Below are 57,671 nucleotides of genomic sequence, written 5' to 3'. Positions count from 1 at the left end.
TGGCTGAAGTCGCATATTCAAGTTCCTCATTTGGCCTTTGAGTTTGGCACACTTCCAAATGGAAATATTTTATTTTATATAGATTACATTGCCCGAACTGAGCTTTTAACCGATTTAGAATATCTCGATCGCTATTATGAGCCAGTTAATCAAACATTCTTAAAATTACAAGAAGATTCGCGCCTCCAAGTGTTTACCAGCAAAAGTCTGTATCTTCGATTATTTCAATCACCTGTTAAATTGTGCTACACTGGCGCACCTACTTTTGATACCCTCGAACTAACGCGCACACTTGCACACGAAACACTCGATCGCTGGCTAACTTGGGTAAATGCAGCTGAACCTGTGCCAGAAGATGCACGCACCGCTTTAGCATCTCGTGATTTGGCGCTACGCCGTAATGGTGCTGAACGTGATCCAGGTAATAAATTTGTCGCACAGATACTTGGATCTGAGTTGGCAGATAAACTTGTGCGATCGCTCTGGGGTGGCGTAGGCGTTAGCCCGCCGTAGGCATCGAATTAGTCATTAGTCATTAGTCATTAGTCATTGGTCATTTGTCCTATGCCCATTAACCCAGAATCCTACCGCGCTTTGGCACTGCAAGTTACTTGTCATGCAGTCAACCAAGCAACTGATTGCCACGAAGTGCGATCGCTCATGCAAAATTCCATCAACCGCCTAGCTCAACAAATTGCTGCTAGTATCGCTTTCATTGGTTTTGATTGTCGTTTAATCGTACTACCAGAATATTTCCTCACTGGTTTCCCGATGGGAGATTCTCTCTCTGGTTGGGCAGAAAAAGCTTGTATAGAAATGGCTGGTGCTGAGTATGAGGCACTTGGTAAAATTGCCCAAAAGCATAAAATCTTTCTAGCTGGGAACGCCTACGAAGTTGACCCCAACTTTCCCGGATTGTACTTTCAAACCTGTTTTATTCTTGACCCCTCCGGCTCAATCGTCTTACGATATCGGCGGCTAAATTCTTTATTTGCTCCCACACCCCATGATGTTTGGGATAAATATCTTGACTGCTATGGTTTAGAGGGAGTTTTCCCCGTAGCCAAAACGGAGATCGGTAATTTGGCAGCTTTAGCATCAGAAGAAATTTTGTATCCAGAAGTGGCGCGGTGTCTGGCGATGCGAGGTGCAGAAATTTTTGTCCATTCCACTTCGGAAGTATACAACAAAAATCTTACCCCTAAAGATGCAGCAAAAATCACTCGCGCCGTCGAAAATATGGCTTATGTAGTTTCAGCTAATACCGCAGGTATCGCTAATATTGCTATACCCATTGCTTCGGCTGATGGTGGTTCTAAAATCATTGACCATCGCGGAATCGTAGTAGCGGAGACAGGTGCAGGTGAAAGCATGGCAGCATTTGCCGAGATTGATTTAGCAGGATTGCGCCGCGATCGCCGCCGACCGGGGTTAAATAATTTACTTTCACGCCAGCGATTTGAACTATACGCCGAAAGTTATCGCCAATCACACTTTTACCCCGCTAATACTATGCTGGAAGGAGAAGTAGACCGCAAACACTTCCTCCAAACGCAGCAAGCCACCATTGAGCGGTTAGCAAAACTGGAAATTATTTGAATTCAGGAGTGGGGAGTGGGGAGTAGGGGAAGCAAGGGAAGAATAACTATTAATTATTGACCAATAACAAATGACAAATGACCAATGACAAATGACAAATGACAAAAACAATAGAAGTCCGCAATCCCCGAACTGGCAAATTTGACTACGTAATTATCCCGCCACCTCCAAGGCTGGTGGTACAGCAATGTAAGCGCACACGTAGGGCACAAATTCGCTGGCAGCAGTTGGGTTTAGAGAGGAGAATTGAAGCCTTACAGCAGTGGAAACAGGCGATATTATCTGGACGCGATCGCCTTACAGAAGCTTTGGTAAATGATACAGGAAGATTGTCAACTTCTATACTAGAAATAGATTCCTTTCTCTCTAGTATCGATCGCTGGTGTAGGTTAGCACCAGAATTGCTGCAAGAATCTGCAAAAAATACAGCCATTCCCTTTATTGCCTTGCAACAAACATCGGTTCCTTATCCGCTAGTTGGGGTAATTAGCCCGTGGAATTTTCCACTTTTACTGTCTACTATTGATACCATTCCGGCATTGTTGGCGGGTTGTGCTGTGATTGTTAAACCCAGTGAAATCGCTCCCCGCTTTGTAGCACCACTCAAAACAGCACTCAACGCCGTTTCTGAATTGCGCGATGTTTTAACTTTTGTGGAAGGAGCAGGCGAAACTGGATCTGCTTTGATTGAAAATGTAGATTTAGTTTGTTTTACAGGCAGTGTAGCCACAGGAAGAAAAGTTGCACAAGCGGCTGCTAAACAGTTTATTCCAGCTTTTTTGGAATTAGGAGGAAAAGACCCTGCGATCGTTTTAGAATCAGCCAATTTAGAATTAGCAACCTCAGCAATATTGTGGGGTTCCGTCGTCAACACCGGACAGTCGTGCTTATCAATTGAGCGAATTTATGTTGCTGACTCTATATTTGAAAAGTTTTATCATCAATTAGTAGCAAAAGCACATCGCCTTCAACTAGCCTACCCCACAGTCGAAAGTGGAGAAATTGGCCCCATCATTGCCGAAAAACAAGCAGCGATTATTAGCGATCATCTTGTAGATGCAGTGGAAAAGGGAGCAGTAATTCACTGCGGCGGCGTAATAGAAGATTTAGGTGGCGGTTGGTGGTGTCGTCCCACAGTACTTACCCAGGTTAATCATTCCATGAAAGTGATGACCGAAGAGACTTTTGGCCCAATTATGCCAGTGATGCCTTTTTCCACAGTAGAGGAAGCAGTATCTTTAGCCAATGACTCAATTTATGGATTAAGTGCTGCTGTGTTTGCCTCGGAAGCCGAAGCCTTAGAAATTGCTCAACAGATAGATGCAGGTGCTATTAGTATCAACGATGCTGGACTAACTGCCATCATGCATGAGGGAGAGAAAAACGCCTTCAAAATCTCCGGTTTGGGAGGGTCACGCATGGGTGCGGCGGCGCTGAAACGGTTCATGCGAAAAAAAGCTATTTTGATCAAAACTAACGATACTAATGACCCTTGGTGGTTTGAGAATGGGGAGTGACCCCATTATCACTTGCAACTCATTACCGTAACTAATGGCGTACGCGTAGCCCGTCGTAGACATCGCTTCTGCCACAGTTTCGTCTACGATAATCAAAGCACTTGGAAGAACTTTTATAGTTTTGGTTCAGAACACGAGTCCATTCGTTCAGAACACGAGTCCATTCGTTCAGAACACAAGTCCATTCGTTCAGAACACAAGTCCATTCGTTCAGAACACAAGTCCATTCGTTCAGAACACAAGTCCATTCGTTCAGAACACAAGTCCATTCGTTCAGAACACAAGTCCATTCGTTCAGAACACAAGTCCATTCGTTCAGAACACAAGTCCATTCGTTCAGAACACAAGTCTGTTCGTTTACTTGGTCAGTGGTCTGGTATTGAAGTATGGCAAAGACAGCCGGGAATATGAGATGACAGGCATCGCTGCTCGTTTCCTTGTCATTTAACAATAAGTTGCACACTATAATAAATAGGGCGATCAAATGCTTTACTTGGAAGCTTGCCTATATGTCTTATCCGAAACTAAGTGACGAAGAAATTATCCAACGTGGTAAAGAATTCTACGAAAAACATATCCGTTCCCAAGTTGAGACAGTAGAGAATATTGGCAAATTAATTTCCATCAATGTTGAAACAGGTGAATATGAAATTGGTGATGATTTGCTGGTAACAAGCCGTCTTTTGCAAGCCAAACAGCCTGATGCAGCAATTTGGGCAGAAAGAATTGGTTATGATGCCGTGTATGCTGTTGGTGGTTCATTAGTCAGGACGGTACAGTGATACACGGGACGGTGGTTGGGCTTCAAGCACGAATGAGTGTTTTGGTTCGTTTAGAAGACAAGTCACATGTAGAAATTGAGTTTGTTATTGATACGGGGTTTGAAGGTTTTCTTACCTTACCACCTGATCTGGTTGCAAAACTTAGCTTGCCATATATAGCTAAAATTCAAGCAAATCTTGCCGACAACTCCAAGACTACAACAAATGCTCATGCAATAAAGATTGTGTGGAACGGTGCGGAGCGAGAAGTTATTGTGTTGGCGATGGGTCGCCGTCCTCTTCTGGGAACTGCACTACTTGTAGATTATCATCTCAGCATTGATTTTTATGAAGGTGGTACTGTCTTGGTTGATGAAATTTTGTAATCTTGCCAAAGTAAAGGCATTCACGGTGAATGATGCCCATTGCTTGACGTAGGCGTAGCCCGCCGGAGGCATCGCATTTTCAAAAAGAGTATTAAGAAAACCTCTAGGTCGGTTTCTACAATAGCGTTACACTCGATAACGGACTAAGCCTTTATGTAGATCCTGTAGCGCCTGATGAACCTAGCCGATATCCTCAAAGACTCAAATTACAAACTGTCGCAGTTTACTGCGGCGGAAATTGAACAGTTAGAGCAGAGCATTACTCCCAAAGCAACCAAAAGTGGCGAAGTGCCTTATATCGTTTGTTTGGTGCGTCAGAAGGCAATTAAGCTTACGCCAGAGGAAGCAATTCGGCAGCTATATTTACAGGTTTTGACTCAACGGTTGCACTATCCCCTCAGTCGCATTCAAGTTGAGTATGGGGTGAACTTTGGGCGGGAGGTGAAACGGGCAGATATTGTGGTGATGGATAAAGATCGTCCAAACACGGTGTATATGCTGGTGGAGCTAAAAAAGCCGAAGCTAAAGGATGGGAAAGATCAGTTGCGATCGTATTGTAATGCCACGGGTGCGCCGATCGCAATTTGGACGAATGGCGATCAAATTTCCTACTACCAGCGCAAAGATCCCAATTATTTTGAAGATATCCCCAGTTTGCCCAACGCTAATCAAACCCTGGCAGATATTCTTCAGATCAAGTTTACTCTGGAAGACTTGATCGCCAATGACAAGTTGCTAAAAGAGAATAAATCCCTCAAAACCCTGATCGAAGAAATGGAAGACGAGGTGCTGGCGAATGCTGGGGTAGATGTATTTGAGGAACTATTTAAGCTGATTTTTACCAAGCTCTATGACGAGTGGTATTCTGGGCAGGGCAACCGCCGTAAAACTCGTTCTCTAGAGTTTCGCAATACAGGACAGACAGAAGCAGCGCTCAAAACCAAGATTCAGGATTTATTCGACAAAGCTAAACAAAAGTGGCAGGGTGTGTTTAGTGAAGGAGCCAAGATTAGCCTCACACCTTCGCACTTGTCGGTTTGTGTGTCGTCATTGGAGAATGTGAAGCTGTTTAACTCCAATCTGGATGTAATCGATGAAGCCTTTGAGTATTTGATTAACCAAAGCAGCAAGGGGGATAAAGGGCAATATTTCACGCCGCGCTATGTAATTGATATGTGCGTGAAAATGCTCAATCCCCAAGAGTATGAGTACATGATCGATACGGCGGCGGGTTCATCGGGGTTTCCGGTGCATACGATGTTTCATGTCTGGAAGCAGATTATGCGCGATCAAGGACGAGAAACCAGTCATCTGTTTACGGCTGAATCAAAGCCGCCAGAGTGCGATGAGTATGTCAAGGAAAAGGTATTTTCGATTGATTTTGATGAAAAGGCGGTGCGGGTGGCACGAACGCTAAACCTGATTGCTGGGGACGGTGAACAAAATGTGTTGCATCTGAATACGCTGGATTATGAATTATGGGATGAAATTACTAAAGAGGAAGACTGGGATGATACTTACAATCGGGCGTTCTCTCGGTTGAAAAAGCTCCGCACCGATAAAAGCAGCTACCAACGGTTTCAGTTTGATGTGTTGATGGCGAATCCGCCCTTTGCCGGAGATATCAAAGAACCGCGCATGATTGCCCGTTATGATTTGGCAAAGAAGCCGGATGGTAAGTGGCAAAGCAAGGTAGGGCGCGATATTTTGTTTATTGAGCGCAATTTGGACTTTTTAAAACCGGGAGGTAGAATGGCGATCGTGCTGCCTCAAGGACGGTTTAACAATTCATCGGATAAAAATATTCGAGATTTTATTGCCGAACGCTGCCGGATTTTGGCGGTGGTTGGGCTGCATGGCAATACGTTTAAGCCGCATACGGGTACAAAGACTTCGGTGCTGTTTGTGCAGAAGTGGAATGACGACCCGAAGGCGGGCGCACTTTGCCCTCGACAGGATGACTACAACATCTTTTTTGCGACGATGCGGAAATCGGGGAAGGATAATTCTGGGGAGAAGATGTGGCGGAAAATTTCATCGTCTACTTCACCGCCTGATGATGAACTGGGCGAATTGATGCCGCCTTCTCCGATGCAGCGAGTGGTTGGGGTGGAGGGCAATTTTTTGCAAGACGTTCACGGTCATTTAGTGGTGGATCATGATTTGTATAACCACGAAGGACTGACGGAAGACGGCATTGCAGAAGCGTTTATTGAGTTTGCCAAAAAGGAGAAGCTCAGTTTTTTTGAATCCAGCCCATCTGTTGCGCCGTTTGATGCTGTGAGGTATCAGCAGTTAATGGATGGGCTGGAAGCAATTGAAGTTTTGCTTGGTGAAACCTTAGAAAATAAAGATTTTAGAATCGATAGTGAATTTCACAAAAGACCACCTATTCAAAATCCAAATTATAGTTATGTAGATGTTGCTGAAACCGTAACTTTTGTGCAGTACGGAATCTCGATAGAGATGAATGAAGAAGGTGAAGGCACAAAAATATACAGGATGAATGAAATTCATAATATGCTCTGCGACACCGATGTTTCAAAGTTTGCAGATATTTCTTCTGTAGATATAGAAGCTTTCAAACTCAAAGACAGGGATATTCTATTCAATAGGACAAATTCTTTTGAATTCGTTGGAAGAACAGGCATTTTTAGAAGTTTATCAGATGAAAATTTGGTTTTCGCATCTTATCTAATACGAGTAAGAACTGATGAGTCAAAGATTTTACCTGAATATTTAGTCGCATTCTTAAATTCTAGTTTAGGAATTTGGGATATAAAAAGACGGGCTAGAATTTCAATCAACCAGTCAAATGTCAATGCTCAAGAACTAGCAGCAGTAAAAATTCCTTTGTTGAATCCAGAATTTCAGTCAGGACTCAAAAAATTATTTGAACAAGCACACTATGATAGATTGAAAGCAAAAGAAATCTATCAACAAGCTGAAGATTTGCTATTGTCGGAGCTTGGCTTGAATGATTGGCAGCCCACGGAAGAAACCTTTGCCATCAAGAGTTTTGCCGAGTCGTTCCTGTCCTCTAGTCGCCTCGACGCTGAGTATTACCAGCCAAAATTTGACCAACTCATTGAACGACTTGAAGAGAAAGTTGAACTAACGCCCCTCGGTGATTTACTCACCCTCAATCAACGAGGAAAACAACCTCAATATATCGAGAACGAAGACGAGCATGAGTTAGGTTTACTTGTTGTTAACTCCAAGCACGTTCGAGAAGGTGAAGTAATCCTGACAGACAATCGCTATGCTTATCTGCCAGAAAATGATAATCCGCTTACAATTAAAACTGATGATGTTCTAATAAACGGTACAGGTATTGGCACAATTGGACGCTGTGCGCCTTATCTCTACGAACAACAAGCTTTGCCAGATAACCACGTCACTATTCTTAGAACTGATTTACTTGACCCGGTTTATATGTCGATTTACCTCAATAGCATTATTGGAAAGCTATTCGTTGAAAAGCATTTCAAAGGTTCATCAGGGCAAATTGAGCTATACCCCAACGAAATTGCTCAATTTCAAGTTTGGGATGCGCCAGATTCCGTTCAGCAGAAAATCAGAAGCAAAGTTGAAGTCTCTCACCAAAAGCGGGAGCAATCCAAGCAACTGCTAGAAATTGCTAAAACAGGAGTAGAACGAGCGATTGAAACAGATGAAGCGACAGCAACGGCTTGGATCAATCAGCAGCTTGAAGCGTTAGGAATCAATCTATCAAACTCAAACTAACTTAATGGAGGCAGAATGTCTGAGATTACTATAAACCCAGATCAACTTAAGGAAATCTTGAAAAGCGCGATTATTGAATTAATTCGTGACAATCGAAAAGAAGTTTCTGAATTTCTGGCAGAAATTATTGAAGACGTGGCAATGGAGCAAGCGATCGCTGAAGGTGAAACAACTGAACTGGTTAGTCGTGAGTCCATCTTTCAACTTTTAGAGCCGAAAGCGTGAAAGTCAAGTTTAGGAAAAGCCTTGGACATTAACCTAACCACTACCACTTAACATTTTGGAATAGCAATGAAAGCAGTTAAAGTCATGGCAACGATTAATGAGCAAGGACAAATAATTTTAGATCATCCTCTCATAACAGATAAAAACAGCCGCGTAGAAGTTATTATTCTAATTCCAGAAGAGGAAGTTCTAGATAATCAATCTCAAGCAGAAGTCTTAGCAGATTTCCGGCAAGCTTGGCACGAAGCCATGACTGGGCAAACTATCCCGGTGGCTCAACTTTGGGAAGGGCTGGAAAATGGCTGATCAGCCTTTCATTCAAGTTGAAGCTTCGCCAACATTCAACCGAAATCTACGCGCTCTTGCCAAGAAGTATCGCAGTATTCGGAATGATATACAACCCGTCATCGAACAACTTGAACAGGGAGAGTTGCCAGGAGATCAAATACCTGGTGTTGGTTATACGGTCTTCAAGTTAAGAGTCGGAAATAGCGACACTCAAAAAGGTAAAAGCGGTGGCTATCGTCTGATTTACTATGTCAAGACAGCAACGGGAATTATTTTGCTGACTATTTATGATGAATCTCTCCTTAACGAAGCCTTACAACTCACCAACTTCACTACTCAAGAAGAACTAGTGAATTTTGCTCTGCAAGAACTTGTGCGTTCACGAATTGACTCTTCTGGAACATCACACCGCAAGAGAAACCTTTTCGACCTCGCTGGACAAATTCAGTTAGTCCCAGACTTTGACCACAAAGCTCTGCGCGAGACTCGTCATGCTGCTGATTGATACATCCGTTTGGATAGTAGTCTTCCGCGTAGGCGCAGCCCGCCGCCAGGCATCGCAACGGTCAAGTTCGCCAGCAGCTTGAAACCCTAATTGCTAATCGAGAAGTTTTACTCACCCGATTCACTCAGCTTGAATTGCTTCAAGGTAGCCTGAACGAGCAAGAATGGACTCTCCTCTCCACCTACCTCGAAACACAAAATTATATTGAACCCTCGATTGATTCTTGGCAAGCGGCTGCCCGTATTTACTGTGACTTGCGCCGTCAAGGGCTTACCGTTCGCAGCCCAATCGATTGCTGCATTGCTCAAACTGCTTTGGAAAATAATTTGCTTCTGATTCACAACGATCGCAACTTTGAAACCATTGCCCAAGTAATACCGCTCCAACACCTTCGCTTTCAACCTTAAGTTGACAACCTTCCCCACTCCCCACTCATAATATGCGAACATAATTAATTAAGTTGTAGCTGACTACCTGCACAGAAATTTAAAATGGATACCATTGCAATCCCTGTTCTGAATCGCCCAGTAGATGCCACAGTAGAGATTCCTGGTTCTAAAAGTATTACTAATCGGGCATTTCTCGTTGCCGCCTTAGCGCCAGGTGACGCGATTTTATAGAATGCTTTTTTTTAGTGGCTTAAAAGTTCCAGGCATTGTAATAAAAGACTCTGGTTGTACAGCGAAAACCTTTCCCGATTACTTTACTCGATTTTTCCAAATGTTAGAACAATAGAAGGTGAATTGCAATGTCTAATATTCGAGAAGGAATGCCCGTGCTAGCCCGTCATGAAGGAGATTGGGTAGGAACTTATACAGTAATTGATACAGCCGGAAAAATCCTCGATAAGTATGAATCTCACTTAACTTGTCAATTTCCAGAAAATGGCCCTCATCCCTATTACCAAATCAATCGCTACAAATGGTCTGATGGTAAACAAGAGGAGTATGAATTTCCAGGAATTTATAAAGATAATAAGCTTTGGTTTGACACCGATCGCATTGAAGGAAAAGCCTGGGAAGCTGATGATTCCATTGTTATTTTGTGGTTTAGTTATAAAACAAACCCAGAAATGAGCTTATATGAAATGATCTACATTAGTCCTGACAATAACAATCGTGCCCGCACTTGGCATTGGTTTAAAAACAATCAAATCTTTCAACGCACCCTAATTCAAGAAGAACGGGTAAGATAGTAATTTCTCCTCTCAAAGATAAACGCTCATTATTCTTCAGTCCGCGCAGGCGTACTACCCTGCGGGAAGCCGCAAAACGTTTATGTTTGTGTGGCCACGATTGCATTTGTTAGGCTTTCATCTCCAATCTCAACTTAGTAAGGTACACGCATGGCCAAAGGCGACAAAATAAACTTCTCTACCCCTAGTGGTTTCCCAGAATTTCTTCCTAGCGAAAAGCGTTTGGAATTACACTTGCTAGATATTATCCGTAAAGTTTTTGAAAGCTATGGTTTTACACCTATCGAAACACCTGCTGTAGAACGTTTAGAAGTGCTGCAAGCTAAAGGTAATCAAGGCGACAACATCATCTATGGCATTGATCCCATATTGCCACCGAATCGACAAGCTGAGAGAGATAAATCGGGCGAAACTGGTTCGGAAGCAAGAGCTTTAAAGTTTGATCAAACAGTTCCATTAGCGGCGTATATTGCTCGTCATCTGAATGAATTAACCTTTCCTTTTGCCCGCTATCAAACTGATATAGTTTTTCGGGGTGAACGGGCGAAAGATGGGCGTTTTCGTCAGTTTCGCCAATGCGATATTGATGTAGTTGCTCGTCGTGAACTCAGCTTGCTCTATGATGCTCAGATGCCTGCAATTATCACTGAGATATTTGAAGCAATTAATATTGGTGATTTTCTGATTCGCATCAATAACCGTAAAGTTCTTACTGGTTTCTTTAAATCATTGGGAATTGCTGAAAATCAAATTAAATCGTGTATTGGGATTGTTGATACTCTAGAAAAAATTGGTGAAGGTAAAGTAAAACAAGATTTAGAAAAAGAAGGAGTTTCAGCAGAACAAGCGCAAAAAATCATTGAATTTATTAAAATTAACGGTTCGGTTGATGACGTATTAGATAAACTTAAGCACCTCGCTCAGAATCTCGTAGAAACCGAGCAATTGAGCTTAGGAATTACCGAATTAGAAACAGTAATTGCAGGAGTGCGTAATCTCGGAGTTGCCGAAAATCGTTTCTGTATTGATTTATCAATTGCGCGTGGTCTTGATTACTATACTGGCACAGTCTACGAAACAAGCCTATTAGGACACGAAGCTTTAGGTAGTATTTGTTCTGGTGGGAGATATGAAGAATTAGTCGGGGTATTCTTGGGTGAAAAAATGCCTGGTGTAGGCATTTCTATTGGCTTAACTCGCTTAATTAGTCGTTTGTTAAAAGCTGGTATTCTAAATACCTTAGCTGCAACACCAAGCCAGGTGATGGTAGTGAATATGCAAGAAGATTTAATGCCCACTTATTTAAAAGTTTCTCAACATTTGCGTCAGGCGGGAATTAATGTTATCACTAACTTTGATAAGCGTCCCTTGGGTAAACAATTTCAATTAGCGGACAAGCAAGGAATACAATTTTGCGTAATTATTGGTTCTGAAGAAGCAGCAGCACAAAAATCTTCGCTCAAAGATTTGAAAACAGGTGAGCAAGTAGAAGTGTTACTAGAAAATCTGGCAGAGGAAGTTAAAAGAAGGCTTACTTAAAATTTTATTTATAAAGTAGCAACTGTCTATGACGATGCGTTATAGCTTCCACCTCATACACCAAGGGCTTTCTTGGGTTGCGTTTTGCTTAACCCAACCTTGGTCATAATAGACTGCTTCATACCACGGGTAACTACAACAATTTCCTAGACAGAACTCGAACAGTCGCCAGGGTCAAAGCTTTAAACTATGAATCATGCGATCGCTGCAATCCGACAAGTACCGGACATATTGAGTACTTGCGCCCCACCCCGACGACGGGATATTTTTTTAACTGGAAGTGCCTAAGTAAATTGTTACAAAAGCCAGTGTTAAGGGAAAACTTAAAATAAGGAACTATTTTCAAGGCTGGGGTATGGGTGCAATAACGTCAATTTTAGGAGGAGTAAAGCTGTGAAATTATTTTGGAATACAAGTTTTTACGGAATTTTTTGGCTCTGGAACCTGACATTTTTAATCTTAGTTTATATAGGGATATTACCATCCGTAGGCATACCATTATTTGAAGCAACCTTAACAGGCAATATCCCAACTGAATTTGCCTTAACTGTCGTTACTTTAATTGCCATTCCCACAATTTCCAGTATTATCGGTGGCTGGAGGTTTATTAAACAACCTTTACAACTAATTCGCCTATTTTATGGTGTAGAAGCACCACTGTTTGTATTATGTTTGTTGCGGTTATTTGTGATTCGAGAACTGACATCAGCTAGTAGCCAAATTCTGATAACAACAGGCGTATGTATAGCTACTTTTACTGGAGAGTTATTTTGGGGTTATGCTTCCCGACGCAAAATTGGTTTGCAATGGGTACAAATGTTAGCCCATACATTAATGCTGATATTTGGTATTTACGCGGGTGCAGTTTTGTTATTTTATGCTGTGCCTTTAGCAGTATTTATGTTGCAACAATTCCTCAAATTTACATGGCTAAAAATATTAGCGAATGTACTATATCAATCAGCTTTTGTGGGCGGGTTATTTCTAATTATCCCTTGGCTACTTATTCTTGGTTTTAGTGCCACATTGTTTATTGTCATGCCATCGGCGTTAACAGCAATGTATGTACATTCGGGAGCAAAATTTTTAAGAACTTTTGCTTCAGAACATGGTAATAATAAAACATTTGCTGGTGCTGGTGCAGTTGTTGTGGCGTTTGCAGTTATTTTTGTATCTTCACAACAACAACCCCAAGTATTAGCTTTTTCGCTCTTAGCTAATGCACCTAAAAATGATAGCGATCGCCAAACGCTTGTAGCCAAATCAGAACAAATTCGTACAGGATTAGTTAACGCTTATTTATCTTCTTACCGCTACCTTAGCAGCAAGCAGGAAAATAACCACATCAGTGCTATGTATCATCATGTCTTAGGCTTAGATAAATCGGCTACTGATGGATTGCAAGCAACTTATAACTTGCTGATGTCACCATTTTTATATAATGGTTCTGACAAAGATACCGCCAAGGCAGAGAAACTTTACGCTGATTTTTTTGATACACCTCTACAAAAAGCAGAAAAAACAGCAGTTAGTCACGCAGTACAATCTACTTTTAACGAACAAGAAGTTAAAGCAGGTTTATTAAATATCAACGAAAAAAAAGTTTTATTAGTATCACAAGAAGTCACAGTTAAAGAACATGGTGATTGGGCTGATGTGGAATTGTCCGAAATTTATAAAAACCAAACACAAGAAGTTCAGGAAGTTTTTTACTCCTTTTCTTTGCCAGAAAGCGCTGTAATTACTGGCTTATGGTTGGGTGATACTAATAAGTTAGACCAACGCTTCCCTTTTGTTGTCTCTCCTCGCGGTGCTGCCCAGAAAGTTTATAATTCTCAAGTTAGACGTTCACGCCCAATAGATCCAGCTTTGTTGGAACAAGTAGGGCCGAGACATTATCGATTACGGGCTTTTCCTATTCCTCCTAAGAATGTACAACAAATACAAGGGCAACCATCACTCCCCACAGAAATGCACCTATGGTTAACTTACAAAGTGCTGGGACAAAATTTAGGTTGGGAAATGCCCGATTTAGGGGAAAAACGTAATATCTTCTGGACGAATCAAACCAAGCGTATCCGCAACGGCAAAGAAATCGGTTTGAAAGACGATGCTTGGTTAGAAAAATTCATCCCCGCGAGTGGAAAAATTCAGCCTGTATTACATGAAGTAAATTTAGAGGAAGGCTACAAAATATTAGCTAAACCTTTATCTAGTCAAGATTACACCTTACCCAAAGACCAACGAGTTGCTGTAGTTCTCGATACTTCTCGCAGTATGGGGAAACATATTAAAGAATTGCTGCAAACATTATCATGGTTGAAAAAATACAGCTTTGCAGATAATGATTTGACAAACAACGATGCAGATTTATATCTTAGTGTTTCTCCAGGTGCTGCACCAAAACGATTAGATGATCTCCAGCAATTCCAACCGGAAAAAGTTGCTTTTTACGGTACAATTCAACCCCAAGAAATGCTGACACAGTTTAACAATTTGCGTGGGGATACAGCTTATGATGTCGTTTTGCTGGTGAGTGATGAAGGTAGTTATGAATTATCGAAGAACAATAAAACCGTCCCCAATACGCCAGCACCTTTGTGGATACTACATCTAGGTGGATTACCTGGAGCTTATAACGATGGCATCATTAAATCATTACAAGATAGTGGTGGTGGAGTTGCTGTTGATATTTCTGAGGTGCTACAACGAATTGCGACTAAATCAGTTTTAAGTGATGTTGTGAGTGTTGTTAATGGTTATGCTTGGTATTTGCAAACATTAGACGCAGCAATTGCAACTAGCAACCAACAAGATGATTTCTTGCCATTAGCAGCCAGACAATTAATTTTAGGGTTGAGTAAAAAAATTAAGTTAGACAACCTCAAAGGTTTAGATGCGATTCATACCGTAGCCAAAAAGTACAAGATTGTCAGCCCTTATTCTTCGATGTTGGTATTAGTCAACGATGAACAAAGACAGTTACTCAAAGAAGCAGAAGCCCAAAGCGATCGCTTTGACCGTAAAGTTGAGAATGGTAAGGAAAATCTCTCTAAACCCGCTAATCCCTTGAAAGTTAGTGTACCTGAAGCATCAGGAGGATGGTTTTTAGGTGTGAGTGCGATCGCTCTATTCATCCTTGTGAAGCGTCGGCGTTAATTAATTACTCACTGAAGAGGCTCTTGAGCAGTTCTTACTGTTTTGCTGGTATGGGCAGGGATAAGATACTGGAATTACCCTGCCACAAAGCTTTAGATATTTTTTTTGAAAGTATAAAATTATTGGCAGCTAAATCAACCAAAGTTTGATACTTAGCTTAGGATTTTATCAGGTTTTTAACTAGAAAAAAATCCTAACTTAACCTAAAAATGCTTTTTGCCGCCATTTTGCAACAATATTTAATAATATTCTGACATAGATTATAAATGATATTCATTTATAAAATTAAGGTTGAGTAAAGTAATTTACTAGTGATTTTATTCATGATAAAGAAAAGTTACTATTAACAGCTAAAATTAACTTATTAGCTGCCTAGGTAAACCTCTGAGATTACATCAATACTACTTGCTTTGGGCATTCTGAACTCAGAATTTGGTTTTGGGAACAGGTTAAAGATTTTTTCTTTCCCTTTTCCCAAAACCAGACCAGTATTGGAAATTACATAGGTTTTAGAAAAAGGTAAACAATTAAAAAAGGACGCTTTCCATGAATCAAGTTCGATCTCCCAAAGTTTGCGTTGCCCTGATTGGTTTGGTAGTAGCAAGCGTATTTCATGCTACTCCCGTGCTGGGAGCTATTCTCACTAGACAAGAATTTTCGGGTGATTTTGCCTTAATCGATGCGACTACCCCATTCCTTAGGAGCTTATTGCCAGATAAGAGCGAATATTCAGGATTTGTGGTTTATTCAGAGGACGGGACTTTGAGTGATTGGGAGGTGAATGTCAACGAGCTAAACCTAAATTTGAACCAAGGCTCTACAGATGTTAACTCCGGCCCAAATGTCAATTTTGAACTTTCTTCTGGGTCAAATTGGAATTTAGTGGTTGATTTTGGCATTGTTTTTGATGCTCCTAGATATACCTTAGAAAGAACATCAGGCTCGGAAATTACCTTGACGGGTGAAGTAGGACGAGCAGGAGTATACATTTATAACGATCCCACTGCCAATATTACCCTGAGTTCTTTTAAAAAATCGATACCCGAACCCACTTCCCTGCTAGGTCTATTGTTTGGACTCGGCGGGATTGCCGTCTCTAAAAAAGCTGGTGGGACTAAAGCTTAAATTTAGCTGAAGAAACACAAACTTACAGCAAATTACAATCAAACGTGCCACAAATAAAAGTACTGAAAGCAATACTGGGCTTTGTTTTAGGATTTATTTTGTGGTGGGTTTGATCGAAAACTGCTGTAAGAATTATTATTTGGTCTTTATAATGGCGATCGCCGCTAAATGTGCAATCATTTTGCAGTAGAATTAATCGTCTAGATAGAGGAGGGCTTTGCGATGACTCGTGTCATCATTGTACGCCACGGTCAAAGTGGTTATAACACCGAGCGGCGTATTCAGGGACGTACTGATGCGTCAACATTAACCGAAAAAGGTCGTAACGATGCCAGTAAGGTAGGCAAAGCCCTCAGCAATATTTTATTTAATGCGATTTACAGCAGCCCCCTGCAACGAGCGAAACACACAGCAGATATTATCCATAGTGAGTTAGCTACTCATCCCGAACAATCTGCTGTAATCCAAGTTTCTGATTTGCTGCTAGAAATCGACCTCCCCTCGTGGGCAGGGCTGATAACTGCCGAAGTCAAGCAGAAGTTTGCCGAAGACTACCGCACTTGGCATCAACGCCCCGACGAACTGCGGATGCTGATAAATGATACACAAGGGACAAGAGAACATTTTCCTGTTCTTGCCATATACGAACAAGCACGGCAGTTTTGGCAAGAAACTTTGTCCCAGCATCAAGGCGAAACTATTCTTATAGTGGGACATAACGGAATTAATCGCGCCCTAATCAGCACAGCACTGGGAATTCCTGCAAGTCGCTACCATTCAATCCAGCAATCTAACTGTGGCATTACCGTACTAAATTTTGCTGGAGGATTGGGCGAACCAGTCCAATTAGAATCCTTAAATCAGACGCAACAGACTGGGGAAAGTTTACCCTCATTGCGACCCGATCATCAAGGAGTACGATTGTTGCTAGTGCGTCACGGTGAAACTGAATGGAATCGCCAAACCAGGTTTCAAGGGCAAATTGATGTCCCCCTCAACGACAACGGTAGACAACAGTCGCAAAAAGCAGGCGAATTTCTCCAAGAAGTAGCGATTGATTTTGCTGTCAGTAGCACAATGCTGCGTCCTAAAGAAACAGCAGAGATTATTTTAAAACAACATCCTAATGTCAAGTTAGAACTGCAAGATGGTTTAAGAGAAATCAGTCACGGACTCTGGGAAGGGAAATTAGAAATAGAAATAGAGCAAGAGTTTCCCGGAGAATTGCAGCGCTGGCGGATAGTACCGACGCAAGTGCAAATGCCTGAAGGAGAAAATTTGCAACAAGTGTGGGAGCGTAGTGTTGCAGCTTGGCAATCAATTTTGCAAACAGCAGCAACTAATCAATTCAAAACTGTATTAGTAGTAGCTCATGATGCTACTAACAAAACATTGCTTTGTCACATACTAGGTTTATCGCTAGAAAATTTCTGGAGTTTTCGTCAGGGTAATGGCGCAGTTAGCGTTATCGATTACCCTTCGGGAATCGATGGTTTACCAGTATTGCAAGCCATGAACATTACCGCTCACTTTGGTGGAGGGGTATTAGATAAAACAGCAGCAGGAGCATTGTGATAAAAAGACGCGATTAATCGCGTCTGATACCAATTCTGTATGAAGATGCGCTTATGCTTCAATAAATCAAGAACGAACCGCCAAGAGCGCCAAGTACGCCTTCGCGAAGCGTCTCGTTGGCGCAGCCTCTCGTAGAGAAGAGAAGAAATAATAAATTAACAGATTTGGCGCAACTTCACAAAGAAATGGTATGAGGAATAAAGTTAGAAGTGAGGAATTAAGGTTAGAAGCAATAACACAAATAACTCATAACTCCTAACCCCTAACTCATAACTAAAAACTTTTATGACTGAACTGCTGCAAAAAGTACGGGTAATTGACCCAGTTTCGGAAATTGACGAACAATTTGATGTGCTAATTGCTGATGGTTATATCCAAACAGTGGCTCCGCACATTTCTGATATTAGTTCTGATACTCAAATCAGAGATTGTCAGGGATTAGTTCTTGGCCCTGGTTTAGTGGATTTGTATAGCCACGCTGGCGAACCTGGTTTTGAAGAACGAGAAACTCTCTTGTCTTTTTTACAAGCTGCTGCTGCTGGTGGCTTTACCAGAGTTAGCATTTTACCCGATACATCCCCGGCTATTGATAACCCTGCACTTGTAACACAGTTGCAGCAAAAGAGACACGAGGAGATGAAAGAGAGAGAAAAAATTAATTTAGCTCCCCCTGCCTCTCCTCTCCCCCTGCTTCATATCTGGGGTGCTGTTACCCTAGATGTAGCTGGGAAGCAAATGACAGAGTTGGCACACTTAGCGTCTGCTGGGGTTGTTGGTTTTACAGATGGCAAGCCTTTAGAAAATTTGGCGCTGGTGCGGGGAGTGTTAGAGTATATCCAACCATTAGGCAAACCAGTCGCATTTTGGCCTAGCGATCGCCACTTAGCAGCAAATGGTGTAATGAGAGAAGGGTCAAATGCTCTCCGTTTCGGTTTACCCCCAATACCCGCCAGCGCTGAAACTACTGCGATCGCAGCAATGCTAGAATTGGTTGCAGCTATAGGTACACCAGTCCATATTATGCGTGTCTCCACAGCTCGCAGCGTGGAATTAATCGCTTCAGCCAAGGCTGCTGGTTTACCCATCACCGCCAGCACCACCTGGATGCACCTTTTACTTGATACAAAAGCAGTTAAGAGTTATCACACCAGCTTGCATTTAGACCCGCCGTTAGGAAATGCTAGTGATGTAACGGCGTTACGCGCAGGGGTGCGTGCGGGTGTGATTGATGCGATCGCTATTGACCATACACCCTATAGCTACGAAGAAAAAGTCCAAGCTTTTGCCGAAGCACCAGCCGGGGCAATTGGTTTAGAGTTAGCATTACCCCTGCTATGGCAATATCTCGTTGAAACTGAAGAATTTACAGCTTTAGAATTATGGCGTGCATTGAGTACCAATCCGGCTGAATGTTTAGGGCAGAAAGTAAGTGCGGTTTTACCTCATCAACCAGCAGAACTTACTTTATTTGATCCTCAGCAAACCTGGAAAGTTGAACGAAAAAGTCTTCATACACTTTCACAAAATACACCTTGGTTAGGGCAACAGTTGAAGGGTCGTGTTGTGAAAACTTGGTGTTGAAAAAGAAGGAGTCAGAATTCATACTTAATTAATCTTAATCTCCGGTTTTTTCTTGGCAACTTGCGTTTAAATCAAAACTTTGACATTCTGTAGCTTCTAGCAATTGCCTAACCGTATTACTGGGCTGACAACTCATCAAAGTTCCTGCAATTGCAGCTACTGTAACAACAGTAGCTAGCCCCAACAAGGTAGCTCGTTTTTTAGGTTTGATTGTCCTGATTAAAGTATCTATCCTGGTGGCATTACCAACAACCTGAATTGGCTTAAGTGCTTCCAAAGCAATAGCCGCATTAGCATGGCGACGTTTTCGGTTGCGTTCCACCATTTTCATCAACCACCGCCGGAAACGCGGACTGATTTGAGAAACTAATTGCTGGAAATTAAAGCGATAGTTATCATCAATTAATTTCCCAATCTCAACAGAACGGGTATTAGTAAGTAAGCAAATCAGCGTTGCCCCTAAACTATACAAATCTGATGCCTCAGTCAGGGAATGACCAAACTGTTCCTCTGGTGGCATAAAACCTGGGGTTCCTGCTACAAAGCTGCTCAGAGCGACTTTTGCACCCTGTATTCTAGCCAAACCAAAATCAACCAGATAAGCATTTAGTTGCTCATCAACCAAAATATTCTCTGGTTTAATATCTCGATGAATAATTGGCGGAATTTGCTTTTGTAGATAAATCAAAATCTCTAAAATTGACAGAGCAATTTGCTTAATTTCTTCTGGATTAAAACTGCTCCTCAAGCTTAAAGATGGGGCATTTTTGTATTCCTGCACCAGATAAAAAGCCCCTGATATTTCAAAAGAATCTACATAGTGAGGAATGCGAGGATGATTTAGTTGCTGCAAAATTTCGATTTCGCGCTGATATGCTTTTACACCTGATAAATCAGCATCCGCACGAGCAAAACAAAACTCTTTAATCACCACCTGTTGCTTAGAGTTGAGGACATTAGCTAAATAAGTAATGCGTCCCCCTTCTCGGTTGCGTCCTAGTTCGCTGACAACTTGATAGCCTTGTTTAGAAAAATCTGGATGGTGATTTAAGGGAATTGCCCTTTTATATTCATTACGCACATCAAGCTCCATTAAAAATCATACGAGTTTGATTCTGTCAAAGCGCAATTCAAAAAATTAAGATCCATTCACCCAGATTGTTAGTTCCATTTTTACCCTGTATGGGCCAAGGCGCATCAGCAGAAAGTGCCTTTGCATTTGCGTCTTGGCGCGAAATTCTTAACTTTGCGCTAGCCAATCGACAATCTGGGCATTAACAACATCTGGAACTTCATCGTGAGGACAATGACCGGCATTGGGAATGGGAACAATTTTGATTTCTTTGCCATTCTCCCGCGCCTCTTCGTAAATCTTGGCCCCGGTAATTGGTGTCCAAGGATCATCAGCACCCCAAATTACTAATAAAGGACGTTCTACTTTGGGCAAAAGTTCCTCTGGGCTGGGGCCAGGAGGCGCTGTGAGAATAGATGCGAAGACTTGTTGCGCTCCTGGGTCGCATGAGGGAGTATAAAGTAAATCGACTAATTCATCGGTGACGGCTTCACGGTTCCGGTAAACTTGGTAGAGGGTGCGGCGGATTTGGGCTTTTTGACGTATGCGATTATAGACAAATTTACCTGTAATTGGCGATCGCACAAACCGATTAAAAGTTGACATCATCATCCGTAGGCGGCGGGTTCAATTCGTGGGGACGATGACTCAAACCACCCGCAGAGTTAATTAGAATACCACCAGCAGCAATTTGTGGATGTTCCACCAGTACTATTAAGCTCAAAAGTGCGCCGATGGAGTTGCCAATAAATACAGCAGGTTCTTGGATGTGTGCTGTGCAGAAATCTTTCAGCAGTTCCACCCAAACTTCCACAGTGTAATCAATGGGCGCTTTATCAGAACCGCCAAAACCTAAAAGGTCTATGGCAAACACCTGGTAGCCAGCACTAGCTAAAACTGGGATATTTTTGCGCCAGTGTCCAATAGAAGCACCGAAGCCGTGAACCAATACCAAAGGCCGTCCTGTACCCATAACGGTGTACTGGATTTTGTAACCCTGCCAATTCCAAATGAATTTTTCAAAGGCGTCTTGAGTTGGAAGCTGTTGTGTCGTTACAGTCATTAATAAGATTCATAAAGTGTTTCTTCAAATATATTAATGTTTCTGACCTCATAACTCCCTACTTCCTAGAGACGCAATTAATCGCGTCTCTAGCTTGCTCGACTGTAAAAGTAATTTCCTGACCATAGGAAATTTCTAGTGTATGACCATCTGGGTCTTGAAGATAAGCCCAGTAACCAACGGGATGACCCCAGTCATTTGGCCCAGCCAACAGTATTCCCTCAGTGCGTGCTTCATTGCACAGGCGATCAATTTCCTCACGATTTTGATAAGCTACCCCAAGATGAGATTGTGGTAAGAGTGCGCCTTCTACTTTAGGTACTTTAATTAGGACAATTACAAAAGGTCTAGTCAGGTCACTAATCCAAGCAACATCTGATTGAGTCGCTTGATCAATGCGATGATGCACAACTGTCATCTGAGCATACTTTGCATAAAATGAGATACTTGCATCAACATCACTGACTGCAAGTGCAATATGAGTAAAACCAAGATCAGACATAAAAAAACTCCGTGGTAGACTTGAGCGCACGAATGTAGGTGTTGGTCTTAGCGCTTACTAAGAAAGGTGACACCATTGATAATGAAGGTAGGCGTTATCTTCACAAAATTTATGTTTTTAACTTGGTTAGACAGCAACTCTTGGTTACTGGAAATCGGCGGAAAACGAATACTGATTGACCCTTGGCTGGTTGGTTCGTTAATTTTCAGTAATTTGGAATGGTTATTCAAAGGTTCGCGATCGCAAGAGCGCCCAATACCAGATAATATCGATCTGATCGTTTTATCTCAGGGTTTAGAAGACCATACTCACCCACCAACACTTAAGGAACTCGACCACAGCATCAAGGTTGTAGCTTCTCCCAATGCTGCCAAGGTAGTACAGAAATTAGGTTACACCCAGGTAACAGTATTGCCTCATGGTGAAAGTTTCACTTTAGATAATCAAGTTGAAATCAAAGCTTTCCCCGGCTCCCCCATTGGCCCCACTCTGGTAGAAAATAGTTATCTCCTCAAAGAATTAGAGAGTGGTTTAACTGTATACTACGAGCCTCATGGGTATCATTCCCCAGCAATTCTGCAAGCTGCACCTATCGATGTAGTGATTACACCGTTTATTGACATGACCCTACCTTTGCTTGGGCCGATTATTAAAGGGAAAAATAGTTCATTAGAAGTAGTAAAGTCGTTAAAACCTCAAGTAATATTACCTACTGCGGCTGGTGGTGATGTGGCGTTTGAGGGATTGCTGATGAAATTGATTCAGACTAAAGGAACTGCTGAAGAATTTCGTTCCTTACTAGAGAAAAACAATCTTTCGACGCAGGTGCTTGAGCCGACACCAGGCGATCGCTTTGAACTACCATTAGAAAAGCGAGCATTAGCAATCTAAGTTGCACCTAGCCCTAGTGATTACAAATCAAAGTTTTCAACCCGCGCAGGCGGGTTTCGTCTGTGTAGCGGCGGCTTCTAGTCGCCAGGGCTAATTTTATTCCATAGCCGAATTATCTTGTATATTATACACTTCTCTGATCGGAAAAGGAATTTGAATTCCTGCTTGCTGATAGCGCTTGTGTAATTTTTTGACAAATAGATGTTTACCAATACGCTGATCAAAGTATTCATTTACGCGCATATAAAGTGTAAAATCTATACTAAAATCATTAAAAGTATGAAATCTGATATATGGTTCAATTCCTTTTAATTCTGGTGCAATTTCTTGCATAACTTCTTTGGCTACTTCTACAGTTACTGTTTCAACTTGTTCCAAATCGCTATTATAACTGACACCCACATCCATCGTTAAAGTAATTTCCTTTGCAGGTAAATGGTAATTGGTGAAAATTGCCGAAGATAATTTGGAGTTGGGAACAATAACTACATTATTTGAAATTTCTTTAATTGTCGTATTTCGCCAAGAAATATCTATAACATATCCTTCTTGTCCAGCATCTAATTTTACATAGTCTCCGGTTCTAACTTGCTTAGAAATAATCAAGTAAAAGCCAGAAAACAAATTTGCAAGTGTGTCTTGAAGTGCCAAACCAACTGCTAAACCACCAATACCTAAAGTCGTAACTATTGGCGTAATTTGAACACCCACCGTTTGCAATATGATTAATGTTCCCAAAACTAAAACAGTAATCTTGGCAAGGTTAGAAATTAGTGATGTGGGAACACCTTCTGTTCTCCGAATAAATAAATTAACAAAACCAGCAGCCAATCTTGATAAAACTAGGGTTACTGAATACAGCAATGCGATCGTCAAAACTTTTTGCAGCACGATCGCAATATCTGGTTTCAGGGGTGCGCTGAGAATTGCCCAAAAAAAACCGACAATGACAAACCAAATAAAAGTCATGCGGTGCAGGGAATGGAATATAATATTACCCACCGGCAATTCGTTTATTATTAACGAATGTTTCCAGTTTTTTGAAGATAACTTTTTCACCAATTATTCCAGCTAGTAAGCCAGCTAGAATAAATCCAATAGGTGTAATCCATTCAATCATATCAATTTTAAATTTGGAATTTTAGATTTAGGAGAGCAGCATTTTTGCTGTGATTATGGCTAAATTTTAGCTTGTTAGTTGTCGGATTAGCTGCTTGAGATTTTCTGGATTATGGACTTGCCAATTATCTACCACCCAGATTACGTTGCTCCCCTACCTGAAGGACATCGTTTCCCAATGTCTAAGTTCCGACAACTCTACGAATTGCTGTTAGCTGATGGTGTAGCGAATCAAGAACAATTTCATACTCCCGAACGTCCACAGCCAGAATTGATAGAGTTAGTCCATACCCCAAACTATGTTCAAGCTTACTGTGAAGGAACCTTAGATGCCAAAGCACAGCGACGCATTGGTTTGCCTTGGAGTCCAGCACTGGCGAATCGTACCTGTGTAGCGGTAGGTGGTACGATACTCACTGCGAAACTAGCCCTAAATCAGGGTTTAGCTTGTAATACGGCTGGTGGAACTCATCACGCCTTTCCCAATTATGGATCTGGTTTTTGTATTTTCAACGATTTAGCGATCGCCTGTCGCGTTTTACAAAAATTCGGACTCGTTCAAAAAATCCTCATTGTCGATTTAGATGTTCATCAAGGAGACGGCACAGCTTTTATCTTCCAAGACGACGACAGCGTTTTTACTTTCTCCATGCACTGCGAAGTCAATTTCCCCGGTACAAAACAAAACAGTGATTTGGATGTTCCTTTGCCAGTGGGAATGGAAGATGACGCATATTTACAAACTTTAGCGAATTACCTAGCAGATTTACTATCTAAAGTCAAGCCAGACTTGGTATTTTATGATGCAGGTGTTGACCCTCATATAGGCGATCGCTTGGGTAAATTAGCGCTTACAGATGCTGGGATTTTTCGCCGAGAAATGCAGGTTTTGAGTACCTGTATGAGTAGCGGTTATCCAGTCGCCTGCGTCATTGGTGGCGGTTATGCTGATGATATGAAATCTTTAGTATGGCGGCATTCATTGCTGCATCGCGCCGCTAGTGAAGTTTACCAGCATTACAAACTATAGTCATAAAGTTTTTAAACGCAGAGGAACGCCGAGTGTTGCCAAATCTAATTCGTATCGAATCGCACTAAAATAATACTTTGCGCTCCTCTGCGCTTACCTTTGCGCGACGGCAGTCGCTACAACGGGGGGAACCCCCGCAACGCGCTGCCTCCCCTCTGCGTTTAAATCTAAACCCTCAATTGTTAACTGGATGAACAACGGCAAACTCAGAATATACGAACTAGCAAAAGAATTGAATTTAGATAGCAAAAAGCTATTATTAATTTGCGAAAAGCTCAAAATTGTAGTCAAAAGTCATACCAGTACAATCTCCGAACCAGATGGCCGAACGCATTCGTTTAAGCGCGTAAGCAAACTAACAGCAAAATCTTCAAAAAGTAAAACAAACTCTGAAGATTGGGGCTATAAACGTTTATAGCTTCAGCCAATTGCATAGTTTTATCCGCCATCTTGAAGGTGAGGCCGTTCTAAAATCATATCCCGATTTTAGGGACGCGGCGCGATCGCGCCAATGAGTTAATGTTGGAATGTGTTGGTAAAAAGCCTTCCCTATTTTATGTGCGTCGCAAAAGGCGCGGGGAAAGAAGCAAGAGAAGAAATTTGGGAATTGACAATAGCAACAGACTCCGATGTTCCATTACCCGCAAGACTTGAGAAACTCAGAAAAACATTAGGATTTAGAGACGGCTGTACCTAAAGATGGACGCGGCGGGATAAAAATACTTTCGGCTCAATTGTTACAACCCTCACGGGGACACGCCGACAGCTACGCTATACCTTGTCGCTTGCGTTTACTGGCTAATCATCAGCATCATCTCGACATTCCGCCAGCGACATTAAAACGCATCGCAGCCGCGCCAGTTTGTGGCGAAAATGTGCCCACAGAAGATCAGCTTAAAGCTTGGAAAGCATTTTTGCAAATTGAAGAAAAAATTGCGAAAGCACGTCAATTTTGTGTGCGTTACGTAAGCCATAACTATAACTTCAAAAGGCGGATTAGGTTTGAAATTGATGTAAACTCAGCTACCCTTGACGGCTTTTATCAAAATTCCCTTGACTTAGAAAACTTTTGGGAACGAGCAAGACGCACAAAAAACGAAGATTTAAAGCTTTTTGAAACTGCTCCCGTCGGCAAAAATTGGATTAGCGGTCGTCAATTAGGGACTGTTGAAGAAGTTGACCCCAACCGTTGTATTATTAGTCTCAGGCTAGAACGTGACTTAGCTGAATTCATGGCAACAGAGCGTTATAAGTTGCCAGATACAGGATTTTTGTGTTTTGAGGCAGTTGGTGATATTCAGCAGATTCAGCGTAAGAAAAAAGCTTTAGATGATTTGAATAATGGTTATACCCAAAATCCATATTTGGGTAACTTTTTATTCGATGCTTCCCAGGCTAGACAAATCAAAACAACTGTTGAACTTCAACCACAAGATTTGTTATTATCTTCAGCTAATCCTGGTCAGAAAGCAGCAGTAGAAAAGGTACTTGCCGCGAAGGATCTTGTTCTCATCCAAGGGCCACCAGGTACTGGTAAAACTACCGTAATTGCCGAGATTTGCTATCAAATTGCGCTTCGCGGTGGACGAACATTAATCGCATCTCAGGCAAATTTAGCAGTAGATAACGCCTTGAGTCGATTAGTTCACAACCCGGTAATTCGCGCTGTACGAAAAGGTAGAGCCGAGAAAGTTGGGGAGGAAGGACAGCCGTTTTTAGAAGACCAAGTGATTGGCAGATGGCTAGAAAACACAGCTTATGACTGCGAAAATAATCTCACTCAACGGCTCGAAAATATACAAATATTCAGTAAATTACTCGGATCATCACAAAGATTTGCAGCCTACTTCCAAGCAGAGGTAGAGTTTAATCAAGAACAAATTAAATTCAATAAAAATAAGTTAAAAGTAGAGAGCGACTTTAAAAGTCAAGAAAAATCTTATAACGAAACTGTAGAAAAACAGAACGAGGTTGAATCCCTAATTGCAGGACTAGAAAATATCCTCAATACTGCACCAAATATCAACTGGGAAGCTCCAGAAGTTACAGATTTTTTGCCGCTTCTTAAGCCATACACAGAAGGTAATAGTTTAGTAGAAGAATTTTTAGCAAATGTTCGTCAAACCATAAAATATACTGATGAACTTGGCTTTGTGCGTCCGGCGCTTGGTGCTTTTGGTTTAGCGGTTTGGTTGCGTGAAACTGTAGTAAGAGAAATTTCTGGATTTAAAACTGCTTTGACTTATGCTCAAAATGCAAGTAAAGCTATATCAGAAGTTGCAGCATCAGTACAGATTGTCCAACAAAATTTCGCCTCATTAAATCAGCTACAACCAGATTATCAGAAATATCTTGCCAAACTGCAAAACATCCAGCAAACAATCCAGATATGGGAAAACCGCAAACGCGAAATAGATTATATTATCTCAGCAGTTAAAGAATGGAAATCTACAGCACCTACTCTTCTCTATCAAACTTTAAAAGATTGTCAGCAATCAGGTTTACCACTAAACAGAGAATTTAGTAGACTTGCCGCTAGGTTTGTTGATGTTTGCTAATACATTAAAATTACCAATAGTACCAAAAATTTACAAAATTAACCTACCAGAATGGGAGTTATTGACAAAAGCGATCGCTTATGAAATAGACGGGGGTTTTACTGACAGGCAGGGTAAACAGCATAATTTTAGTTATTTTTTACAACAAAACTTTAGTCAGATTCCAATGATGCTATCAAAGAGCGATCGCACCCAATGGGAGCAAACCTATCAACAGTTTAACAATTATCAGCTACTCAACCCCAAACAGCGAAAGTTACTAGTTGAAAATACCCAGTTTTTCTTAATTAGAATGCAAAAAACCTATGGTACATCATGGGAATGGAATAACATCGACTCTACTCTCACCCAAATTACACAAGAATTGCTAGATACAATCCTTGCAAATGCACGTCAATGCGTTTTAAAAGTAAAAACAGAAACCGATCAACAGCTTCAGCATCTCCAACGGCTATTAAATGAACTTCAACAAAATGAAGTTAGTCAACAGCAAATATCCATTACTCAAGCTGAGGTAGAAAAAGCACAGCAAGACGCTAACTTGCAGCTTGGACAAGTTATAAATATTTTGCAAGAACTTAATAAACAAAATATTCCTACTCAATTACGCATTCTAAGTGAACAATATCTCGCAACACAATCAAAGATTTGGGAGCAGCCACAAGAATTTTCAAATCAAGTGCATTCTTGGGAAACTTCCATTAGTCAACTTGAAAACTTAATTTCATTATTAGAACCCTTTGTTGTGTTGGAGATGATTAATAATTCTCTCCATGAGCATTTATCAAAGGTACAACAAGAAACTGAAACTTCCCTACATCAGCTTCAAAAATTACAAATTAGCCTACGCGAAATAGAACAAAAATTACAACCGCAGCCATCAGAAAGTTTAATAGAAGAAAGAAGCTGGTGGTTGACAGAATGGCAAAGAATACCGGATAAATTTAAACCAGAAAGATTTGCTAATGATTTGTTTAATATAGAGTTATTACGTAGCATAAATATTAGTTTTGAATCTTGGCAACAGCAACTACAAAAAGATGAAGTTTATCTCAATAAATATCAGAATTTTGTACAAGATTGGATAGGAAAATTAAGACAGCCAAATGAGCGAGATAGCGACGATTTAAGGCGCATATATTTAGATAATGCCAACGTCGTCGGTATCACCTGTGTTCAAGCTGCAAATAGGGGTTTTTCGGAAGAATTCAAATCTTTCGATGTCGTAATCATTGATGAAGTTAGTAAGTGTACTCCACCAGAGTTATTAATACCAGCATTGAAAGGCAAAAAGTTAGTCATGGTAGGCGATCATCGGCAATTACCACCCATGCTTGATACTAGCACTGTAGAAGAAGTTGCTCAAACAATGGGTAATACACGAGACGAACTACAGTTCTTGGAAGAATCACTATTTAAAAGTCAGTTTGAATCTGCTGATGAAAGCATCAAACAAATGTTAACTACACAATATCGAATGCACCCATTTATTATGGGAGCAATCAACCAGTTTTATGACGGTAAACTAGAATCTGGTATTTTGGAACCTGATACAAAACGCGCACATCATTTAGCAGACGAGATTATCCAAGAATCTCACCATCTTCTTTGGGTAAAAACGCCTATCGAAAATCAGTTTTTAGAGCAAAGAAACGGAACTTCTTACTTTAATACTCAAGAAATTGATGCGATTGAACGTCTGTGTCAGCAGTTCGAGACGACTTGGGCTTCTAGAGTTGCTAATGGTGAACCGAAAAAGGAAATTGCCGTAATTACATTTTATGGCGCTCAATTAAGAAAAATTGATGAACGTTTGCAATCTGAACTTTTTCCTTCGCTAGAAATTCGTACTGGTACCGTAGACAGATTTCAAGGTATGGAACGACCTGTTGTAATTGTAAGTATGGTTCGCAACAATAGCAAAGGAGATGTGGGTTTTGCTAAAAAGCCAGAACGGGTAAATGTTGCATTTTCTCGCGCTCAAGAACTACTAATAATTGTGGGTTGCCATAATTTATTTACCCATCAAGCAGGTAAAGTCGGAAGTATGTATTCTGAAGTGTCAAATATTGTAAGTATTCATGGAGGTTTTGTTGATGTTTCTCGCCTCTTCAGCTAAACCTATTGACAATATCTCAATAATTTTGTAGATAAAATCGAGGCGATCGCCTGGAAAATTAGCCAGTATCGGTAGACATTGTAGCGATTTTGATTTGATGAGGTACATAGGTTTTAGGTTAGCATAGCTTGCCAACCTACTGAATTAAAGCGATAAAGAATTGAATTCTTTCCTGTTACCCTTACCCGCAATCTTATTCTCCCTTGAGCCGATAAATATATTAGATACCATACATTTCTGGAAAAGAGATTGTGGCGTGTGTAGTAAGAAAGCAAGTATCACTTGATGCTCAATTTAGCTCAAGGGGGTCTAATGATTGATCGTTTTGTAAATCTAATTTTTATCGATTCCTTTTCTCTAGCAATTAACCTCACATTTGGTACATTGCTTCGCACTAAAATCTGTAACTATTCATGGGATGGAGTTGTAAGTGATGAGCTTTCAACACCAGAAAGTAGCGCTAGTTCTTTGGAATCATCACTATCCTTGGAAGAGACAGACGTAAAGGCAAGCGCTAACAATTAGTGGTGGATCTTAATCTCCCACTGATTGATTCTGACTCCAAGTATTGCGATTATCTAAAGTTTCAACATAGCGATTCTCATTTAAATGAGGTAGACGGTTAGGGGCGCACAGCTATCTGTGCGCTCCTAACTGTGTCTGTCTGTGGTTAATTACCTGGACTTTGGACTAAAAGGAGTCGAACAACTGTTCGGTTTTGTAATCAAGGGGACATGATATCAGAATTAAACCCAACATTTTTGGGCATTTGTTGGGTTTCACTTCGCTAAAAAAGTTACCTCTGAGGCAAAGGAGTCTTAAAGGGGTTATTGCTAGGTGGAAGTGGGTTAGCGCTAGGTATAGGAATAGGCACTACTTTTTTGATAACTGTAATTGCAAATCCTCTTTGCTGGGATTGTTGTTTACCAGATATATCATTTACTTGCAGTCCAATTTGAGGTGGGAAGGCTTGATTGACTGGAAGCGTGATTGAGTCAACTGGCTTAACATCATTGCCGTATGGCAGAAGTTTCACCTGAATATTTTCTCCCTCTACTCTCCAACTCAAAGTAGCAGATTCTCCTTCGTTGAGAACAAGATTTGGTTGTTCACTACCATTGATTGTAAAAGAGACTATCCTAAATGGTTTTGGTAATATTCCAATCTTTGATTCAGTCTTTTTAGAACTAATTTTGCTACTCCCGTTGTTAGGAAAAGCTTTGATTTCAAATGCGAAGTTTCCGGCTTTATTTGCTAGTAGAGGAATATTTTTACATTGCAATTGTTGATTTTGTTGTGTACACAGCTTTTGAAGTTTCGGGTCAGTAATATTACCTTGGTTAAATTTATAAGTAATTGCTTCCCCGTAGGATGTACCATCATCTGCACTACCAGCAATTTGAACTTGTGCTAGCAGTAATGGACGTACAATTGACCAATTTAAAAGAATATTTTGACCTTTTATATACTGTGGTTTATCAGCTTGAAAATTAATAATTTCGGCAATTGCTTCTCAACTATTTCTACTTGGGTTGTTTGGTTTGCTACTTGATTAGTTCGAGAAAATAACTGTATCCCATTTTTATAAAAGGCTTGTAACTCAAAAGTATAATTCCCTTTTGTTTTTACTCCTGTTTTCACATTGCTACAAATTAACTCTTCTTTCTCTTGTACTTGACAAGGAGGTATTTCATTAGCACTTCCTTTGCCTAGTGTTTCAGGAATGCCATTGTTAAACTCGTAGGTAATAGGCTCAACGGGTTGCGAACCTTTGGCTGTTAGAACCAACTTTTGTAACTGCTTATAGTGGTGAATGTCCCACTTCAAAGCGACCTCATCACCTTCCGTTATTTGAGAGTCATTTGCACTAAAATTTTCTAATCTTAAAGGATCAGGGTTTAAAATTCGCCAAATGATAAATCCTAGCCCTCCCAATAATCCCAAAATCGCTAAAATTAACAGAATAAATTGCCACCAAGGACGAGGTTTCCATACCAAAGTTCCTTGAGGCAATGTGTTAGGTAAAGGCAAATTTTGCTGGTCTTTGATATCGGTTTGAAAGTTGACCACTAGCCCTGCACCAAACCACGGTCGTCGCCACCAAGGTCTAGGTTTGACTGTCAAACTGGTAACAGCACCTCTATTAGGTAATAATCTGACTTCAGTTTGATCAAATTTATAAGTATATAGTTCTTCTTCGTCTCGACTTTTTAAGTTTAATATTAGTTCGCGGACAATATTGCCCCGATTAACTAGTGATAATTCGTACTTGCCCAAACTACGACTAACTTGTCCCAAGATGGTATTGAGTTCTATATCTAGGTGATAATTTGTCGGAATTTGAATGTACACCAAATCTAATAATACTAAGTCTGGAGAGTTTTCGGAATATAAGCGGATTGTTGGAGAATAGCTTCCGGCGAGGGTATCCCCAGGTGGGTGAAATTTCAACAATATTTGACCCTGAGTACCAGGATTTAGTTCTAGTGCAGTCACTTCAGACACCAATCCTAGCCCCTCAAATCCAGTTGCAGGATAATTAATTGTGAACCAGTCATCGTCTAAATCTGGGCAACTCAAGCGGAACCTATCTACTAGATAAGAGCGATTATCAACTATTACCTCCACTTGCAGAGGTTCACCAGAATTGAAAATTAGCGGTTTGTTGGGGTTGGTGTTAGGTCTAATGGAAAATGTCGGGTCGTTCAGTCGAATTGCTGTCTGTTCTTTTAGCAGAACCTTAATTTGGTTAGGGAAGGTTATGGGGGTGTCTTGGGGATAATGTAGAGGAGAATCTACGATTAGTGTATAGTCATAGGTTCCGGGTAAAGCATTTGCGGCAATTTGAAATTCAAATCTTACTTCGTCACTATTTTGCCCTGGAGCTAATGCTAAACTTTCTCTAGGAGAAACAGACCAGCCAGTTAAATTTGAAATACTTCGTCAAAAACAAAATATAAATCAATAACCGCACTCTGATCTCCTTGATTGATCACCACAACATAAAGTTCAATGGTATCTCCTGGCATCCCAAATTGAATTCCAGGTGGGTTGATAATAACTTGTAGTGGATTAAATTTAGCTTGCATATCATCGACTTCCTTATTTGATGCGGTGTAGTTTGACCTGAAAATCTTCACCACCACTCACAATCATGGTTCCCTGATTGGTTTTCAAGTCGATACTATTGATTTTTTTAGAACTTTGGTAAATTGTTTTACCTTCTGCTGCCTTTGTTTTGTCGAGTTGATGTTCGGGGGTTAAGTACCAAATCACTACTCGTCCATCATCGCCACCACTTACTAAGAGACTGCCATCGTCACTAAATGCGAGAGTCCGCACAGATGTTTTTGATGCTGACCAACGGTCTATTGGTGAACAATTAAGTTCATTTACTTTTTCGAGTGGATTGGGACTTTTGATAGTTTGACATTGATTTAAATCCCAAATCGTAATGAAGCCAGCAGAATCGGAAGTTGCGAGGATTTTTCCTGTTGAGTTAGGCACAAAAGCTAACCCCCAAATATAGTCTTCACGCCCAACTAATGGGTCTAGCTTTTCTAGATTTTGCACTGATAAACCTGGCAATTGTTTATCAGATTGGTTTGGATTCCACTGCCACAAGATGAAACGCTTAAAGTTTCCAGCAATTACTAGAGTTTTCGCATCTGGGCTGAGATTTAATGCCAGACTTGGAAACCTGATAATTTTAATGTACTTTGGATGTCGATAACTTGTGGTTCTGGCAGAAAATCGCTGTTAGGCGCTGAATCTTGACCATAATCTCACTTTACCACTGCCATAGCCACTGAATAAGTTAAGTGAGTTTGAGGTGAAAGCTAAATCAAAAACGCGATCGCCTTTTGCTTTAGGATCTTTAAGGTCTTGAAGCTCGCTAATTTTTTCACCTGATGGCACATCTCTGAGTTCAATTACACCATTATCTAGACCAACAGCAACACGTATTATTTTGTAATGGCATGAAGCGTAAGACTTCTACAGCGTCATCGTTAATCGCCATCAAGCCTTTGGGCTGTTGCTGTTGTTCACAAGCAATGGGCTGCCCAGAATATTTTACTGTGTCATCTGGATCTAAGTTATCAGTACCGATTCGCCAAAGCCTTAAGGTGCAATCATCTGAGCCACTGACCACAGATAAACCAATGCCACTAAAACGTACTGATTTAACAGAACGTGTATGCATTACATTGCTTGGCCTCAGTAATAATGCTAGGAGTGCGGCTAATAGTGCGATCGCAGCCAATTGTAGCCATAGAGGTATAATTGGCAGAGTTTCCACTTCTAATGTCTGCGTGGCTGGGTCTGTACTCCCTAAACGTTGGTCGGATAATTCAGATTTAGCTTCCAGCAACAAAGTTTTGCCGATTCCTATCCAAGGGCGTTTTGTTTTAACATCAAGGATGACCTTACTTGTCTCTCCTAAATGGAGATTAGCAGTTTCGGGCAGCTTTTTAAAACTACATTTTCGCCAGTCTCTACCTTGCACCTGCACATTAATTTGCTGGTTGAGGTTGCTAGCATTTTTAAATAGTAATTCAAAGGAAGCTGTATCAGATTTCCAGTCAGGCAACCATGCCGATTTACTGGGAATTTTAAGGTGTTTTTGGGTGATGTTAAAGTCTATAAAACCCACAGGTAAAACTTCAATATTACCTTCAGCATTAGTTGGATAACCATTATTGCTAACAGCTTCAATGGTAAAAGGATAGTTTTGACTCGGCGCTTGCACTACAGAAGGAGGTTGGCATTGAAATGTGGCTTCTGCTAAACCACCCGGATCTAAAGATAATCGGCGTTCTGCACTGCTAGTTATCCAAGATGGATCAACACCTGTAAAACGTAGCACCACCTCAGTCGGTTGTTGCCCCAAGTTCCGCACCCGTACTGGTATATCTATAGAATTGCGGGGATAAACTTGGAACTCTCGCACAGGCAATTCTACACTTAAATGTGTCGGTCTATTGTCTCGCTCGATTTTCAGGCGCAGCACAAGTCTGCACTGTTGTGCTAATTGCGGTGAAAAAATATTTACCATCAGGTTGATAGTACCGACAAATCCCGGAATGGGTGTATTAAATACAAAAACTTGAAATATGGTACTACTGCCTGGGGGCTTGGCTGCTGCTACCTCTGGTTCGAGTCTATACCAGCGATAGCCTGTATTTCTGGTTTCTCCGGCGGCGGTAATTTCTATCTGAAAATTGACAAAGCGATCGCTGTCATTATTGACAGTTACCTCAAATGATACAGGGGTATCACCTGGACGAAAGGTTAGATTCTGGGTAGAAAGGCTGGCATTTATAACACTTTTTTCCATACTATTACTTATAATATTTTTTATATTTTGCACGACTAGCACTATTAAAAAATTAATGTCTACGAAAACGTGACTATAATTATTTTGCTTTGATTATCAAAATGTACATATCATTAAATATGGTGTAACAAATCGGTCAATTTATCTTATCGCTAATAGACCTCTTGCACGGATACAAAATTTGCCCTCATCCCCTAACCCCTTCTCCCAAAATTGGGAGAAAGGGAGCCAATGTCAAAGTCCCTCTCCCAAAATTGGGAGAGGGATTTAGGGTGAGGGGTTTTGATTCATATAAGAGGTCTAATGTAGAGACACAAAGAAAGAAAAAATTGAGAGGGTTTGGCACAGCCTCACAAAGTAATGGTATGCAGTGTCTTAACTGAAATTAAAATCGCTGACCAATACCTAGATGTACTTTGCTTTCTCCCTGATCATTAATGCCGTAGTCAGCCCGAATTAAGCCTAGTGGGGAATTTAATCGCACTCCAGCCCCATAACCAAAACCATAACCTGGTTTATCTCGCACACCCGCAGGATCTCCTAATACAGTATCACCAGAACCTAAGTCGGAAGCAAAGTCGGCAAACAAGACACCGCCGACGATTGGTAAGACGGGAAAACGATATTCTGCCGAAGCCAAAACATAACTGCGCCCATTCCCAACATCTCCAGAATCGTAACCGCGCACTGAATTGGAACCACCCAAGTTAAAGGTTTCGTAGGGCGGTAAATTACCAAGGACAGTGCCAGCTTGCAGATTCACTGCAAATACTTGTGGCTCTTTGGTGTTAAATAATTGGACTGGCAAATATTGGCTGTAATTGGCTTTCAGGCGATTGAGAGAAATATTACCTTCACCGATAGGCACAGATTGTTCTGTACTCAGACTCAAAACGGAACCTTGAGTTGGATTGAGGGGATTATCTCGTTGGTCTTTGGTGGCTGTGAAGGATACGGTTGTTAGGTCATCAATGCCAGTTCCACTTGCAGATAGGGGATTGCCCTGAGCGTCGGTTGGGGTAATATTACCTTGGCGATCGCGAATACTAATTCGGGTATAGTTTAATCCTAATGAGGTATTCCAGTCATCAAGTGGTCGCTGTAAGCTGACACCACCGCCAATTTGACCTTCTCGCACTTTGTCGCCGTTAGCTAACTTAATCTTGTCATCAAAGGTTTCCGAAAGTTCCTGACTACGAAAACCATTTACAGTGTAGCCCAAGCGATCGGGGTTAGTTGTCCGATAAGGACTGATAAATTTGCTATTAAATTGTAAGTCTCGGCTACTTACACCGACATTCACACCTAAAGTATCATTAACACCGCCGACATTCTGATCTTGATAGCTGATTGTGCCTGTTAATCCCTGATCGGCATTGTAACTACCACCCACGTTAACACCACGCGCCCCAGTTTCTTTGAGTTGGTAGACTAAATCAAGTTTTGTCGCATCCCCTTCTAAAGCGACATTCACACTTTCAAATAAACCAGTACGATATAGCTGTTGTATGTCTTGTTTAACTACGTTTTCTTGGAAAACTTGACCAGATTTTAGTTTAAGTTGCTGTTGTAAAAAATCTGCTTTGGTGCGTCCTCCGACAGGATTACCCTGATTATCAACGGTTTTACCTTCATCGTTGATAAAGCGAAATTTGATATTACCCACCAAACCTTCAGCGACATTCACAGTTAGGATGCCTTCACGACTGGGTTTAATTGATAACACCCGCGCCAAGTTATAACCATTGTCGGCATACCACTTGTTAATTTGTGCTACTCCTTGCTGGAGTGCTGCGGGACTGATGGTGGTTCCAATTTGAGATTGCAAACGTTGTTGAGCTACTTGGTAAGTAAGTACTTTAGCACCAGATAATTGCAGCGATCGCACAATCATCGGTTGCACTTGGTATACTACATTCAATCCAGCAGGTGTGCTACGGCTATTCACACTGACATTGCTAAATAAACCTGTATCCAAAATTGCAGTTACATCTTTTTGTAGCTGACTTTGGCTGGTTTCTCCACCAGCCTGGGTTTTAATTACCTGTCGAATAATTTGCTGCAATTCTTGATTGGCTCCCACAACCTGTACATCTGTAGCTGTGAGTACTAAATCGCTTCCAGTAGTAGGGGTTTTGGGGGATGGCGAGAGGGGAGCAGGGGAGGCAGTGGGAGCAGGGAGGATAACTTGGGAAATTAACTCTTTTGCTGACTTTAAGACTACTGTAGAATTTTTTGTTGCACCTGTTTGCACGGCGACGGGATTTTGAGAAAATTGTTGTGCAACTATAGTTTCTGGAAAAGCAATTGTCTCTACTCGTGCGGGAGTGTCTTCAATTATCGGCACTACCAAGTTACCAACTTTGGTAGTTGGAGTAACGGTTTTAGCAGGTGCAGCCGTTGCTTGCTGAGTGACATTGCCAGCAGCTAAAGTAGCTAAAGTCAAAATTGCAGTAGCAGAAACTCGCATAATATTTAACCTAATTAACTGGGAATTAGTTGTAGAGAGGCTAGTGAATAGCGATAATACTAACTTCCAGCTTCTTCGCCGATTTCCCTATTTATACCTCTTACCCAAACAGACAGTTAATTTTGAGATTTTGTTTCTTATGAGTAATGTATCTCGGTTATCCCAAGCTTCTAACTTTCAAGGTGCAACTTCTCCTTTGCGGTTACTTGTATTAAGTAATGGTCATGGGGAAGATATGATTGCAGTTCGGATTTTGCAAGAACTCCAACGACAATCAAACCCACCAGAGATATTTGCTTTACCTCTGGTGGGTGAAGGACGTGCTTACCAACAGTTGGATATCCCCGTTATCGGTTCAGTCCGCACTATGCCTTCTGGTGGCTTTATTTATATGGATAACCGCCAATTAGTGCGCGATGTACGCGGTGGTTTATTGCAACTTACCCTCAGCCAGATTAAAGCTGTCCGTCGTTGGGTGAATTCTCAAAAAAATTAGGTAATAAAAGAGCAATTTTAGCTGTAGGAGATATTGTGCCACTGTTGTTTGCAACTTTTAGTGGCGCTAACTATGCTTTTGTCGGTACGGCAAAATCTGAATATTATGTGCGCGATGAAGCTGGATTATTACCACGGAAATCTAAAGATGCGCGTTGGGAAAATTTTTCTGGTTCAGTTTATCATCCTTGGGAACGTTGGTTAATGAGCCGTCGCCGTTGTAAGGCGGTGTTTCCTAGAGATGCGCTGACGTCTGAAACATTAAAACAATGGCCAATTCCAGCTTTTGATTTGGGTAATCCGATGATGGATGGTCTAGAGCCTACCTTTTCACGACAACAATTTTATAGTCAGGATGCCCACCAGCAAGAGACTGTACGGCCTTTTGTGCTTACTCTTCTTCCTGGTTCTCGTCCGCCAGAGGCATATAATAACTGGGAAACAATTATGATTGCCGTATCTGCATTGATGGCAAGTTTCCAAGAGCGAGATTCGATCTTTTATACTTCTAAAACAGTAGTATTTTTAGGTGCGATCGCTCCTGGTTTAGACTCTAATATTCTATCCCAAAGCGTCCAATCTCAAGGCTGGCGCACTGAGTCAACATCTCCTATCAAAATGTCTGACCCAAATATCTTGACATTTAAACAAAGAAATGCGTATCTCTTGCTGACACAACAAGCATATAATGATTGCTTGCATTTGGGAGATTTAGCGATCGCAATGGCAGGTACAGCTACAGAGCAGTTTATCGGTTTGGGGAAACCTGCGATCGCAATTCCCGGTAATGGGCCGCAATATAATCCTGCCTTTGCTGAAGCTCAAAGTCGTCATTTAGGCTCATCGTTGATTTTAGTTGAGCAGCCAGCAGAAGTAGCGAGAGTTGTACAATCTCTATTCAAAGATCCTGATATTTTGCAAATTATTGCCGAGAATGGTCTACGACGTATGGGTAAACCGGGAGCCGCACTACGCATTGCAGAATGTTTACAAGAACGATTTTAATTAGTCATTTGTCATTCTTCCCTTGCTCCCTCATCCCCTTATGCCACCAACCCAGAACGTAAGGCCCTCACAGCAGCTTGGGTACGATCATCAGCACACAGTTTATTTAGAATATTGCGAACGTGGGTTTTTACAGTGCCAACTGTAATGTAAAGTTTCTCGGCAATTTGCCCATTGCTACACCCAGCTACAATCAACTCTAGGATTTCCAATTCCCGTTGAGTCAAGGGGTATGTTTCTAGAACTTGCTCGTATTCTGATGCCAGCGCCTCAATTTTTACAGTCTTCGGCGTTTTATCAGAACCTTGGCTCTCTCCCGGAATACCTTGGCGCATCTTTCGTAATACCACATTAGCGATCGCCGGATCAATCCAAGAGTTACCGCCGTGAGTCGCTTGAATAGCGTCAGTTAATTTACTGATACTTGTTTCTTTCATGTAATAAGAATCAGCACCCGCCGCGAAAGCTGCAAGTACAGCATCCTCTGTGTGATCCATTGTGAGGATGAGAATCTTTGTTCCCGTCTGCCCAGTTTCCGCTTGGTAACGTTTGAATTTCCGGGTGAGTTCAATACCATCCATATCAGGCAAACCGATATCTACGACAGCTACATCTGGCTTTGCCGTTTCTAAAAGTTTTAATCCTTGGGTAGCATTTGCTGCTTCGCCAATTACTTTTAATGCGCTGTGAGCCTGTAGTGCTGCTCTTAGACCCATTCGCGTTAAATCATGATCTTCAATTAAAATAATGCTAATTTCACTCATCGCTACACTCGCTCTTATGCTGTTTGCATCTTTCAAAGTATTACTTTTTGTACGCTGCTATTTTTTATTTTCCCAAACCAAAGATAGATGATATTTCAACCACTCTGCATCCACCGATAGAAATAATAAGTATTTAATTTTTTCATATTTCGATAGAGAATAAATCTAGCTGGAGATATATGGATACTTGTACAAAGAGTATGAAATATTGAGACAAATGCAAAATTGCTCCCTTATTGCTTGGAATTCAGCCTTGAGTTGCTATGTTCCATTAGTTAATTAATGTAATCTTGTATAAAAATTTAAAAAAAAGCTTATAAAAATGAGAAAATTACATAGAGTCAGAGCAATTTGCAATGAGCTACGCCCCGATGCGCTAACGCAATGAGTTCCCCACGTCTGAAGGCAGGGGCTTGAAAATTGATGCTACCCATTTCTTCATCTTCTATCAATGAATTAAAGCGGCTTGTATCCTAAAAGTTGTCGAAATTCTTAGAGGTAGGACTACTTCAGATTCACAAATGAGTATAGACAATAATTTTTTATTTAACTAGCCTCATCAATCTGATGGCTAGAACTATTCAAGCTTAGGGTACATGAGAACGGTATGTAACTCTCACCAATGGCTGAGGACGGTCGCTGGTTGACTCATTTACAATTGGTTTAAGGTTGGTAAAGTATTTTATTTTACACTCAATTCTGTCTGCTGTTTTCAGATCATATAGTTTTCGGTTTGTTAATTGCTAATTTTTTGAGAGCTACTGGTGATTAACTAAGAGTTCTATTCCCAAACTCTGGTAAATTAACAAAATTGAGGATACAACAGACTCAATTCAACCCAAAGCAATATTCAAAAGAGTTATTAACATACTACTAATGGAGGACAAACAAGTTAATGTAATGAATGTCAAGTAGGCATTCAAAAAAGTTAATATTAGTAACCCGGCTCCTTTTGCAAGTAATGGGTTAGAAGCACTAACAATGCTAGACCTAAATTACCGACAGATCCGGATAGTTATTGCCGAGCAAAACTTGGTTTTGCGCGGTATTGAATTCCCCCAAGAATTACACTCTGATCCATATTTAAGATCAACTCCTATCGTGGTAATGACAACATTAAATTAAGATCAGCACCGAGTGAAAGTTGACAACTTAAATTTAACTGAATATATTCTAAAGCTTTTAATCTTCCTTAAGTTTGTTGAGATAATAACAACGCTCAATAAATATTAGATATTATCCAAAATGTCTTAGTTAATAAAGCTACAGATTTTAGATAGCCGAAAATATTATATTATTTAATTAGATAGATAATCTGAAAACAAAAATTTTATACATCAACCTATGTTTAGCGGCAAAAATAAAAACCGATGGAAGAGACGCTGAAAATCTTGGTTGTAGACAATGACGAAGTAGACAGGATAGCAATTCGTTCTGCCCTAACTAAAGCAGGTGTGCAAATCGAACTGTCTGAAGTAGGCGATGGAAATGATGCGTTTTCTGCCTTAAATACTACTGCATATCATTGTGTTTTTCTAGCCTATCCCTTACCAGGCAATGATGGACTAACTTTGATTCAACAACTCCGTTCTGTGGAAATTAAAGTCCCTTTAGTAGTATTAACTGATCGAGGAGATGAAGAAAATACTCTCCAATTATTGAAAGCTGGGGCTACAGACTATCTCTCTAAGTCTAGGATATCACCAGAAACCTTAGCGCAGGTTTTGCGGAGTGCGATTCGGATTTATCAGGCTGAAATGCAGGCAGCTTTGGCAACCCAACAACTTAGAGAAAGTAATGAACAACTAATTCAGAAAAACCAAGAATGGGAGAAACAACAGCAACATATTCAAATGCAAAACTTTAAGTTAATGGAGGCATCAAGGTTAAAATCACTTTTTTTAGCAACTATGTCTCACGAACTCAGAACGCCAATGAATGCGATTATTGGTTTTTCGCAAATATTATTGCGTCCTAAGTTTGGTCAATTAACGCACCAACAAAGAGATATGGTTGAGCGCATCTTGAATAATGGCAAGCATTTGCTGATGTTACTCAATGAAGTTCTTGACTTTTCTAAGCTAGACTCAGGACGATTAGACTTAAAGCCGGAAATATTTGATGTATCAAAGGTAATAAATCTTGGTGTAGGTGAAATGCAGTCTCTTGCTAAGGCTAAAAATCTTTCATTGTTAGTGCAAACTGATATACAAAATCCTTTGGTATTTAATGATCCAGTTCGTATCAAACAGATTTTAATTAATCTGCTCTCCAATGCCATTAAGTTCACTGAGTCTGGTGAAATTTGGGTGGAGGTTAAGGAACTACCTGCAAATAAAATAGTAGTTATCGTTCGGGATACAGGTATTGGCATAGCCCCTAAAGATTTTAAAAATATTTTTGAAGCATTTCGGCAAGCCGATCAAACTATCACTCGCAAATATCCAGGCACTGGATTGGGTTTAGCAATTATAGATTCGCTAGTACAAATGATGGGTGGCAAAATTTTTCTTGAGAGCAAATTGGGGATCGGTTCAATCTTTAAAATTGAATTGCCACGTCAAATTACATTATCCGACGAGGTGGATGATCCTCCGCCTTTACAATTAGATGAGAAGGGGGTTTTTTACTCTGCTAAAAATTCCCATCATTCATCTTCTGAAGCTAGGCAACAACAAATAGGATATCCTAGATTCCTATAAATTACTTTCAAAAAAAGCGATAAACGTTGAAAAATTATGTCTTTAGCTGAAAATAATAAAATTTATCGTATTCTCGCAGTTGACGATGTTCCAGATAATCTTATTTTGGTTCAAGCAATTTTAGAAAGTGAAGGTTATGAAATTAATTTGGTTTCAGATGGATTCAAGGCTTTGCAGCGAGTTGAAGAATTTCCGCCCGATCTGATTCTGTTAGATGTGATGATGCCGGGGATCGATGGTTACGAAGTCACACGTAGAATTCGGAATAACCCTGCGATCTCTTATATTCCAATTCTGCTGATTACTGCCTTTCATGAATCTAGTGTTGTCGAAGGTTTGGATGCTGGTGCTGACGATTTTATTCGTAAACCATTTGATACTGATGAACTACTAGCAAGAGTGCGATCGCTGCTACGTCTCAAACATAGTCTAGACGAACAACAAAAAATGGCCCGCCAACGGGAAGACTTTGTTTCCCGTCTGACTCATGATTTGCGAACTCCCTTGGTAGCCTCAGATCGGATGTTGAATTTGTTTGAAATGGAAACATTCTGCAAAATTTCGCCAGAAATGAAACAGGCGATCGCAGTCATGATTCGCAGTAACCAAAATTTGATGGAAATGGTTAACACCCTCCTAGAAGTCTATCGCTTTGAGGCAGGTAAAAAAACCTTGAATTGGGAGGAATGCGATTTACGTGAGATATCTCAAGAAGTAGTTAGCGAACTTAGCCCTCTAACTGGTGAAAAAGGGTTGACTCTAGAAATAGACACCCGTGAATTAGACTCACAGAGTAAAAACGCTGGGATTATTATGGGCGATCGCTTGGAACTACGGCGAGTGTTGAACAACCTGATTGCAAATGCCATTAAATTTACAGATACAGGAGGCATAAAAATCCGCATTTTTGAAACTTCACCTCATCCCGGAAATCCCGATTCAGTAACAATTGAGGTAGAAGATACAGGGTATGGGATTGCGCTAGAAGATCAGGCAACAATTTTCGAGCGATTTCGCCAAGGTAGAAATAAACGCTCAGGTAGTGGCTTAGGACTACATCTATCCCACCGGATTGTAGAAGCGCACGCAGGAACTATTCACGTTACCTCTGAACTAGGTAAAGGTAGTTTGTTCTCTGTACAACTACCTAAAAATATTTAAGTTATTTTCCTTCACGTTCATATTTTGCTCCTAGACTGCTAATCCTGACAAATGTAAATTTGTTGAATCAACCAGAATAATGTTTTATATATTTTGTTGACATCCTAGTGGAAGATGTCCATGATTGACATACTCCCTGGGGTGACAGTCATTTTTATTATGTTTAAAAAAGTTTACAGATTACTGTTGGTATCATTCTATGGATAGTAGAAATAACTATTTTTTAAAGTTATTATTTAGCCTGTTAATGCCTGAAAAATGTGTATGCACCCTGGAATAATACCCAGGGTCTTTTTTTATAGAAATTTATACTATGACTTGCAAGTATAAGTTTAGAAATTGTTTATCAGATTTTAGAATATTCCGATACAGCCTACAGAAAGATGAACTAAATTAAAAGCCAGTCTAAATTAATCTTGGTGTAGTAAATGCTTGGTATATGTAGAGGCTTGGTTAAACCAAGCCTTTTATTATGACTTCTTAAGTAATGCTACATCAGTCTTTAGGATATTTTAGATACAGTCTACAGGAAGATGAACTCCTATGAAAGTAAGTCTAAATTAATTTGGAATGTCTGCTTAAACACTAAATATATAAAGGTTTAGCTAAGTGCTAAACCTTTTTTTGATCAGTCGAAGACAAAAAAGCGTTAGCGTAGCCCATCATAGATATCGCTCTTATCCATTACACTGAGTAAATTTTTATTTAAGTAGTTAATTGCAAAACAATCATCAATATATCCGTTAATTGCATAACTGTGAATTGGCTATAGCTTCACAGATGCGATTCTAAATAAGGGAATAAAGATGGATACCCCTGGTCAACACCAGGGGCTTTTTCTTTAGCAGCTATCCCTTAAACGTCAAGGAAGAGGCAAGGGGACAGGCAGCAAAGCTGTGCATTGGTCAAATCCTTTTAAAACCTCGTTTCCAGCCTCTGGGCTGGAAATGCACTTCACTTGCGGCTCCGCTTCAACGACGGGCATTCCCAGTCGGAGACTGGGAACGAGGCGATCCTAAAAGCTTTTCTAGATTGGTTTTTATGTTAATAGGACTACGCAAGAGTTACGGAATAACGAACCACAGAGGCGCAGAGTACACGGAGAAATCAGAGTTTGAGAGATATTTTGCGTAAGTCCTAGTTAAGTTGACACCAATGGACAGCTGTGCGTCCCTAACAAGGTATTTGTACCAATCTTAAAGTTAATACGTTGTATTTTGATGAGCAACGGTTACTCAGCTAAACCAAAGTTATAAAGAAATTTGAAGTTTAGCTAAAAACTTTTAAAAATCTCTAGACTCTCTAGCCGGCTAGAGAGTCTAGGATGAATTTAAGGCGACTTCCAACCAGAGATTTCTGACTGTTAACGGATGTCGCTGAGTCATCCACTTTGGTTTGGCTAGCTTTTCCACTCTATCCCGTAAATCTATGACTCTCCAACTCACAGTTCCCAACATGGCTTGTTCAGCTTGTGCAAGCACCATTACCAAAGCACTTCAAGCAGTCGATGCCAATGCTAGCGTTCAGGCTGATCCAACAACCAAGCTTGTCAGTGTAGAAACTCAAGCATCAGAAACAGCAATTAAGGAAGCATTGGCTGCTGCTGGTTATCCAGTTGTTTGAAGAAAAGGGACTGGGGAAGGGAACAGAACAGGGTACAGGTTACAGGGTACAGATTATTCCCTATCATCACCTGTCACCTGTCACCTCTCTCCTAACCCCAATCCCTAATCCCCAATACCTAATACCTAATCCACAGTATGGATACTCTTACACTCAAACTTCGAGGCATGAGTTGCGCCGCTTGCGCCAACAACATCGAAAAGGCAATTCGCTCTGTTCCTGGGGTAAAGGACTGCAACGTTAACTTTGGAGCAGAACAAGCCGCCATCAAGTACGATCGCTCTCTAGCAAATTTAGAGAAAATCCAAAGTGCGATCGCTGCTGCGGGATACTCTTCTCACTCAGTCTCTGAAGAATTGCTTTTTGAAGAAGATGATGCCGAGAAAGCTAGTAAGCAAGCATTACAACGTAAACTCTCTCTCAAGGTGTTAGTGGGAGGTGTAATCAGCATTTTCCTGGTTTTGGGATCGTTGCCTATGATGACTGGGCTGAACTTACCCTTAATTCCAAGTTTCCTTCAGAATTCTTGGGTGCAGTTAGTGCTGACAACCCCTGTCGTGTTCTGGTGTGGTGGATCTTTTTACCGAAATGGCTGGAAATCCCTTAAGCGCCATACGGCAACGATGGACACGCTGATTGCTTTGGGTACAAGTGCAGCATATCTATATTCTTTATTTGTCACTATTTTCCCGAAATTTTTTATTGCTCAAGGCTTGATACCTCATATTTATTACGAAGTTGCCGCTATTGTCATTACCTTAATTTTGCTGGGGCGGTTGCTAGAAAATCGCGCTAGGGGACAAACTTCTGAAGCAATCCGCAAACTCATCGGACTGCAAGCCAGAGATGCCAGAGTCATTCGTGATGGTAAAGAAATTGATGTTCCTATCGCCGAAGTCAGAATCAACGATGTGATTTTGGTGCGTCCCGGTGAAAAGATTCCGTTAGATGGCGAAGTAATTGCAGGCGCTTCGACGGTAGATGAAGCGATGGTGACGGGTGAAAGTTTGCCAGTTAAAAAGCAGCCAGGAGATGAGGTGATTGGGGCGACGATTAACGGTGCGGGTGCATTTCAGTTTCGGGTAACACGAGTCGGAAATGATACATTTTTGGCTCAAATTGTCAAACTAGTGCAACAAGCCCAAGGTTCTAAAGCACCAATTCAGCGCTTGGCAGATCAAGTTACAGGATGGTTTGTACCAGCTGTGATTGCCGTTGCGATCGCTACTTTCGTTATTTGGTTTAATTTCACTGGCAACCTCACTCTCGCAACAATGACAACGGTGGGTGTACTAATTATCGCTTGTCCCTGTGCTTTGGGTTTAGCTACTCCCACATCTGTAATGGTGGGGACAGGCAAAGGTGCAGAAAATGGCATTTTAATTAAAAGTGCCGACAGCTTAGAACTAGCACACAAAATTAAAACCATTGTTCTAGATAAAACTGGCACTTTGACTCAGGGGAAACCTACGGTTACAGACTTTGTAACTGTAAACGGTACAGCGAATGGTAATGAAATCCAGCTTTTACAGTTAGCAGCAACCGTGGAGCGTAATTCTGAGCATCCTTTAGCTGAAGCTGTTGTAAAATACGCCCAGTCTCAAGAAGTGAGTTTAATAGATGCAAACAACTTCGTGGCTAATGCAGGTAGTGGTGTGCAAGCAGTTGTTGCAAATCAGCTTGTGCAAATTGGTACACAACGCTGGTTAACAGAACTTGGAATTAATACCATCAGTCTCCAGCAGTATAAAGATGCATGGGAAACTGCTGGTAAGACAGTTATTTTGATTGCTGTAGATGGCGAACTACAAGGAATAATGGGAATTGCCGATGCCCTCAAACCTTCATCAACAGCAGTAGTAAAAGCTTTACAGAAGCTAGGTTTAGAAGTAGTAATGTTGACCGGCGACAATCGTAAAACTGCCGAAGCGATCGCAGGGCAAGTTGGCATCCAGCAAATCTTTGCCGAAGTGCGTCCAGATCAGAAAGCAGCGATTATCCAATCTTTGCAAGGGGAGATAGAGAGATTTGCCAATCCAAAATCAAAAATCAAAAATTCAAAATCCAAGATTGTCGCAATGGTGGGTGATGGCATAAATGATGCGCCAGCCTTAGCACAGGCTGATGTGGGAATTGCCATTGGTACGGGAACAGATGTAGCGATCGCAGCTAGCGATATTACCCTAATTTCTGGAGATTTGCAAGGAATCGTCACAGCAATTCAACTTAGCCGCGCTACTATCAACAATATTAGGCAAAATCTCTTCTTTGCCTTTATTTACAACGTCATTGGTATTCCCATTGCGGCAGGAATTTTGTTCCCCATCTTCGGTTGGTTACTCAATCCAATTATCGCCGGTGCTGCGATGGCTCTTTCTTCACTTTCTGTTGTTAGCAACGCCCTCAGATTGCGTAACTTTCAACCAAAAGCTATCTCATAATTGCAAGGTAATTTAGGAAATGTTCAGTAAAAAAATGCTTTGGGGAAGCCTTACAGCTTTAGTGCTTCTCACCAGAACATCAGGCGTAGCTTTAGCAGAAATGCCAGCCCACTCGCCAGAGCAAAACAGCCAATTTCACAGTATCGAGCAACCTTTAGGCTTGAAAGTTGGAGTTGCGATCGCAGGTTTAGCCTTAATTGGGCTAGAGTTGTGGTGGTTCCTTATCTATAAAAGTCCTGAATCCTAGATAAGGAACGAAGAAATTGCTTTATTTTTTAATTTTGAATTCCGCCTTGCGGTAGTATAGCGTTTCCCAGTCTAGTGAAGTACGTCCGTAGGGGCACGGCACTGCCGTGCCCTTACACCTTGCTATATAATTCTGTACTGCATCTGAATGATAACCGCTATAAAGTGCTTATTACAAACACTAAAAACTAGTTTGACAAAGTACTAGTATTTTGAATGATCGGACAAATTGTATTCTCATGTTGATCGCTGACATTCTTCCAGCCTGAAAGTAATCCCTTTATTTCAGAGCGTAAAGTTAACAACTGATCAATTTGGCGATCAATTTGCAAAACCTTCTCTTCAAGTTTCTCTTTAATGTCACCACAGGGAGTTTGCCCTTGGTCATAAACCTGAAGGATATTGACAATCTCTTCTAGGCTAAGACCAAGATTTTGTGCCCTTTTAATGAATGCTAGACGAGTTAGCACATCAAATGAAAACTGACGAAAGCCTCCCTCTGTTCGACTTAATGAATTGATTAAACCTAAACTCTCGTAATAACGAATTGTCCTAATGGAGATTCCGCTTAAATCTTTTACTTGACCAATTAAAAGTAGTTTTTTATCTTGAGTTAACATACTAGATTTTTCCATCTCTTGTAATTATTATTACATATTTCCCTATTTTTTAAGTTATTTGACAGTGTAGCAAAGTATTGGCATCAGTACTTGAAATTTTTACCTACTTAGAGATTTTACTAAGTTTTAAATTTTCAAGTATCTATTCTAAATGGATTTTTATAAAGTTTATGTGGTATTGAATTGGCCTATTTTTAACATATTTAATAACATTTTTTTAAAATTTAACCTGCTGATTTTTATCTATTTATTATTTAGTTAGTTCTCATAGTACTGAAAGTAACTGTTTTTTTTGAGTTCCCATGTTACTTCTAGATCAACTGCTTCACTTCAAGTGAAACCATAAAAATGAATCTCAACTCGCAGACTTATAGCTCAAACCGTAAAACTAAAATTTTCAATAATCCAGAGCGTTTTACTGAGGGATGGTATTGGGTAATACCCTCTCAAAATCTGCGGGTGGGTGAAGTAAAGCCTGTCACGATTTTGGGTAGAGAATTAGTAATTTACCGAGGTAAAGACAAAAGATTAGTTACCTTTGATGCCTACTGTCCACACATGGGCGCTCACCTTGCTGAAGGCAAGGTTGAAGGTAATGCACTACGTTGTTTTTTCCACCACTGGAAGTTTGATGCTGAAGGAATGTGTGTTGATATCCCATGTTTAGATACACCACCTTCTTTAAAGTTACAAACTTGGCCTACTGCTGAAAAGTACGGCATGATTTGGGTTTGGACTGGAGAAATACCACAACAACCCTTACCTTTTGTTCCAGAGTTGGAAGACAAAGAGTGTGATGTTGCTATCCATTCTCATTTTGTGATGAACTGTCACCCCAACGTGGTGATGATTAATGCCATTGATGCTCAACACCTCAATGCAGTTCACAAACTGCCAATAGAAATTATTTTTGAAAGACAGGAATTGAACGAAAATGCGGTTATCTTCAGTAATATTATACCCATCAAAGACAATTCATTTTTCATTAAGCTCATTCGTATTTTCTACAAAAATGCCATAACTTATAGTGTTTGCTATTGGTACGGTAGCATCGGCATTGTGACACTTGGCCCCGATTTTTTCCATGTCCATACGATGTTTGCAGTTCGCCTCCACGAAGGCGGAAAAGCTGAAGGTCAAATTCTGTTGATTACTAAGAAGCGTAAAGGATTTTTTGGTTGGTTATGCAATCGAATTGTGCTATGGCTGACTAAAATTGCAGGGAAGTTCTTTCTCATGGGTGATATCCAAGTTGTCCAAACAATTCAGTTTGATTTGAAAACTCCTATCAAAGCAGATCACTCAATCATGCAGTTTATTAATCATGTTGAAAAACAGCAATCCCTAATGTGGGGGACTTGGCAAGAAGGGCGATCGCGCGATGTGGAGAACAAGCCCAAGCGTGAGAGATGGCAAGATAAAATGAGTAATGACTAATTTGATGTCTATATGACCATAATTCCGTCAAATTACTTGGTCAATTAAACATACACGAAGTCATCCCGTTGTCAACAATCTTTGCAATAAATAAATCGGCTGTAGGGGCGTACAGATGTACGCCCCTACCAATGTGTATATAGCAAGTATTTTGGGGAATGGTATAACAATTAACAAAGGTTAAAAGTTTAACAAAACTACTGGGCTACCATATCAATAAAAAGAAGTGGCAAAGCCACTTCCTAATTCCCAGGTAGAACCTAAGTCATGAGTATAACGACTACAAAAATTTGAAATAGTATAAACAAACACCAATTAAATGAATATCTCTATTTTCCTTGTTTTCTGGTGGGAAAAGCCTGAGTTACATCCGCCAAATAACTGTATATTTATATAAGTTTCATGATTTCAGTGCATGCTCAATTTTATGCAGTTTATCGCTAAAATATGCCAGTTTTGCCCCTTCATCAAAAACCTGCTGTTCTAATTGAAACTTGAACTGGTAAATGGGTAATACGGGCTGGGACAATTTTGATATGGATTCAAACCCCAACCAAATTGGCAAAAAGACTCTTTCCCAGTCCTCAGTCCCTAGTCCCGGAGCTACCCAATCAATAGAAGGATAATAATATTATTCCTAAATACTCACTTGTCAGCTACAATTTTGTGCCATTCAGCGACAGTTGTGGCAGTATGGAAAGAAGTTGAAAAATTCGCTGTTGCCATTGGGAATTTCAAAGGGTGTTTTTCCTTGGCACGTCGAACCTCCAACAAGAGGAGCAGGACTATTTTCTGCCCTGTCTCTACAAATTAGTAAATTTAAGTCACCAAAGCAGATGGTGATGTTTATCGACCAGCCTCTACTTTCTAAATCTATGCTTCGCGGCTTCTGTTGCACCATTTCGCTTCACTACCACTAGCTTCATGTGCCAATTAGGAATTAGATCAAGGTCTTCGTAACCGCAGTTTCGCATTTTAAGAAAATATTCTGACGAATGTTGGTATTATCGTCTGAATGTTTGGAATTTACTGCGAAAAGATATATATACTCCCACGTTGACTACACCTTGACTCTTAAATGAATCCAGAAAACGCAGAAACTTACATAAACCATCCAACTTGGGGTTTACTCTACAAAATCTGTATGGTTGATGAGAACCAGGATTTGTTCACCACACTTTATGCCCAGCGCTTATTTTTTTTGGTGGCAAATGACGTTAAAGGTGTTAAATTCCAGTCTCTAGGACGTACTGAGGCTAGAATGATGTTAGAAAATCGCTTACGTACCCTGCGGCGTAGTGGACAGCCTCAAGAGTACGATCAGCTTCAGAGTGTTTTTCAACGCACCTTCCAATGAGCAGTTCGATTTCCGAACGTATTATTTCCATTCGCTCCTCACTACCGACATCAGTCAAATTGATTGCTGTTAGCAAGCAAGTTTCTGCCCAGGCCATTCGGTCTGCATACTCCGCAGGAATTCGTGATTTTGGGGAGAGCCGTATCCAAGAAGCCGCCAGCAAACAAGCCGAGTTGCAAGACTTACCGGATATTACCTGGCACTTTATTGGACATTTGCAAGGCAATAAAGCCAAAAAAGCCATCGAACAATTCCCTTGGATTCACTCCGTGGATAATTTGAAGCTAGCACAGCGCTTAGATCAATTAGCGCAACAGCTAGGAGTGAGTCCTCACGTTTGCCTGCAAGTGAAAATTCTCCCCGATCCCAACAAGTCTGGTTGGAGTGTGCCAGAGCTTTTGGCTGATTTACCCACACTCAATCAATACAAAAGTTTACAAATTCAAGGTTTGATGACAATTCCGCCTTCCGGATTAAATGATTCCGAAATTCTCAGTGTGTTTAATCTCAATCGTGAGCTAGCCAAAGAAATCCAGGAGCAAAATTGGTCGCACATTAAAATGCAACACTTATCTATGGGTATGTCAGGCGACTACGAACTAGCAGTGCAAGCAGGCGCGACGATGGTACGATTAGGAACAATATTGTTTGGCGATCGCTCTTAGCCGAATAATATCAGCCTTGCAGGTCAGTATTAATAGAAGCGAAAGGTTGATGACAAGAATTTTGTAACAGACTGGTGCAATCCGAAACAAAGGATATAGTATTGACAAGAGCAATCGCTAAGGCAAAATGGGGTATAAAGAAGTTTCCTTCGGATAAACCTTAGGATATAATCTTGACTCATTATTATGTTTAGGCGATGCACAGACCTTTCCAATAAGTGTCAGTTCATCGCCAAAACCCATACTATGGGCTACAAATAGCAATACAGTTGCTGAAGTATCCACAGATGTAGCGTAGTTTACCACCCTAGGCATCGCTCCTAGTTCAATCAATCCTAAGCCAAGTCAATACAGGCTATTCGCACCAGGAGAGTACACACACAATGAACAATATATTTTCCAAACTCAGAGACTTTGTGGGTCTAAATGAGCAAGTAGAATACGAGTATTACGAAGAAGAACCAGAAACAGATAATAATTACCAAAATCTGTATCAGCAAGAAAATCCCCAACCAGCACCGCAAGAGAGTACAGCCGCTCAAAATCGACGTTGGCGGGAACCAGTGCCTACAATGGGAGATGATATGACAGCAGGTCAAAAGCCAATGGGGAATGTGATTGGTATGCCAGGAGCAATTAACGGAATTTCGGAAGTTTTAGTACTTGAACCACGCACCTTTGAAGAAATGCCCCAGGCAATTCAAGCACTGCGAGAACGGAAGTCAGTGGTATTAAATCTGACAATCATGGATCCCGATCAAGCTCAACGAGCAGTAGATTTTGTTGCAGGTGGTACTTACGCACTAGATGGACATCAAGAACGCATCGGTGAGAGCATCTTTTTGTTTACACCAAGCTGTGTCCAAGTTAGCACCCAAGGTGGCGTTCTTCATGAAGTACCACAACCGCCAGCACGCCCCTCTCGTCCTACAGGTACTCCAAATCCAACCTGGGGTAACGAAACTAACCGGATGGCACAATAAAGTTAAATTAGTATTTAGTCCTTTGTCCTTTGTCATTTGTCCTGGATTTTGCTCATAGTGACAAATGACAAACGACTAATGACTAATGACCAATGACTAATGACTAATGACTATAAAATTTGGCTTAATTGGTGGTGGGGTAATGGGAGAAGCGCTCTTATCCCGCCTTATCGCGCGTGGAATTTATCAATCATCAGAAGTCATAGTTAGCGAACCGCTATCTTCCCGCTTAGATTTTTTAAAACAGCAATACGGTGTTGCTGTAACGACAGATAATAGCCGGGTTTTCACCGAAGCAAAAGAAGTTCTATTTTTGGCAGTGAAACCGCAGGTATTTAGTGCGATCGCTCAAGAATTAGCAGATATTGATATTCTTAATAGAGAACATTCACCCCTGATAATTTCCATATTGGCGGGTGTGCCTTTAAGTCAGCTAGAAGCTGCATTTGTGCAATTGCCAGTGATTAGAGCAATGCCCAACACCCCAGCAACTGTGGGAGCAGGAGTTACCGCGATTTGTTCAGGTGCATATACCAATGCCAAGCATCACCAAATAGCACAGCAAGTTTTTTCTGCCGTAGGCGAAGTTGTGGAAGTGTCAGAAGGGCTGATGGATGCAGTTACAGGGCTATCTGGTAGTGGCCCGGCTTACGTGGCGCTTATGGTAGAAGCACTGGCAGATGGCGGGGTATCCGCAGGTTTACCTAGAGCAATTGCCAATCAACTAGCCTTGCAAACCGTACTGGGAACAGCGAAACTGTTACAAGAAACCAAAATGCACCCAGCAGAACTCAAAGATCGTGTTACCAGCCCCGGTGGTACAACCATTGCGGGAATTGCCAAGCTAGAACAGGCAGGATTTCGTTCCGCGTTAATTGAAGCAGTCAAAGCTGCCACAGAGCGATCGCAAGAGCTGGGAAAATAAAAAGGGGGAATGGGGAATGGGGAATGGGGCATGGGAAGATGAGGGAGATGAGGAAGTAGGGGAAGAACATTAATTTATTTACCAATGCCCAATGCCCAATGCCCAATGCCCCATTCCCAATGCCCAATGCCCAATACACAACGTTAGTATAGTAAACAATCTGGTTGCAAATGTGATTGAGTGAATTATCCTGCACCGTCTCCAGAACTTGACTTAGGGACTATATTTCCCTTTGATCTGGATCAATTTCAAAAAGAAGCGATCGCGTCCCTAAACGCCGGGCGCTCCGTAGTCGTATGTGCGCCGACAGGTTCGGGCAAAACATTAGTCGGGGAATACGCTATTTATCGTGCCCTGGCGAGAGGAAAACGTGTATTCTACACGACTCCCCTAAAGGCGCTGTCGAATCAAAAATTACGTGACTTTCGAGAAAAATTTGGGTTTGATCAAGTCGGATTGTTAACTGGAGATGCTTCCATTAACAGGGATGCACCGATTTTGGTGATGACGACGGAAATTTTCCGAAATATGCTCTATGGCACACCCATTGGGCAAATTGGTATCTCATTGGTAAACGTTGAAGCAGTGATACTTGATGAGTGCCACTACATGAACGATCGCCAGCGCGGTACTGTTTGGGAAGAATCAATCATCTATTGCCCCCGTGAAGTGCAACTGGCAGCCCTCTCAGCAACGGTTGCTAATAGCGATCAACTCACCGATTGGCTAAATCGCGTTCACGGGCCAACAGACCTGATTTACTCCGATTTCCGCCCAGTTCCCTTGGAATTTCACTTTTGTAATCCCAAAGGGTTATTTCCCCTATTAAATGACAGTAAAACCAAAATCAACCCCCGCCTTCAGAAGAAAAAGGGGAAAGGGGGAGAAAGAGATAGAGGGAGAAATGGTAGGCCGGAAGCTCCTGGCATAATTTTTACCCTCAGCCAGTTAGAGCAACGGGATATGCTCCCAGCAATTTACTTTATCTTCAGCCGCCGGGGATGTGATAAAGCAGTGGCGGAAGTGGGTGATTTATGGCTGGTAAATAGTGAAGAGTCCCAAATTTTACGCGAACAAATTGATGACTTTTTAGCCCGTAATCCCGAAGCAGGGCGTTCTGGGCAAATTGCACCCTTGTACCGAGGAATTGCTGCTCACCATGCTGGGATTTTGCCTGCTTGGAAAGCACTGGTAGAAGAACTATTTCAGCAGGGGCTAATTAAAGTAGTATTCGCCACCGAAACATTAGCTGCGGGAATTAATATGCCCGCCCGGACAACGGTAATTTCTACCCTTTCAAAGCGTACCGACACCGGACACCGCCTATTGAACGCTTCCGAATTCTTGCAAATGGCGGGACGAGCAGGCCGGCGGGGGATGGATAAACAAGGTCATGTCGTGACAGTCCAAACTCCCTTTGAAGGAGCCAAAGAAGCGGCGTATTTGGGAACATCCAAGCCAGATCCTCTTGTAAGCCAATTTACGCCTAGTTATGGCATGGTACTTAACTTACTGCAAACCCACACCCTAGAGCAAACTAGGGAGCTGATAGAGCGCAGTTTTGGGCAGTACATGGCCACCTTGCATTTACGGCCAGAATACGATGAGATAGCGGAACTGCAAACACAGTTAGCTCAACTTCATGAGCAAATCGCCGCAGTTGATGAAAATGAACTGGCTCTTTATGAAAAATTGCGGCAACGCCTGAAAGTCGAACGCCAGATATTAAAAACCTTGCAAGAGCAAGCACAGGAAGATCGCCAAGAAGAATTGGTGATGATGTTGGGCTTTGCAGTGTCAGGAACTCTATTGAGTCTCAAGGGCAAAAATATCACAGTGTCTTCACCCGTAACCGCAGTGTTAGTGGGAAAATCGCCTGGTTCTGGTCAAGCTCCCTACTTGGTATGCTTGGGGCGTGATAATCGCTGGTATGTGGCAACCACAGGGGATGTAGTCGATTTATATGCCGAACTACCGCGAATTGAAGTACCACCTGATTTACTACCACCGCCAGAGATGCCCTTGAAACCAGGACAGTCGCGCCGTGGTAACGAAGAAAGCTTTGCGATCGCAGTGCGTATTCCTGATCCGATAGAATCATTGCATCTAGCACCAGAAGTCGCAGAACAACTCAGCCGCACTACCGCCGTCCAAGAACAATTAGAAGCTCATCCCCTACATCAATCAGGCAATGCAGCAACACTTTTTAAGCGCCGGGCCCGTTATGTCGAACTAGAAGCCGAACTCGAACAGGTGCAAGGGCAAGTAGAGCAACAGTCACAACGCCATTGGGAAGAGTTTCTGAATTTAATCGCAATTCTGCAACACTTTGGCGGTTTAGATAACTTAGTACCTACAGTATTAGGGCGAATTGCTGCCGCCATTCGAGGTGAGAATGAATTGTGGCTAGGTTTAGTATTCGCTAGTGGCGAATTGGGCAACTTAGATCCGCATCATTTAGCAGCAGCAGCAGCGGCTTTGGTGATGGAAACACCCCGTCCAGATAGCAAGGTTAACTTTGAGCTTAGTAGTGAAGTGGCAGAAGCCTTGAAAAAATTGCAGGGAATTCGCCGCCAAATGTTCCAAGTACAACGGCGGTATAACGTAGCCCTGCCGATATGGTTGGAATTTGAGTTAATTGCCATAGTGGAACAATGGGCGCTGGGAATGGAATGGGTAGAACTCTGCGAGAACACTACCTTGGATGAAGGCGATGTGGTGAGAATTTTACGCCGGACGTTGGATTTATTATCGCAAATTCCCCACGTTCCCCATTTACCAGACTCTTTCCAGCGTAATGCCTATCGGGCGATGCAGTTGATTGATAGATTCCCTGTGAATGAGGTAGTTGAATAAGGAACTTCCAAAGAAAAAATACTTATACCCGCATTTCTCACAAGCTCAAGGCGTTTGATGGAGCAGAGAGAAGTAATGAGTAATGAGTAATGAGTAATGAGTAAAAACTTCTTACTTCTTACTCATTACTTATTACTTATTACTTCTTCCCGGCACTTGCACAGGCTTTAAGAGGTGTGGTGAGAAATCCGGGTTATAGCGTTTCTCGCTTACGTGAGGTACACCCATTGGTGTCAACTTAAGAAGATAAAGCCCAAATTTGTTGGGTGTAAGCGTCAATCTCAAGGGTGGCGTTTACGCCTTGCTTTAACTAATCCAAACAGCTTTTAAAATTACGAATTACGAATTAGTTAAACGTCGCATTGATTGGTTTGGCAATATTTAGCATTATCTATAAACTCTTGCAACTTATTCAAGGGAATTATCTGCAATGATGAGCCACCCTGCACTTCAGCAGCGATGTAAGCAAACTTTTGTCCGCGATAATACTGGTCACGTCCAACTTTGCTGATATATCGGGACTTCTGGAAGTCATTGGCAATATTAGAATTATAAATATTTTGTAACAATTTCACTGCATTGGCATTTTTTGTGGTGAATTTGAGGCGTTTATCACCACTAACGGTTATGCCTTCTTTATTCACTGTTCCATTTTGAGAAGTGACATCAGCATAGAAGTATAAATTTCCCTTTGTACCCTCATAGCCGTGGGCTTCGCTGTTGTATCTCAGAGTTGGTAGTAAAGGTCTGGTCTTTGCCCACTTAACAACAGTACTGATATTTTGCTCCGGAAGCGCATTTGCAGGAGTGACAGCTAAAATAACTGCGATCGCAGACAGTGTAGCATTGAATAAATAGTTAAATTTACAACTTTTGCTCATAGTATTTTCCCTAGATAAAATGTTGATAGCTAAAGCTTAATTCAACGGAATTTAAGAATTATTTCCCGTTGGCGTTATTTATGAGTATTTAGCTGTTAGTAGCAAAAACAACTTAACATCGACTAATGACTACTGTCCACCGACAT

The 57,671-nt window shown here is 41.2% G+C and carries 46 protein-coding genes and 5 pseudogenes (1 of these 51 running past the window's edge); 35 read left to right on the top strand and 16 right to left on the bottom strand.

The window, feature by feature from the left end; all coding sequences use genetic code 11:
- The 18 genes from ANSO36C_RS10425 to ANSO36C_RS10335 form a co-directional block, all read left to right on the top strand.
- Nucleotides 1–513: the 3' portion of a red chlorophyll catabolite reductase gene (locus ANSO36C_RS10425; protein WP_251959466.1), read on the top strand. The gene continues 228 nt to the left of window position 1, outside the view; only the last 513 of its 741 coding nucleotides appear in the window; the start codon falls outside the window, past its left edge; it ends in the stop codon at nucleotides 511–513.
- 51 nt (nucleotides 514–564) lie between these two features.
- Complete coding sequence (locus ANSO36C_RS10420) at nucleotides 565–1,599, top strand: nitrilase-related carbon-nitrogen hydrolase (protein WP_251959465.1); 1,035 nt, start codon at nucleotides 565–567, stop codon at nucleotides 1,597–1,599.
- Between the two features lie 98 nt (nucleotides 1,600–1,697).
- Nucleotides 1,698–3,116 carry an aldehyde dehydrogenase family protein gene (locus ANSO36C_RS10415; RefSeq protein WP_251959464.1) on the top strand — a complete coding sequence of 473 codons (1,419 nt, stop codon included), beginning with the start codon at nucleotides 1,698–1,700 and terminating at the stop codon, nucleotides 3,114–3,116.
- A 12-nt stretch (nucleotides 3,117–3,128) separates the two neighbouring features.
- A complete protein-coding gene (locus ANSO36C_RS10410; protein WP_251959463.1) occupies nucleotides 3,129–3,527 on the top strand; it encodes a hypothetical protein in 399 nt (132 codons plus the stop codon).
- Between the two features lie 98 nt (nucleotides 3,528–3,625).
- Nucleotides 3,626–3,898 (top strand): hypothetical protein, encoded by a 273-nt coding sequence (locus tag ANSO36C_RS10405; protein WP_251959462.1) that lies wholly within the window; start codon nucleotides 3,626–3,628, stop codon nucleotides 3,896–3,898.
- Complete coding sequence (locus ANSO36C_RS10400; RefSeq protein ID WP_251959461.1) at nucleotides 3,895–4,263, top strand: clan AA aspartic protease; 369 nt, start codon at nucleotides 3,895–3,897, stop codon at nucleotides 4,261–4,263. The genes ANSO36C_RS10405 and ANSO36C_RS10400 overlap by 4 nt, the downstream gene beginning before the upstream one ends.
- Before the next feature lie 174 nt (nucleotides 4,264–4,437).
- The gene (locus tag ANSO36C_RS10395) at nucleotides 4,438–8,010 is read left to right on the top strand and encodes an N-6 DNA methylase (protein ID WP_251959460.1); all 3,573 of its coding nucleotides are present in this window, start codon (nucleotides 4,438–4,440) and stop codon (nucleotides 8,008–8,010) included.
- Between the two features lie 15 nt (nucleotides 8,011–8,025).
- Nucleotides 8,026–8,235 (top strand): hypothetical protein, encoded by a 210-nt coding sequence (locus tag ANSO36C_RS10390; protein ID WP_196512015.1) that lies wholly within the window; start codon nucleotides 8,026–8,028, stop codon nucleotides 8,233–8,235.
- Between the two features lie 66 nt (nucleotides 8,236–8,301).
- Nucleotides 8,302–8,541 carry a type II toxin-antitoxin system RelN family antitoxin gene (locus ANSO36C_RS10385; protein ID WP_251959459.1) on the top strand — a complete coding sequence of 80 codons (240 nt, stop codon included), beginning with the start codon at nucleotides 8,302–8,304 and terminating at the stop codon, nucleotides 8,539–8,541.
- Nucleotides 8,534–9,028: a type II toxin-antitoxin system VapB family antitoxin gene (locus ANSO36C_RS34200; protein ID WP_323374580.1), complete on the top strand. Its 495-nt coding sequence runs from the start codon at nucleotides 8,534–8,536 to the stop codon at nucleotides 9,026–9,028. The genes ANSO36C_RS10385 and ANSO36C_RS34200 overlap by 8 nt, the downstream gene beginning before the upstream one ends.
- Nucleotides 9,029–9,117: 89 nt before the next feature.
- The gene (gene vapC / locus ANSO36C_RS10370; protein ID WP_251960295.1) at nucleotides 9,118–9,435 is read left to right on the top strand and encodes a type II toxin-antitoxin system VapC family toxin; all 318 of its coding nucleotides are present in this window, start codon (nucleotides 9,118–9,120) and stop codon (nucleotides 9,433–9,435) included.
- An 84-nt stretch (nucleotides 9,436–9,519) separates the two neighbouring features.
- Nucleotides 9,520–9,648: a hypothetical protein gene (locus ANSO36C_RS10365; protein WP_251959458.1), complete on the top strand. Its 129-nt coding sequence runs from the start codon at nucleotides 9,520–9,522 to the stop codon at nucleotides 9,646–9,648.
- A gap of 128 nt (nucleotides 9,649–9,776) precedes the next feature.
- Nucleotides 9,777–10,223 (top strand): DUF3598 family protein, encoded by a 447-nt coding sequence (locus ANSO36C_RS10360; RefSeq protein ID WP_251959457.1) that lies wholly within the window; start codon nucleotides 9,777–9,779, stop codon nucleotides 10,221–10,223.
- A 150-nt stretch (nucleotides 10,224–10,373) separates the two neighbouring features.
- Nucleotides 10,374–11,762, top strand: coding sequence for a histidine--tRNA ligase (hisS, locus tag ANSO36C_RS10355; RefSeq protein ID WP_251959456.1), 1,389 nt, complete (start codon nucleotides 10,374–10,376; stop codon nucleotides 11,760–11,762).
- A 393-nt stretch (nucleotides 11,763–12,155) separates the two neighbouring features.
- The gene (locus ANSO36C_RS10350; RefSeq protein WP_251959455.1) at nucleotides 12,156–14,921 is read left to right on the top strand and encodes a TIGR02921 family PEP-CTERM protein; all 2,766 of its coding nucleotides are present in this window, start codon (nucleotides 12,156–12,158) and stop codon (nucleotides 14,919–14,921) included.
- Between the two features lie 546 nt (nucleotides 14,922–15,467).
- Nucleotides 15,468–16,046, top strand: coding sequence for a PEP-CTERM sorting domain-containing protein (locus tag ANSO36C_RS10345; RefSeq protein WP_251959454.1), 579 nt, complete (start codon nucleotides 15,468–15,470; stop codon nucleotides 16,044–16,046).
- Nucleotides 16,047–16,268: 222 nt separating this feature from the next.
- Entirely contained in the window at nucleotides 16,269–17,621 is a 1,353-nt protein-coding gene (locus ANSO36C_RS10340; RefSeq protein WP_251959453.1) for a histidine phosphatase family protein, read from the top strand.
- A 285-nt stretch (nucleotides 17,622–17,906) separates the two neighbouring features.
- Complete coding sequence (locus tag ANSO36C_RS10335) at nucleotides 17,907–19,202, top strand: dihydroorotase (protein WP_251959452.1); 1,296 nt, start codon at nucleotides 17,907–17,909, stop codon at nucleotides 19,200–19,202.
- Nucleotides 19,203–19,236: 34 nt separating this feature from the next.
- On the opposite strand, the gene ANSO36C_RS10330 is transcribed toward ANSO36C_RS10335, so the two are convergent.
- From ANSO36C_RS10330 to ANSO36C_RS10320, 3 genes and pseudogenes are all read right to left on the bottom strand, one after another.
- Nucleotides 19,237–20,295: a serine/threonine protein kinase gene (locus ANSO36C_RS10330; RefSeq protein ID WP_251959451.1), complete on the bottom strand. Its 1,059-nt coding sequence runs from the start codon at nucleotides 20,293–20,295 to the stop codon at nucleotides 19,237–19,239.
- A gap of 147 nt (nucleotides 20,296–20,442) precedes the next feature.
- Nucleotides 20,443–21,337 (bottom strand): annotated as a pseudogene (locus tag ANSO36C_RS10325) (alpha/beta fold hydrolase).
- 58 nt (nucleotides 21,338–21,395) lie between these two features.
- Nucleotides 21,396–21,839: a VOC family protein gene (locus tag ANSO36C_RS10320; protein WP_251959450.1), complete on the bottom strand. Its 444-nt coding sequence runs from the start codon at nucleotides 21,837–21,839 to the stop codon at nucleotides 21,396–21,398.
- Nucleotides 21,840–21,950: 111 nt separating this feature from the next.
- Between ANSO36C_RS10320 and ANSO36C_RS10315 the strand changes: the two genes are divergently transcribed.
- Nucleotides 21,951–22,730: an MBL fold metallo-hydrolase gene (locus ANSO36C_RS10315; protein WP_251959449.1), complete on the top strand. Its 780-nt coding sequence runs from the start codon at nucleotides 21,951–21,953 to the stop codon at nucleotides 22,728–22,730.
- A gap of 96 nt (nucleotides 22,731–22,826) precedes the next feature.
- Here the strand turns inward: ANSO36C_RS10315 and ANSO36C_RS10310 are convergent.
- Nucleotides 22,827–23,850: pseudogene (locus ANSO36C_RS10310) on the bottom strand (mechanosensitive ion channel family protein).
- A 111-nt stretch (nucleotides 23,851–23,961) separates the two neighbouring features.
- Between ANSO36C_RS10310 and ANSO36C_RS10305 the strand changes: the two are divergent.
- The 3 genes and pseudogenes from ANSO36C_RS10305 to ANSO36C_RS10295 all read left to right on the top strand — a co-directional run bounded on the left by ANSO36C_RS10305 (nucleotide 23,962) and on the right by ANSO36C_RS10295 (nucleotide 30,081).
- Nucleotides 23,962–24,879 carry a histone deacetylase family protein gene (locus ANSO36C_RS10305; protein WP_251959448.1) on the top strand — a complete coding sequence of 306 codons (918 nt, stop codon included), beginning with the start codon at nucleotides 23,962–23,964 and terminating at the stop codon, nucleotides 24,877–24,879.
- 190 nt (nucleotides 24,880–25,069) lie between these two features.
- Nucleotides 25,070–29,556, top strand: a pseudogene (locus ANSO36C_RS10300) (translation initiation factor IF-2 N-terminal domain-containing protein).
- Nucleotides 29,557–29,868: 312 nt separating this feature from the next.
- Nucleotides 29,869–30,081, top strand: coding sequence for a hypothetical protein (locus tag ANSO36C_RS10295; RefSeq protein WP_251959447.1), 213 nt, complete (start codon nucleotides 29,869–29,871; stop codon nucleotides 30,079–30,081).
- Nucleotides 30,082–30,352: 271 nt separating this feature from the next.
- Here ANSO36C_RS10295 and ANSO36C_RS10290 read toward each other — a convergent pair whose 3' ends face one another.
- The 7 genes from ANSO36C_RS10290 to ANSO36C_RS10260 all read right to left on the bottom strand — a co-directional run bounded on the left by ANSO36C_RS10290 (nucleotide 30,353) and on the right by ANSO36C_RS10260 (nucleotide 37,364).
- Nucleotides 30,353–30,838 (bottom strand): hypothetical protein, encoded by a 486-nt coding sequence (locus ANSO36C_RS10290; RefSeq protein ID WP_251959446.1) that lies wholly within the window; start codon nucleotides 30,836–30,838, stop codon nucleotides 30,353–30,355.
- 179 nt (nucleotides 30,839–31,017) lie between these two features.
- Nucleotides 31,018–32,184 carry a COG1470 family protein gene (locus ANSO36C_RS10285; RefSeq protein WP_251959445.1) on the bottom strand — a complete coding sequence of 389 codons (1,167 nt, stop codon included), beginning with the start codon at nucleotides 32,182–32,184 and terminating at the stop codon, nucleotides 31,018–31,020.
- A 296-nt stretch (nucleotides 32,185–32,480) separates the two neighbouring features.
- The gene (locus ANSO36C_RS10280) at nucleotides 32,481–32,645 is read right to left on the bottom strand and encodes a hypothetical protein (RefSeq protein ID WP_251959444.1); all 165 of its coding nucleotides are present in this window, start codon (nucleotides 32,643–32,645) and stop codon (nucleotides 32,481–32,483) included.
- A gap of 13 nt (nucleotides 32,646–32,658) precedes the next feature.
- Nucleotides 32,659–33,144: a WD40 repeat domain-containing protein gene (locus ANSO36C_RS10275; protein WP_251959443.1), complete on the bottom strand. Its 486-nt coding sequence runs from the start codon at nucleotides 33,142–33,144 to the stop codon at nucleotides 32,659–32,661.
- A 171-nt stretch (nucleotides 33,145–33,315) separates the two neighbouring features.
- Nucleotides 33,316–33,474: a WD40 repeat domain-containing protein gene (locus ANSO36C_RS10270; RefSeq protein ID WP_251959442.1), complete on the bottom strand. Its 159-nt coding sequence runs from the start codon at nucleotides 33,472–33,474 to the stop codon at nucleotides 33,316–33,318.
- 22 nt (nucleotides 33,475–33,496) lie between these two features.
- Nucleotides 33,497–34,894 carry a COG1470 family protein gene (locus ANSO36C_RS10265; RefSeq protein ID WP_251959441.1) on the bottom strand — a complete coding sequence of 466 codons (1,398 nt, stop codon included), beginning with the start codon at nucleotides 34,892–34,894 and terminating at the stop codon, nucleotides 33,497–33,499.
- A 385-nt stretch (nucleotides 34,895–35,279) separates the two neighbouring features.
- Nucleotides 35,280–37,364 carry a BamA/OMP85 family outer membrane protein gene (locus tag ANSO36C_RS10260; RefSeq protein WP_251959440.1) on the bottom strand — a complete coding sequence of 695 codons (2,085 nt, stop codon included), beginning with the start codon at nucleotides 37,362–37,364 and terminating at the stop codon, nucleotides 35,280–35,282.
- Nucleotides 37,365–37,503: 139 nt separating this feature from the next.
- On the opposite strand from ANSO36C_RS10260, the pseudogene ANSO36C_RS10255 reads away from it, so the two are divergent.
- Nucleotides 37,504–38,864, top strand: a pseudogene (locus tag ANSO36C_RS10255) (lipid-A-disaccharide synthase-related protein).
- Between the two features lie 38 nt (nucleotides 38,865–38,902).
- Here the strand turns inward: ANSO36C_RS10255 and ANSO36C_RS10250 are convergent.
- On the bottom strand, nucleotides 38,903–39,628 hold the full coding sequence (locus tag ANSO36C_RS10250; protein WP_251959439.1) for a response regulator transcription factor: 726 nt from the start codon (nucleotides 39,626–39,628) through the stop codon (nucleotides 38,903–38,905).
- Between the two features lie 846 nt (nucleotides 39,629–40,474).
- Here ANSO36C_RS10250 and ANSO36C_RS34815 point away from each other — a divergent pair.
- From ANSO36C_RS34815 to ANSO36C_RS10220, 6 genes and pseudogenes are all read left to right on the top strand, one after another.
- Nucleotides 40,475–40,861 (top strand): annotated as a pseudogene (locus ANSO36C_RS34815) (response regulator).
- Between the two features lie 137 nt (nucleotides 40,862–40,998).
- Nucleotides 40,999–42,330, top strand: coding sequence for an ATP-binding response regulator (locus ANSO36C_RS10240; RefSeq protein WP_251959438.1), 1,332 nt, complete (start codon nucleotides 40,999–41,001; stop codon nucleotides 42,328–42,330).
- 36 nt (nucleotides 42,331–42,366) lie between these two features.
- On the top strand, nucleotides 42,367–43,491 hold the full coding sequence (locus ANSO36C_RS10235) for a hybrid sensor histidine kinase/response regulator (RefSeq protein WP_251959437.1): 1,125 nt from the start codon (nucleotides 42,367–42,369) through the stop codon (nucleotides 43,489–43,491).
- 1,428 nt (nucleotides 43,492–44,919) lie between these two features.
- Nucleotides 44,920–45,114, top strand: a complete 195-nt coding sequence (locus ANSO36C_RS10230) for a heavy-metal-associated domain-containing protein (RefSeq protein ID WP_251959436.1) — start codon at nucleotides 44,920–44,922, stop codon at nucleotides 45,112–45,114.
- A 137-nt stretch (nucleotides 45,115–45,251) separates the two neighbouring features.
- Complete coding sequence (locus ANSO36C_RS10225; RefSeq protein ID WP_251959435.1) at nucleotides 45,252–47,555, top strand: heavy metal translocating P-type ATPase; 2,304 nt, start codon at nucleotides 45,252–45,254, stop codon at nucleotides 47,553–47,555.
- A 19-nt stretch (nucleotides 47,556–47,574) separates the two neighbouring features.
- A complete protein-coding gene (locus ANSO36C_RS10220; RefSeq protein WP_251959434.1) occupies nucleotides 47,575–47,802 on the top strand; it encodes a hypothetical protein in 228 nt (75 codons plus the stop codon).
- Nucleotides 47,803–47,989: 187 nt separating this feature from the next.
- Here ANSO36C_RS10220 and ANSO36C_RS10215 read toward each other — a convergent pair whose 3' ends face one another.
- Nucleotides 47,990–48,421, bottom strand: coding sequence for a heavy metal-responsive transcriptional regulator (locus ANSO36C_RS10215; RefSeq protein WP_251960294.1), 432 nt, complete (start codon nucleotides 48,419–48,421; stop codon nucleotides 47,990–47,992).
- 348 nt (nucleotides 48,422–48,769) lie between these two features.
- Here ANSO36C_RS10215 and ANSO36C_RS10210 point away from each other — a divergent pair, with 348 nt between their 5' ends.
- A complete protein-coding gene (locus tag ANSO36C_RS10210) occupies nucleotides 48,770–49,858 on the top strand; it encodes an aromatic ring-hydroxylating dioxygenase subunit alpha (RefSeq protein WP_251959433.1) in 1,089 nt (362 codons plus the stop codon).
- A 673-nt stretch (nucleotides 49,859–50,531) separates the two neighbouring features.
- Here ANSO36C_RS10210 and ANSO36C_RS10205 read toward each other — a convergent pair.
- Nucleotides 50,532–50,759, bottom strand: coding sequence for a hypothetical protein (locus ANSO36C_RS10205; protein WP_251959432.1), 228 nt, complete (start codon nucleotides 50,757–50,759; stop codon nucleotides 50,532–50,534).
- A 177-nt stretch (nucleotides 50,760–50,936) separates the two neighbouring features.
- On the opposite strand from ANSO36C_RS10205, the gene pipX reads away from it, so the two are divergent.
- Both pipX and ANSO36C_RS10195 read left to right on the top strand, forming a co-directional pair.
- Complete coding sequence (pipX, locus tag ANSO36C_RS10200) at nucleotides 50,937–51,215, top strand: transcriptional coactivator PipX (RefSeq protein WP_190940950.1); 279 nt, start codon at nucleotides 50,937–50,939, stop codon at nucleotides 51,213–51,215.
- Nucleotides 51,212–51,880 carry a YggS family pyridoxal phosphate-dependent enzyme gene (locus ANSO36C_RS10195; protein WP_251959431.1) on the top strand — a complete coding sequence of 223 codons (669 nt, stop codon included), beginning with the start codon at nucleotides 51,212–51,214 and terminating at the stop codon, nucleotides 51,878–51,880. The genes pipX and ANSO36C_RS10195 overlap by 4 nt, the downstream gene beginning before the upstream one ends.
- 117 nt (nucleotides 51,881–51,997) lie before the next feature.
- On the opposite strand, the gene ANSO36C_RS10190 is transcribed toward ANSO36C_RS10195, so the two are convergent.
- Nucleotides 51,998–52,195: a hypothetical protein gene (locus ANSO36C_RS10190; protein ID WP_251959430.1), complete on the bottom strand. Its 198-nt coding sequence runs from the start codon at nucleotides 52,193–52,195 to the stop codon at nucleotides 51,998–52,000.
- A 68-nt stretch (nucleotides 52,196–52,263) separates the two neighbouring features.
- Here ANSO36C_RS10190 and ANSO36C_RS10185 point away from each other — a divergent pair, with 68 nt between their 5' ends.
- From ANSO36C_RS10185 to ANSO36C_RS10175, 3 genes are all read left to right on the top strand, one after another.
- Nucleotides 52,264–52,863 carry a cell division protein SepF gene (locus tag ANSO36C_RS10185; protein ID WP_251959429.1) on the top strand — a complete coding sequence of 200 codons (600 nt, stop codon included), beginning with the start codon at nucleotides 52,264–52,266 and terminating at the stop codon, nucleotides 52,861–52,863.
- Nucleotides 52,864–52,969: 106 nt separating this feature from the next.
- Nucleotides 52,970–53,788, top strand: coding sequence for a pyrroline-5-carboxylate reductase (gene proC, locus ANSO36C_RS10180; protein ID WP_251959428.1), 819 nt, complete (start codon nucleotides 52,970–52,972; stop codon nucleotides 53,786–53,788).
- 180 nt (nucleotides 53,789–53,968) lie between these two features.
- Entirely contained in the window at nucleotides 53,969–56,644 is a 2,676-nt protein-coding gene (locus ANSO36C_RS10175) for a DEAD/DEAH box helicase (protein WP_251959427.1), read from the top strand.
- A gap of 350 nt (nucleotides 56,645–56,994) precedes the next feature.
- Here ANSO36C_RS10175 and ANSO36C_RS10170 read toward each other — a convergent pair whose 3' ends face one another.
- Nucleotides 56,995–57,525 (bottom strand): hypothetical protein, encoded by a 531-nt coding sequence (locus ANSO36C_RS10170; protein WP_251959426.1) that lies wholly within the window; start codon nucleotides 57,523–57,525, stop codon nucleotides 56,995–56,997.
- Between the last annotated feature and the right edge of the window lie 146 nt (nucleotides 57,526–57,671).

Source organism: Nostoc cf. commune SO-36 (assembly GCF_023734775.1).
GTDB classification, from domain to species: Bacteria; Cyanobacteriota; Cyanobacteriia; order Cyanobacteriales; family Nostocaceae; genus Nostoc; species Nostoc commune_A.
Note: the sequence above shows the minus strand (reverse complement) of the source record. Positions and strands in the feature narration are given on the sequence as shown.

What these genes read in the sequence shown, in the direction of transcription:
- ANSO36C_RS10420 (WP_251959465.1), top strand. Translation starts at nt 565, where the DNA reads ATGCCCATTAACCCAGAATCCTACCGCGCTTTGGCACTGCAAGTTACT.
- ANSO36C_RS10415 (WP_251959464.1), top strand. Translation starts at nt 1,698, where the DNA reads ATGACAAAAACAATAGAAGTCCGCAATCCCCGAACTGGCAAATTTGAC.
- ANSO36C_RS10405 (WP_251959462.1), top strand. Translation starts at nt 3,626, where the DNA reads ATGTCTTATCCGAAACTAAGTGACGAAGAAATTATCCAACGTGGTAAA.
- ANSO36C_RS10395 (WP_251959460.1), top strand. Translation starts at nt 4,438, where the DNA reads ATGAACCTAGCCGATATCCTCAAAGACTCAAATTACAAACTGTCGCAG.
- ANSO36C_RS10390 (WP_196512015.1), top strand. Translation starts at nt 8,026, where the DNA reads ATGTCTGAGATTACTATAAACCCAGATCAACTTAAGGAAATCTTGAAA.
- ANSO36C_RS10385 (WP_251959459.1), top strand. Translation starts at nt 8,302, where the DNA reads ATGAAAGCAGTTAAAGTCATGGCAACGATTAATGAGCAAGGACAAATA.
- ANSO36C_RS34200 (WP_323374580.1), top strand. Translation starts at nt 8,534, where the DNA reads ATGGCTGATCAGCCTTTCATTCAAGTTGAAGCTTCGCCAACATTCAAC.
- ANSO36C_RS10365 (WP_251959458.1), top strand. Translation starts at nt 9,520, where the DNA reads ATGGATACCATTGCAATCCCTGTTCTGAATCGCCCAGTAGATGCCACA.
- ANSO36C_RS10360 (WP_251959457.1), top strand. Translation starts at nt 9,777, where the DNA reads ATGTCTAATATTCGAGAAGGAATGCCCGTGCTAGCCCGTCATGAAGGA.
- hisS (WP_251959456.1), top strand. Translation starts at nt 10,374, where the DNA reads ATGGCCAAAGGCGACAAAATAAACTTCTCTACCCCTAGTGGTTTCCCA.
- ANSO36C_RS10345 (WP_251959454.1), top strand. Translation starts at nt 15,468, where the DNA reads ATGAATCAAGTTCGATCTCCCAAAGTTTGCGTTGCCCTGATTGGTTTG.
- ANSO36C_RS10340 (WP_251959453.1), top strand. Translation starts at nt 16,269, where the DNA reads ATGACTCGTGTCATCATTGTACGCCACGGTCAAAGTGGTTATAACACC.
- ANSO36C_RS10335 (WP_251959452.1), top strand. Translation starts at nt 17,907, where the DNA reads ATGACTGAACTGCTGCAAAAAGTACGGGTAATTGACCCAGTTTCGGAA.
- ANSO36C_RS10330 (WP_251959451.1), bottom strand. Translation starts at nt 20,295, where the DNA reads ATGGAGCTTGATGTGCGTAATGAATATAAAAGGGCAATTCCCTTAAAT.
- ANSO36C_RS10320 (WP_251959450.1), bottom strand. Translation starts at nt 21,839, where the DNA reads ATGTCTGATCTTGGTTTTACTCATATTGCACTTGCAGTCAGTGATGTT.
- ANSO36C_RS10315 (WP_251959449.1), top strand. Translation starts at nt 21,951, where the DNA reads ATGTTTTTAACTTGGTTAGACAGCAACTCTTGGTTACTGGAAATCGGC.
- ANSO36C_RS10305 (WP_251959448.1), top strand. Translation starts at nt 23,962, where the DNA reads ATGGACTTGCCAATTATCTACCACCCAGATTACGTTGCTCCCCTACCT.
- ANSO36C_RS10295 (WP_251959447.1), top strand. Translation starts at nt 29,869, where the DNA reads ATGATTGATCGTTTTGTAAATCTAATTTTTATCGATTCCTTTTCTCTA.
- ANSO36C_RS10280 (WP_251959444.1), bottom strand. Translation starts at nt 32,645, where the DNA reads ATGCAAGCTAAATTTAATCCACTACAAGTTATTATCAACCCACCTGGA.
- ANSO36C_RS10265 (WP_251959441.1), bottom strand. Translation starts at nt 34,894, where the DNA reads ATGGAAAAAAGTGTTATAAATGCCAGCCTTTCTACCCAGAATCTAACC.
- ANSO36C_RS10260 (WP_251959440.1), bottom strand. Translation starts at nt 37,364, where the DNA reads ATGCGAGTTTCTGCTACTGCAATTTTGACTTTAGCTACTTTAGCTGCT.
- ANSO36C_RS10250 (WP_251959439.1), bottom strand. Translation starts at nt 39,628, where the DNA reads ATGAGTGAAATTAGCATTATTTTAATTGAAGATCATGATTTAACGCGA.
- ANSO36C_RS10240 (WP_251959438.1), top strand. Translation starts at nt 40,999, where the DNA reads ATGGAAGAGACGCTGAAAATCTTGGTTGTAGACAATGACGAAGTAGAC.
- ANSO36C_RS10235 (WP_251959437.1), top strand. Translation starts at nt 42,367, where the DNA reads ATGTCTTTAGCTGAAAATAATAAAATTTATCGTATTCTCGCAGTTGAC.
- ANSO36C_RS10230 (WP_251959436.1), top strand. Translation starts at nt 44,920, where the DNA reads ATGACTCTCCAACTCACAGTTCCCAACATGGCTTGTTCAGCTTGTGCA.
- ANSO36C_RS10225 (WP_251959435.1), top strand. Translation starts at nt 45,252, where the DNA reads ATGGATACTCTTACACTCAAACTTCGAGGCATGAGTTGCGCCGCTTGC.
- ANSO36C_RS10220 (WP_251959434.1), top strand. Translation starts at nt 47,575, where the DNA reads ATGTTCAGTAAAAAAATGCTTTGGGGAAGCCTTACAGCTTTAGTGCTT.
- ANSO36C_RS10215 (WP_251960294.1), bottom strand. Translation starts at nt 48,421, where the DNA reads ATGTTAACTCAAGATAAAAAACTACTTTTAATTGGTCAAGTAAAAGAT.
- ANSO36C_RS10210 (WP_251959433.1), top strand. Translation starts at nt 48,770, where the DNA reads ATGAATCTCAACTCGCAGACTTATAGCTCAAACCGTAAAACTAAAATT.
- ANSO36C_RS10205 (WP_251959432.1), bottom strand. Translation starts at nt 50,759, where the DNA reads ATGGTGCAACAGAAGCCGCGAAGCATAGATTTAGAAAGTAGAGGCTGG.
- pipX (WP_190940950.1), top strand. Translation starts at nt 50,937, where the DNA reads ATGAATCCAGAAAACGCAGAAACTTACATAAACCATCCAACTTGGGGT.
- ANSO36C_RS10195 (WP_251959431.1), top strand. Translation starts at nt 51,212, where the DNA reads ATGAGCAGTTCGATTTCCGAACGTATTATTTCCATTCGCTCCTCACTA.
- ANSO36C_RS10190 (WP_251959430.1), bottom strand. Translation starts at nt 52,195, where the DNA reads ATGCCTAGGGTGGTAAACTACGCTACATCTGTGGATACTTCAGCAACT.
- ANSO36C_RS10185 (WP_251959429.1), top strand. Translation starts at nt 52,264, where the DNA reads ATGAACAATATATTTTCCAAACTCAGAGACTTTGTGGGTCTAAATGAG.
- proC (WP_251959428.1), top strand. Translation starts at nt 52,970, where the DNA reads ATGACTATAAAATTTGGCTTAATTGGTGGTGGGGTAATGGGAGAAGCG.
- ANSO36C_RS10170 (WP_251959426.1), bottom strand. Translation starts at nt 57,525, where the DNA reads ATGAGCAAAAGTTGTAAATTTAACTATTTATTCAATGCTACACTGTCT.